A 55,177-nucleotide genomic window follows, 5' to 3' on the forward strand; every position below is an offset into this window, starting at 1 on the left:
ACACCTTTTCCACCGGTTACTTCGAGCAACTCGCCCACCGCCACCCGCGCCACGCCGGCCTGTGGCACCTGCTCGGCGAAGTCGAGATCGTCTTCGGCCTGTGGGCCCTGGTCCTGGCCGTGGCCCTGTTCGCCCTGCACGGCAAGGGGGCGATGACCGACTACCTGGATTCGCGCAACTACACCGAGCCCCTGTTCGTCTTCGCCATCATGGTGGTGGCCGGCAGCCGGCCGATCCTCAGCGCCGCCCGCCTCCTGTCCCTGGGTTTCGCCCGGCTGCTGCCCCTGCCGGCCACCGCCGCCCTCTACTTCACCGCCCTGTGCCTGATTCCCCTGCTCGGCTCCCTCATCACCGAGCCGGCGGCCATGACCCTGGCCGCCCTCCTGCTGCGCGACCGCTTCTTCCGTCCCGGCGTCTCCACCCGCTTCCTCTACGCCACCGTCGGCGTCCTGTTCGTCAACGTCTCCATCGGCGGCACCCTGACCCCCTACGCGGCCCCGCCGGTGCTGATGGTGGCCGGGGCCTGGGGCTGGGATCTGACCTACATGTTGAAGGAATTCGGCCTGCGCGCCGGTCTCGCGGTGGCGGTCAATGCCCTGGTCCTGACCCTGCTCTTTCGTGCCGAGCTGGCCCGCCTCGGCGCGGCTCCGGGGACGACCCGCGACGACGGCCGCTCCCGGGTGCCCCTGGCGGTGATGCTGCTGCACCTGCTGCTACTGGCCGGGGTGGTGGTGTTCGCCCACCATCCGCCGGTGTTCATGGGCTTGCTGCTGCTCTTCCTCGGTGTGGTCTTTGCCTATCCGGTCTACCAGGATCGACTGATGCTCAAGGAAGCCCTACTGGTGGCCTGCTTCCTGGCTGGCCTGGTGATCCTCGGCGGCCTGCAGCAGTGGTGGCTGCAGCCGCTCCTGATGCGCATGGACGCCACCTCGGTGTACTTCGGCGCCACGGCCCTCACCGCTGTCACCGACAACGCCGCCCTGACCTACCTGGCCTCCCTGGTGGACGGCCTGTCGCCGGAATTCAAGTACGCCGTGGTGGCCGGGGCGGTCAGCGGCGGCGGCCTGACCGTGATCGCCAACGCCCCCAATCCGGCGGGCTTGTCGATCCTCAAGGGCTGCTTCCCGGAAAGCGCGGTCCATCCCCTCGGCCTGTTCCTCGCCGCCCTGCCGCCGACCCTGGTGGCCATGGCGGCGTTTCTGCTGGTCTGAAAGAGCATTCGCCTCCCCGACGGAGTATGAAAGATAGGATAATTAAATTCATGCTTTAGGCATTTTCGCGGTGCCGGCATGCGTTGAATTCTCTCTATCCAAACAAGGGGAAATCGTGCGTTCGTTGAGATTGCTTTTGCCGTTGGCAGTGATCGTAATCGCTGCCCTTACTGGTTGTGCCACATCCCCATTGGTGGTCGGGCCGAGTGTTACGGCTAGTGCCAACCCGGTTCAAGGCACGGCGGTGCGCATTGACCAGGTGGTTGATGCCCGGGTTTTTCTAAATGCGTCTGGTGACCTAGCTACTCCAACATTGGATCAAAGCGAATCGGGAGATGAAGGTTACAAGGCACGTATTATTGGCCGGAAGCGCAATGCCAATGGGAATACGGCAGGAGGCGTCCTACTGCCGCCAAACATGACTACGGCCAGTCTGGTGGGTAATGCTGTAGCCGAAGGCTTTCGAGAGTCTGGTTATCGTGTGTTGGTGCCAGGAGATGCCGGATATGAACAGGCTGTGCCTGTGAAGGTGCGCGTCCTCCAGTTTTGGGCCTGGTACACCAGGAATCTCCGGACTTATATATCCATGGTTAAGATAAGTTCGCGTGCCGAGATCAGGCTTGAGGCTCCGCTACCCGCGTTCCGGGAGGGAAAAACGCTGGCCATTGAAGTTACTAACGTGCGCGAGGGGGCGAGTGAATTGGCATGGCAAGAGATTATTAATCGCGGGTTGGGGGAGTTGGCCGGCAGTGTGAAGTCTTCCCTGGACGACATAAAGTGAGACAAAAAGGGCCGCTTTCAAAGCGCTGCCCATGAAAAAACCCCGCTATGGCGGGGTTTTTTCATGGGCGAAAGGTTAGAAGGTCACCCCTTGCGGAACACCAGGTCCCACACGCCGTGGCCGAGCCTCAGGCCCCGGTTTTCGAACTTGGTCAGGGGGCGGTACTCGGGGCGCGGCGCGTAGCCGTCGCTGTCTGGGGCGGCGGTGTTGGCCAGAGCCGGCTCGGCGGACAGCACCTCCAGCATCTGCTGGGCGTATTCCTCCCAGTCGGTGGCGCAGTGCAGGTAGCCGCCGGGGGCGAGGCGGCTGGCGATCAGGGCCACCAGGGGGCCCTGGATGAGGCGGCGCTTGTGGTGGCGCTTCTTGTGCCAGGGGTCGGGAAAGAAGATGTGCACCCCGGCCAGGGCGCCTTCGGGAATCATGTTCTGCAGCACTTCCACGGCGTCGTGCTGGCAGATGCGTACGTTGCTGAGCTGGCGATCGGCGATGTGCTTGAGCAGGCTGCCGACGCCGGGCTGGTGGACTTCCACCCCCAGGTAGTCGATTTCCGGATGGGCGGCGGCGATGGTGGCGGTGGAGTCGCCCATGCCGAAGCCGATTTCCAGCACCACCGGGGCGCGACGCCCGAACAGGGCGGCCAGATCGAGGGGGGCGGCGGTGTAGGGCACGCCCAGGCGCGGCATGTCCTGCTCGTAGTGGCGCTCCTGGGCCTTGGACATGCGCCCCTGGCGCAGCACGAAGCTGCGGATCGAGCGGCGCTTGGGGAAGTCGTCGTCCTGGTCGTCGGAGGCGTTGGGCAGGGAATCGGGGGCCGTGGTCATGGGGCAAAAACTCGGAAAGGCTTAATAAGGCTTAAAGGGGGTGGTCGGCGAACAGCTGGGACAGGTCGAAGCGGGGGCTGTCCACCTGGCTGGCGAGGCGCTCGCAGAAGGTTGGCTGGCGGGTGTACTGCTTGGCGCGGCGCTGGATCTCGCTGCGCCACGGGGCCAGGGCGTCCTCCGGGGGGGGCGTTTCACCGTCGCTGGCGGGGGCTTCGGCCGCCAGGTCGGCGCCGAGGGCGGCCAGGGCCTCCCGGGCTGCATCGTGGTGGCGCTCCTGCCAGCGGGTGTAGGCCGCATCCAGGTCGTGCCGCGCCTCGTCGAGCAGCGCGGGACGGCAGACGTCGACCGCGGCGCTCAGGGTTTCGGCGGCTTCGGCCAGAGTGAAGGTGCGCGCCCGTTCCAGGTTGGCGGCCAGATCGTAGCGGGTGCCGGCCAGGGCCTGGGGCAGGGTGGCGCAGGCCGCCGCCAGTTCGGCGTCGCCTAGTGTCAGGCGCAGCGGCAGGCGCAGGGCGGCGGCGAGGTCGTCGCTGCCCGCCAGGTGGGCGTTGCCGCCGAAGTAGTACCGGGCGAGGCTGGCGGTGGCCTCGTGCACCGGCGCGGCGTTGCGTTCGAGCCAGGCGGCGTAGGCATCCCGCGCCGCTTCCCGGACGTCGTCGTCCTCCACCGCAACTTCGCACAGGGCGGCCAACTGGGCGGTGGCGTGGGCGATGCCGAAGAGCTGCTGCTGGGCCAGGACCCGCGGGTGTTCGAAGGCGTAGCCGAGGCGGCTCGGGTCCACCACCTTCAGACGCGGCGTGTCGGCGGCCGCTTCGTCCGGGACGGAGGCGCCGGCCGCCGCAGGCAACGGGGCTTCCGTTGCCGGAGCAGCGGGTGCCGTCAGCGGTGCGGCCGCGGTGGTGTCTGCGGCCAGCGCTTCCTCGGCGTGGGACGCAGCGGTCAGCAGCAGGGTGAAACACCCTGCCAGGGCGAGCAGTACGGGGCGCAGGCGCATGGGGAGGGGAGGCGGGAGTGGTCGGGGGCTGCTGTGGCAGTACGGAGCGGGAGCGGTCAGGCGCGGCGGCCGATCAGCCCCTCGGTGGGGGAGCTCGGGTCGGCGCTGTAGAACTTGCGCGGCATGCGCCCGGCCAGGTAGGCCTCGCGCCCGGCCTCCACCGCCTTCTTCATGGCGCTGGCCATCAGCACCGGGTTTTGCGCGTGGGCGATGGCGGTGTTCATCAGCACGCCGTCGCAGCCCAGTTCCATGGCGATGGCGGCGTCCGAGGCGGTACCGACGCCGGCATCTACCAGCACCGGCACCTTGGCGTTGTCGATGATCAGGCGCAGGTTCCAGGGGTTGAGGATGCCCATGCCCGAGCCGATCAGCGAGGCCAGGGGCATGATCGCGCAACAGCCGATCTCCTCCAGCATCTTGGCCTGGATCGGGTCGTCGGCGCAGTAGACCATCACGTCGAAACCGTCTTTGACCAGCGCTTCGGCGGCTTTCAGGGTTTCCGGCATGTTGGGGAACAGGTTGGTCGGGTCGCCCAGCACTTCGAGCTTGACCAGGCTGTGGCCGTCGAGCAGTTCCCGGGCCAGGCGCAGGGTGCGCACCGCGTCGTCGGCGGTGTAGCAGCCGGCGGTGTTGGGCAGGATGGTGTAGCGCGAGGGCGGGATGGCGTCGAGCAGGTTGGGTTGGCTGGGGTCCTGGCCGATGTTGCTGCGGCGGATGGCGACGGTGACGATCTCGGCGCCGGAGGCGGCGATGGCCGCGCCGGTCTCGGCGAAATCCTGGTACTTGCCGGTGCCAACCAGAAGGCGCGAGCCATAGGTTTTGCCGGCGATGGTCAGTTGGTCCATGGGGTCGGTGAGGCAGTAAAGACGGGAAAAGGGGAGGGGACGGCGGCGCGGTGGGGCGACTCAGCCGCCGCCCACGGCGACGACAATCTCGATCTGATCGCCCTCGGCCAGGGCCGTTTCGCCGTGGCGCCCGCGGGGCACGATTTCGCCGTTGCGCTCGACGGCGATGCGCTTGCCCGTGAGGCCGAGCTGGTCGACCAGGGCGGCCACGGTGAAGGAAGCGGTGTCGCTGGGGAAGGCGCGGTGTTCGCCGTTGACGGTCAGGTGCATGGTGCGGGAGGCGGAGCGTGAAACGGAGGGGTGGCGGGGCGGCGTCCAGCCAGGACGGCGCGGCGCCAGAAACGGTGCCGGCGAATTCTAGCATCGCCGGGCAAACCCCTATAATGCGGGCTCTGCTGCGCCCCTGCTGGCGGCGGCCCTGGCCGGGCCAGGTCTTCCCTCCCGGTGCTTCCTCCTACTTCCCGGAGTCCCCATGCGCGCTTTCGTCACTTCCACGCCCCTGGTCGCCCTGCTGGCTGGGTTGTTCGCCGTTCCGGCCCTGGCCGATACCGTCAAGGTCGGGGTGATCGCCTCCAGCACCGGCGTCACCGCCGTGGTCGGCATCCCCCAGAAGAATACGGTGGCCCTGCTGCCCACCGAGGTGGCCGGGGTGAAGATCGACTACACCGTGCTCGACGACGCGTCGGACCCGACCAACGCGGTGACCAACGTCAAGAAGCTGATCGCCGAGACCAAGGTGGACGCCCTGATCGGCCCGACCACCACCCCGGCGGCCCTGGCCATGCTCGACTTCGTCGCCGAGGCCAAGACGCCGCTGATCACCACCGTCGGCTCGGCGGCGGTGATTGAGCCCATGGACGACAAGAAACGCTGGGTGTTCAAGACCACCCAGAACGACGGCCTGATCGCCGAAGCCCTGGTGGCCCACATGGCCAAGACCGGCATCAAGACCGTCGGCTTCATCGGCTTCAACGATCCCTACGGCGAGAACTGGTACAAGTCCTTCGCCGCCCTGGCGGAAAAGCACGGCATCAAGCTGGTGGCCAGCGAGCGCTACACTCGTACCGACGCTTCGGTGACCGGCCAGGTGCTGAAGCTGATCGCCGCCCGTCCCGAGGCGGTGTTCATCGCTGCCACCGGCGGCCCGGCGGTGCTGCCCCAGGTGGCCCTGGCCGAGAAGGGCTACAAGGGCAAGGTCTACCAGACCCATGGCGTGGCCACCAACGACTTCATCAAGCTCGGCGGCAAGGTGGTGGAAGGCACCCTGATGGCTGGCGGCCCAATGCTGGTGGCGGACGACCTGCCCGCCAGCAACCCGATCAAGGCCGTGGCCCAAGGCTACATCAAGGCCTACGAGGGCAAGTACGGCGCCGGCACTACCTCCACCTTCGGCGCCAATACCTTCGACGCCGGCCTGCTGCTGCAAAAGGCGATTCCCCAGGCGCTCAAGGCCGGCAAGCCGGGCAGCGAGGCGTTCCGCGTCGCCCTGCGCGACGCCCTGGAAAAGTCGAAGGAAGTGGTCGGCGCCCAGGGGGTGTTCACCATGTCTCCCGCCAACCACAACGGCATGGACCAGCGCGCCCGGCTGATGATGACCGTCAAGCACGGCAAGTGGGTGGCGCTGCACGAGTAAGCCCCGCCCGGTTATCCGCTTATCCCCCTCGCGCCCCGGCAATTGCCGGGGGTTGTAGGGCTACTGCCTGAAAGTCCGCGCCAGTAGCCGATCTTCAGCCATGCCATCTGGAATGCCGCGCCGATAAAGGCGCTCCAGAGCGGTGGTCTGGAGATTGGCTACTGGCGCGGCGTTTGGCGGGGTGCCTAGCAGCGAGTGTCCCGGCCTGGCTCAGCCCTGCATCGTCGCCACGGTCTTGCGGAAGCGGGCCAGGGCAGCGAGGAAGAAGACCGTGCCGATCAGGGCAATGGCCAAGAACTGGGGCCACACCACGTCCAGCCCGGCCCCCCGGTAGAGGATGGCTTGGGCGAAGGCGACGAAGTGGGTGGTGGGCGCGGCCAGCATCAGCACCTGCACCAGTTCGGGCATCGATTCCCGGGGGGTGGTGCCGCCGGAGAGGATTTCCAGGGGCACGATCACCAGCATCAGCAACAGGCCCATCTGGGGCATGGAGCGGGCCACGGTGGCGAGGAAGATGCCCATGGCGGTGGCCGAGAACAGGTGCAGGGCGGCGCCGCACAGGAACAGGGCCAGGGAGCCGGAGATGGGCACTCCCAGGGCGCCCTTGACGACGAACTGGAGCGACAGGCCGGTGGCCACCAGCACCACCAGGCCGTTGGCCCAGACCTTGGCGGTCATGATCTCGAAGGGCGTCAGCGGCATTACCAGCAGGTGCTCCAGGGTGCCGTGCTCCCGCTCCCGGATCAGGGCGGCGCCGGCCAGGATGATGGACAGCAGGGTGATCTGGTTGACGATCTCCATCACCGAGCCGAACCAGGTGCTGTCCAGGTTGGGGTTGAAGCGCATGCGCGACGCCAGCCCCGCCGGCAGGGGCTCGGCCGGCCGGTTGTGGCGCAGGTAGCTGCCCACCTCGTTGCCGACGATGGTCTGGATGTAGCCGGCGCCGATGAAGGCCTGGCTCATTTGGGTGGCGTCGACGTTGAGCTGGATCAGGGGCGCCCGGCCGGCGTTGAGGTCGCGCTGGTAGTGGGGCGGGATGTCGATGACGAAGGTGTAGCGGCCCCGGTCCATGCCCGGGTCCATGGCGTCCAGGCCGATCCGCTCCGGCGTCTTGAAGCGCGGCGGCTGCAGGGCGTCGATGAGGCGCTGGGAGAGGGCCGACTGATCCTCGTCCACCACCGCCACCGGGGCGTTGTGCAGCTCCATCGACACGGCGCTGCCGGCGGCGTAGATGGCGCCGGTGAAGGCCCAGACGATGAACACCAGCAGCAGGGTGTCGCTCTTTAGGCTGCGCAGTTCCTTGATGCCCAGGTTGAGGATGTTGGCGACGGTGGTGTGCAGGCCCATGGCTCAGTCCCCCTGCTTGCGCAACAGCAGCACGCTGGCCACGGTGAGCACCGGGATGAAGGCGGCGATGGCCAGCAGGAAGGGCCACAGATCCGCCAGGTCCAGGGCCTTGGCGAAGGTGCCCCGGGACACCAGCATGAAGTAGGTGGTCGGGTAGAGCTGGCCGAGCACCGCCCCGGCGCCTTCCAGGGACGACACCGGGGTGGTCATGCCGGAGAACTGGATGGCCGGCAGCATGGTGGCGATGGCCGTGCCGAACAGGGCGGCGATCTGGGTGCGGGTGAACGACGACATGAGCAGCCCCAGGCCGGTGCTGGTGACGAGGTAGAGGGCGGCGGCCAGGGTCAGGGTGACGAGGCTGCCCTTGATCGGCACGGCGAAGACGAACACCGCCAGGGCGATCAGGGTCAGGTAGTTGATCAGGCCGATGCCGATGTAGGGCAGCTGCTTGCCGAGCAGGAATTCCAGGCGGGTCACCGGGGTGACGTAGAGGTTGATGATCGACCCCAGCTCCTTTTCGCGCACCACGCCGACGGCGGTGAGCATGGCCGGGATGAGGATCAGCAGCAGGGGGATCACCGCCGGCACCATGGCGTTGAGGCTGCGCACGTCCGGGTTGTAGCGGTAGCGCACCTCCAGGTTGCCGCTGGCGGCGACCGTTGGCGGATTGGGCAGGCGCGCCAGCAGGCTGTTGATGTAGGCGTAGTGGGCGGCCTGGACGTAGCCACGGATGGTCTCGGCCCGGTAGGGCATGGCCCCGTCGATCCAGGCCCCCACCTGGGGCTGGGCGTTGCGCCGCAGGTCGCGGCCGAAGCCCGAGGGGATCTCGATGGCCAGACTCAGCTCGCCGGTGCGCATGCGCCGGTCCATCTCCGCCTCGCTGGTCAGCGGCGCCCGGGTGACGAAGTAGCGGGAGCCGGCGAACTGCTCGGCGTACCACTGGCTTTCCTGGGTCTGGTCCCGGTCGAGCACGGCGTAGGGCAGGCCCTCCACGTCCATGTTGATGCCGTAGCCGAGGATGAGCATGAGCAGGGCCGTGCCGAGCAGGGCGAACACCAGGCGGATCGGGTCGCGGCGCAGCTCCAGGGTCTCCCGGTGGGCGTAGGAGAGCAGGCGTTGCAGGCTGAAGGCGGCCAGCCGGCTCCGGCCGCCGGTGCGGGCGGGGGCGGGCGGGGGGGCAGTGCTGGTGCTGGCGGTGGCCGGCGGCTGCGGCACGGCGGCGCTGCCGGCACCGGCGGTGGCCTCCTCCAAATAGGCGATGAAGGCGTCTTCCAGGCTGGCGGCGCCCCGGGTGGCCACCAGGGCGGCCGGGGTGTCACTGGCCAGCACCCGGCCAGCGTGCATCAGCGAGATGCGGTCGCAGCGCTCCGCCTCGTTCATGAAGTGGGTGGAAATGAAGATGGTCACCCCGTCGTTGCGCGACAGGTCGAGCATCAGCTCCCAGAAGCCGTCCCGGGCCACCGGGTCCACCCCGGAGGTGGGCTCGTCCAGGATCAGCAGGTCCGGGCCATGGATCACCGCCACCGCCAGGGAGAGGCGCTGGCGGATGCCCAGGGGCAGGCTGTCGGCCTTGGCGTCCCGGTACTCGCCCAGGTCGAAGCGCGCCTCCATGGCCGCCACCCGGGCCGGGATTTCGGCGGCGGGCAGGTGAAAGAGGCGGGCGTGCAGCGCCAGGTTCTGCCCCACGGTCAGTTCGCCGTACAGGGAGAAGGCCTGGGACATGTAGCCGACCCGCTTGCGCACGCCCAGGTCGCGGGCGTCGATGGGTCGGCCGAACAGACTGGCCTCGCCCTCGCTGGCCGGCAGCAGCCCGGTCAGCATCTTCATGGTGGTGGTCTTGCCGCAGCCGTTGGAGCCGAGGAAGCCGAAGATCTCGCCGCGCTCGATGCGAAAGCTCACCCGGTCCACCGCGGTGAAGTCGCCGAAGCGGCAGGTCAGCTCCCGGGCCTCGATGGCCACCTCGCGGTGCTCGGCGTGGCGTGGCCGCACGTTCAGCTGGCGGTGCCCGGCCCGCTTGTCCGGCGGCAGCAGGGCGATGAAGGCCGCTTCCAGGCTGGCGGCGCCGGCCTGGGCCTTGAGCTGCGCCGGGGTGCCGGTGGCCAGCACCCGGCCGTCGTCCATGGCCACCAGCCAGTCGAAGCGTTCGGCCTCTTCCATGTAGGCGGTGGCCACCACCACGCTCATGCCCGGGCGGCGGGCGCGGATGCGCTCGACCAGTTCCCAGAACTGGCGGCGGGAAAGGGGATCGACCCCGGTGGTCGGCTCGTCGAGGATGAGCAGGTCCGGGTCGTGGATCAGGGCGCAGCACAGCCCGAGCTTCTGCTTCATGCCGCCGGAGAGCTTGCCCGCCGGCCGGTCGGCGAAGGGCGCCAGGCCGGTGCTCTCCAGCAGCTCGGCGATGCGTTGGCGGCGCTCTGCGGCGCCGTGGCCGAACAGGCGGCCGAAGAAATCCACATTCTCGGCCACCGACAGGGTGGCGTAGAGGTTCTTGCCCAGGCCCTGGGGCATGTAGGCCACCCGGGGGCAGACCGCCTCCCGGTGGGCGTCGTCGGCCATGTCGCCGCCGAGCACCCGCACCGTGCCCTGCTGCACGCCCCGGGCGCCGGCGAGCAGGGCCAGCACGGTGGACTTGCCCACCCCGTCCGGGCCGATGAAGCCGAGCATCTGCCCCGCCGGCAGGGTCAGGCTGACCCCGTCCACCGCCGTGGTCGTGCCATAGCGGTGGCGCACTTCCGCCAGCTCGGCGATGACGGCGCCGGACGCCGGGGGGGCGGCGGGCCGGGTCATTGCGGCAGATGCACCGCCAGGTGGTCGGGCCACTCGCCGCCGCCGGCCAGGCGGACGGTGGTGACGCCGGGCAGGCCGGTCTTGACCTGGGCCATGTGCTGGCGCAGCAGGTCGGGGTCGATGCGCGCCTTGACGCGGAACACCAGCTTTTGCCGTTCCACGGCGGTTTCCACGGTCTTCGGGGTGAACTGGGCCTCGCTGGCGACAAACGACACCTGGGCCGGAATCACGTACTGGGGCACCGCGTCGAGGACGATGCGCGCCTCGGCGCCGATGGCCAGCTTGCCCACCAGGGTCTCGGGCAGGAACAGGGTCATGTACACATCGGTCAGGTCGATCAGGCTGACCACCTTGCCGCCGGCGCCGAGCACCTCGCCGGGCTCGGCCACCCGGTACTGGACCCGGCCGTCCCGGGGCGCCACCAGCACGCTGTCGGCCTTGTCGGCCTCCAGCCGGGCGACCGTGGCCTTGGCCGCCTCGATGGCGGACTGGGCTTCGACCACCTGGGAGCGGGCGGCGGCGATACCCGACTTGGCTTCCACGACCTGGGCCTTGGCCGCCGCCAGGGCAGCGGCGGCGCTTTCCCGCTTGGCCCGGTCGGCATCGAGTTTTTGCGGGGTGAGGAACCCTTTGGCCACCAGGGTCTGGGAACGGCGCAGTTCGCCGTCGGCAAAGGCCAGTTCGCTGCGCCGTTGGGCGACCACCGCTTCGGCCGCGGCCTTGGCGCTCTCGCGCTGGGCCACCAAGGCCTGGGTGGTGGTGCGGGTGCTTTCCGCCTGGCGCACCTGGGCCTGGGCCTGCTGCAACTGGGCATCCAGGGCCTCGGTATCCATGCGTGCTACTTCCTGGCCGGCGGTGACGAAGTCGCCCTCGCGCACCAGTACCTCCTTGACCCGACCGGCAGCCTTGGTGGAAACGTCGATCTCGGTGGCCTCGATACGGCCGTTGCCCTGGGCGAAACCGGGGGGGAGCTCCGGAACCTGGCGGGATTGCCAGAAGAGGAAGGCGGCGCTGGCGGCGAGCACGGTGCCGCCCAGCAGCCAGAGTTTGCGGGTGTTCATGGTCTTGTCCTGTGTCGTTCGGAATGCGTCGGCGCGGGACGCCGGCTATCGTACGTCATGGCCATAGTGTGTCATGGCAAGGCTATGCCCGGCCAGGCAGCGGCGCCTTGACCTTGCGCAATGGGCGGACGGAGCTCAGGCCGCCGGATGCGGCAATAGCGGCAGGAGGATGACTCCCCACACCGCGACCAGGGTGAGCAGGGCCAGCAACACGGCGCCGCTGCCCAAGTCCTTGGCCCGGCCGGAGAGGTCGTGGCGTTCCAGGGAAATTCGGTCCACCACCGCTTCCACCGCCGAATTGAGCAATTCCACCACCAGCACCAGACCCAGGGTGAGCAGCAGCAGCCCCCGCTCGGCGGCGCCGACCGGCACCGCCAGGGCGATCGGCAGCAGGACGAGGGCGAGCAGCACCTCCTGGCGGAATGCCGCCTCCAGGCGCCAGGCGCAACTAAGGCCGCGCCAGGAGTTGCGCGCCGCGCTGACCAGTCGGTTCAGGCCGCTGCCGGTGGTGAATGGGGTTTCCTTGGGCGAGGTCATGGCCGGAGAGAGGCTCCTAAGAGATCGTCGCGGGCACCGCCGGGTCGGCATGGGGGCGCAGAGGTCGAGGTGGGGACGCGCCAGGGCGCGGCCGGCAATCCGGTGCGGTGTGCCAGGGGAGATCGAAATCAGGGAGGTGGAGCGGGTGAAGGGAATCGAACCCTCGTATGCAGCTTGGGAAGCTGCCGTTCTACCATTGAACTACACCCGCTCGAAAGACTGCTGCTGCCGGCGTTGCACCGGCGAGGCCTCGCATTCTACGGGGGGAGCGGCCGGGCAGCAAGGGTCGGGCCCCGGCTCAACCGGCCTGGCGCTCCATCCACCACAGGTCGAGGCGCAGCATGGCGAAGGCGCCGGCGATGATCGAGGCCAGGGCGACGAAGCTGGCCAGGGCCAGGGTCGAGACGCCGCTGACGCCCTGGCCCAGGGTGCAACCCATGGCCAGGATGCCGCCGAAGCCCATCAGCACGGCGCCGATCAGGTGGCGGGCGGTGTCCCGGGCGTCGCGGAAGCCTTCCCAGCGGAATTCGCGGAAGAGCAGGGCCTGGGCCAGGCCGCCGAGAAAGGCGCCGGCCACGGTGGCGATGCCGAAGGTCACCTTGCGGCTGCCGTCGTTGGCCCAGGACAGCCATTCCAGGCTGTGGGCGAGGGGGCCGACGAAGGTCAGGGCCTCCGGGCGGCCGCTGGCGGTGCCGATGAAGGCTTCTTCCAGGGTGTCCGGATGCTCGGCGACGAAGCCCAGGTGGCCGGTGACGTACCAGCCGCCCACCACCAGGGAACCCACGGCGATTCCGCCAAGCAGGGGGCGGGGTTGCCAGACATCGCGGTTGGCCAGGCTCCAGGCCAGGAACAGGCCGCCGATCACCACGGCCGCAATCAGGCGGGCGTTCTCGGCGGGCAGCCCCAGGCCGGCCAACAGGCTGCCTGCGTCGGGTGCCGGCAGGGGCAGCGAGACGGCCCCCTGGGCCAGGGTGCGCAGCGGCGTGAGGATGCCGTGCATGGTCATTTCGGCACTGAGGGCCAGGACGAGGAAGGCCACCAGGGATTTCAGGTTGCCGCCGGCGGCCCGGGTCAGGGAGCGCAGGCCGCAGCCCGAGGCCAGCACCATGCCGGCGCCGAACAGCAGGCCGCCGCTGACGAAGGCGAGCAGGGGCAGGCTGGTCAGCCGGTAGAAGCTCCTGGCCAGGGGCAGGCCCTGACTGGTTTCGAGCAGGGCGGCGCCGAGGATGGCCACGGCGATGGCCAGCGCCCACATGCGCAGACGGGTGAAGCTGCCCATGCTGACCACGTCGGCGACGGCACCGACGGTGCAGAAATGGGTGGCGCGGGTGGCAAAACCGAGCAACGCCCCCAGGGCAAAACCGAATAGAACGACCTGGTTGGCGAGGTGAGCGACGTCCATGGGCGGGCGGAAGTGAGGGAGAGGGCAGAACGCCGTCAGGCGTTCTGGTAATGGGTCGGGTCGGCCAGGCCGGCGGCGGCAAAGCCTTCGCGGCGCAGCCGGCAGGCGTCGCAGGAACCGCAAGCACGGCCAGCGTCGTCGGCCTGGTAGCAGGAGACGGTGAGGCCGTAATCGACGCCGAGGCGGGTGCCGGCGCGCACAATGTCGGCCTTGGACAGGTCGATCAGGGGCGCATGGACCGTCAGCTTGGCGCCTTCGACGGCAGCCTTGGTGGCCAGGTTGGCCAGGTTTTCGAAGGCCTGGACAAAGGCCGGACGGCAGTCGGGGTAGCCCGAGTAGTCCACCGCATTCACGCCGACGAAGACGTGGCGGGCGTCGAGCACCTCGGCCCAGGCCAGGGACAGGGCGAGCAGGATGGTATTGCGCGCCGGCACGTAGGTGATCGGGATGCCCGGCTGGACGCCGTCGGTGGGCACGGCCAGGGTAGGGTCGGTGAGGGCCGATCCGCCAAACTGGCCGATGTCGATCTTGGCCACCCGATGCTCGATTGCGCCCAGCGCCTTGGCCACGCGCACCGCGGCATCCAGTTCGGCGCGGTGCTTCTGGCCGTAATCCACCGACAGGCAGTAGCAGGCGTAGCCCTGTTCCCGGGCGATGGCCAGGACGGTGGCGGAATCGAGTCCGCCGGACAGCAGGATGACGGCTTTGGGGGGCGTGGCGGGTGATGCGGAATCAATCATGGGCGCGGATGGTGGGCATAAACCCGGAGCAGGTCAATTCAAACAAGGCGGTGGCAAGCGCCGGCCGGTGGCGCGGCGGGCCGGGAGGGCTACTCGCCGCGCACCAGGGCCGCCAATTCCCGCTCCAGCAGGTTGGCGTCGCCCAGGTTGAGCTCCACCAGGCGGCGCAGGTGGCAGGCGCTGTCCAGGTCGATACGTTCGCAGAACAGACCCAAGTGGCCGTCCTCGACGTGGGCGACGTGGCCTTCCAGGCGCACGATCGGGCCGCTTTCGCCGAGGGTGACCTCGACGGCACAATCCTCGCCGAGGGGGGGCGCGGGGTTAAGGGCGAGCAGGGCGCCCTTGAAGGACAAATCGAGCACCTGACCGTCGGATGCGCCGTGCCGGGTGATGATCCGCGCCGGGCCATGGTAGACCACTCGGGCATGGTGGCGGCGTTCCGCGCCAGCCGAGGGGTGGGCGGTGGTCGGAGGGGGGACGGATCGATCGGACATGGGGCAGGCTCCTCGGGGCCGCGACAGCTCACCCCGTGCCGTGGTGGCGACGCGGCGCGCTGGGGCGGGGTCACTTGCCCTTCATGTTACCCCAAAGAATTTTGTGCAGTTGCACCTGGAAGCGCACCGGTAGGCCGTCGGTGAGGATCCATTCGGCCAGTTGGCGGGGTTCCAGCTGGCCCGCCACCGGGGAGAACAGCACCGGGCACTTGTCGGTCAGGGCATGCTCGCGCAGTTGCTCCTTGGCCCATTCATAGTCACCCCGGGAGGCGATGACGATCTTGAGCTCGTCCCGGTGGGTGAGGTGGGCCAAGTTGGCGAGGCGGTTGCGCCCGACCTCGCCGGAGTCCGGCGCCTTCAGATCCATGATGCGCGACACCCGTGGGTCCACGGCGGAAATGTCCAGGGCTCCGGAGGTTTCCAGGGACACGTCGCAGCCGTCGTCACACAGGGCGGTGAGCAGAGGCAGGCAGTTCTTCTGCGCCAGGGGCTCGCCCCCGGAAACGCAGACATGGTGAGTCGGGTGCTTGGCCACCTCGTAGAGCACCTGGCCGATGGTCTGGGTCTCGCCGCCGGTGAAGGCATAGGCGGTGTCGCACCAGGTACAGCGCAGCGGGCAGCCGGTGAGGCGGACGAACACCGTCGGCAGGCCGACCCGGGAGGCTTCGCCCTGGACGGAATAGAAGATTTCGCTGACCTTGAGGGTCAACTGACGGTGATTCTCCACCACGACGGGGACTTCCTTTGCTTGCGGCTTACTTCTTCTTCAGCCGGTCTTTGGCGGATTGGGCGGCGCGACTGTCCGGGTACTTGACCACGAGCCGGTCGAGGGTCTGGTTGGCCCCCTTGTGGTCGCCGAGTTCCTGCTGGCAGTTGGCGATGGTCAGCAGGGCATCTGGGGCCTTGGCATGGTCCGGCCATTTGCTCAGCACCACCTGTTCGGCGCTGATGGCCTTCTTGCAGTCGCGCTGGGCGTAGAAACTGTTGCCGAGCCAGAACTGGGCCGAGGGAGCGAAGTCGCTTTGCGGATGGGCGCGGCCGAAGGCATCGAAGGCGTTGGCCGCCTCCTTGTACTTGCCGCCCTTGAACAGGGTCAGGGCCGCCTCGTATTCCTTGGCTTCGGCCTGGGGGGTGGCGGCTGGCTTGGCCGGCGCGCCTGCCGCCGGGGCATCCCCGCCGCTGGCGGCAGGGGCGGTGTCGCCGGCAGTCTGGGTCTGGGGTTCCAGCTTGCGCAGCCGGGTGTCCAGATCCAGATAGAAATCTTTTTGCCGTTGCTGGGCCTGCTGCAGTTCGTAGGTGAGCATTTCCACCTGGCCGCGCAGCTGGGCCACTTCGGACTTGAGGTTGTCGAGCTGGTTGGCCAGCTCCAACTGGGCGCGGTTGGCCGCTTCCAGCTTGTCGAGACGGGCGCGGGATTCGGACTTCAGATCGAGGATCTGACGGCGAGCCTCGTCGTCGTCGAACATGCCGGCGTGCGCCGCAGGCGCCGCCGACAGGCCTGCGACCAACAGAGCCGCCAGGATCGCCGCCGTCCGCGACAGGCGGGCGGCAGGCGCGTGGGGAGAGGTCGGTCGCAGGCCGGCCATCTTAGTACTCGCCGTTGTAGAGGATGTCGGCGCGACGGTTTTCGGCGTAAGCCGCTTCGTCGTGACCTTCAGCCTTCGGCTTCTCTTCGCCCAGGGACACGGACTCGATCTGGTCGTCCTTGGCGCCCAGCAGGGTCAGGGCCTTCTTCACGGCGTCGGAACGCTTCTGGCCGAGGGCCAGGTTGTACTCGCGGGAGCCGCGTTCGTCGGTGTTGCCCTGGATCAGGACCTTGGCGGTCTTGTTCTCGGACAGGTACTTGGCGTGAGCGGCGACCAGCTGCTTGTACTCGGTCTTCACTTCGTACTTGTCATAGTCGAAGTAGACGCTGCGCTTGGACAGGATGTTGTTGGGGTCCTTGAGGGGGGACAGGGCGCCACCCTGGCCGCCAACGCCGGAGGAGGAAGCGGTCGGGTTGCGGTTTTCCACTGCCGCGCCGGATTGGCCGTCGGTGTTGGTGGTGGAGCAGCCGGTCACCAGAGCGGCGAGCAGAGCGGCGGTGATGGCAGAGGTTTGAGCGAAACGCATTGTGTTCTCCGAAAGGAAAGGCGTAGAGGGTTGGTCAGGCGGTGACGGACGGCCGGGGTTATTTGACCAGGGGACCCCAGGCTGGCTCCCGCACGTCACCGGCGGCGATCGACAGGCGCTGCTTGATACGACCATCGGCGGATACGGCGGACAACACGCCCCGGCCGCCGATTTCGGTGGCGAACAGGATCATGCGTCCGTTGGGAGCAAAACTGGGGGACTCGTCGCGGGAGGAGTCGGTGAGGATCTGGGTCTGACGACTGTTGAGATCCAGCACCGCCAGGCGGAAACCGCCGCCGCCGCGGGTGATGTAGGCAAGTAGGCGGCCATCCGGCGAGAGGCGCGGGCTGACGTTGTACGAGCCTTCGAAGGTGACTCGTTCCGCCGCACCGCCGCTGGTGGCGACCCGGTAGATCTGGGGCTGGCCGCCCCGATCCGAGGTGAAATAGATGTAACGGCCGTCGGCGGACCACTGGGGCTCGGTGTCGATGCCCGACGAGGTCATCAGCCGGGAGCCTCCGGAACCGTCGGCGTTGAGGATGAAGATCTGGGATCCGCCGTCCTTGGTCAGCACCACCGCCAGCCGGTTGCCGTCGGGGGACCAGGCAGGAGCGGAGTTGGAGCCCTTGAAGTTGGACACCACCTGGCGCCGGCCGGTGGCCAGGTTGTGGACGTAGATCACCGGCTTCTTGTTCTCGAAGCTCACGTAGGCCAGGCGGCCGCCGTCCGGGGACCAGGCCGGGGAGATGATCGGTTCCTTGGAGACCAGGGCCGACTGGGCGTTCTGGCCGTCGGCGTCGGCGATCTGCAAGGCATAGCGGGCGCCGCCGGACTTGACCACGTAGGCGATACGGGTGGAGAACACGCCGGGTTCGCCGGTGAGTTTCTCGTAGATGTAATCGGCAATGCGGTGACCGGCGGCACGCAGGGCCGGGGTCGAGGTCAGGTAGGCGGCGCCGCCCAGGGATTGCTGGCGGGTCACGTCGTAGAGACGGAAACGGGCTTCGAGGCGGCCGTCGCTGCTGTTGGCCAGGCTGCCGGCGGCCAGGGCGTCGGCCCCCCGTCCCTTCCAGCTGCCATAGTCGACGGCGCTGTTTTCGGTCAGCGGCTGGCTGCCCGGATCGACCATCTTGAACAGGCCGCTGCGCTCCAAGTCGCCGCGCACCACCGTGGTCAGGGCACGGGACAGGCCCGGCTCGCCGCCAAAGTCGGCGATGGCCACCGGAATGCGGTTGGCCCCGGCGCCGGTGACCTCAACGGTGAGCTGGGCGTGGGCGACGTGGGGCAGCATCGACAGGGCCAGGGCGGCCAGGAGCCCCTGGATCAGGGAGCGGCGTGGCAGGAGGCGGGTAGTTTTCATGGACACAAATCGGTGGGGTGGCGGCGGGCAGCATGGCGCCGCAAAAAAAAGCATTATAAAACCTTAGGTTTCCCGGGGGCGGTACTTGATGGTGATGAGGCGATCCGGTTGCCCCGAGTCCGGTTTGGGCAGGGGCGAGGCGTTGTGGATGGCCCGTTCCACAGCCGCGTCCAGGGCCGGGTTGCCACTGCTCTTTTGCAGCTTGACGCTGATCACTTCGCCGGTGATCAACTGCTCAACCTGAAAGACGGCTTCCGGGTTGCCCTGGATGTTGGGCGGCAGCACCACGTAGCCGCGTACCTTGGCGCTGATCTTGGCGGCGTAGTCGCCGCGGCCGATGTTACGCGCCACCGTGGCGGTTTCCGCCTCGGCCAGGTTCTTCAGCCGGTTGTCGCTCTGCTGCCGGGAGACCTTCTTGTTGACCTGGTTCAATTCATCGTTGAGGGCTGAACTGAAATCCGGACGCGGCGGTTCAGGCTTCTTTTCGACCTTGGGTTCGGGTTTCGGCTCGGGTTTTTTCTCCGGCTTGGGCTCGGGCTTCGGTTCCGGTTTTTTCTCCGGCTTCGGTTCGGGCTTGGGCTCGGGTTTCGGCTCGTGCTTCTTCTCCGGCTCCTTCTTCACCGCGATATCGGGTTTGGCCACCGGCTTGACCGGGGGCGGCGGCTCGGGAGCAGGCTTGGGCGCCACGGTGGGCTCCGGCGGCGGCGGAGGGGGCGGAGGGGGCGGCGGCGGAGCACTCGGTTTGGGCGCGGCGGTCACCAGCCCCGGCGTGGCGTTCCACAACTCCACCTGCACCGAGGCCGGCGGCGTCGAGCGCCACGAGACGCCGACGATGAGGAAGATCGCCAGGGCCACGTGCACGGCGACGGCGAGCACGAGGCTCGCCCGCTTTCCCGGGGCCGGGGCCGTGTCGAGGTAGTGCAGGGCGGACATAGATGGTCTGGTCGGATCAGCGCTTGCCGGCGGTCGGCGTGACCTGGACGTCCATGCCGACCCGCTTGACGCCCGATTCCTTGAGCTGGCCGAGCACTTCGGCGAGCAGTTCGAGCTTGACCGACTTGTCGCCGACCACGGCCACCGGGCGCTCGTCGTTGCCGTTCTGCAGCTCCACGACGGTGCGGGCGATGTCGCGCTTGTCCACGGACTGCTCGGGGCCGCCGTAGCCGTCCTTGAGGACGATCGACTGATCGGCCTTGAGGGACACCACCACCGGGTTCTGCGGCGTTTCGTTGCCGGCGGCGGCGGTGGGCAGGTCGATCGAGCCGGTCTGCATCATCGGCGCGGTGACCATGAAGATCACCAGCAGCACCAGCATCACATCGATGTAGGGGACGACGTTGATTTCGTTCTTGAGGCGACGGGGGCGCATGGACTCGGGCCTTTAGCGCATCTGCCGCTGCAGGATGTTGGAGAATTCTTCCATGAAGCTCTCGAAACGGGTGGACAGCCGGTCGATGTCGTAGGCGAAGCGGTTGTAGGCGAGCACCGCGGGAATCGCTGCGAACAGGCCGATGGCCGTGGCCACCAGGGCTTCGGCGATGCCGGGAGCCACCGAGGCCAGGGTGGCCTGGCCCACATTTGACAGGCCGCGGAAGGCGTGCATGATGCCCCACACCGTGCCGAACAGGCCGACGTAGGGGGACACCGATCCGACCGAGGCGAGGAAGGCCAGGTGGTCTTCCAGGCCGTCCACCTCGCGCTGGTAGGTGGCACGCATGGCGCGGCGCGAGCCGTCCACCACATCCTTGGCTTCCAGGTTCTTCTGGCCGCGCAGCTTGGTGAATTCCCGGAAGCCGGATTCGAAGATGCGTTCCATGGCGCCGGCGTGGTGCCGGTCGTTGACTGCGCTCTGATAGAGGTTGGCCAGGTCGCCGCCGGACCAGAAGTCGCGCTCGAACTGCTCGGTCTTGCTACGCGCCAGGCGCACCGCGAACCACTTGCGGAAAATGTAGTACCAGGACATAAAGGAGACGCCGGCCAGCAGCGCCATCACCAGCTGCACGACGGCGCTGGCGTTGGTGATCAGATGCAGGATCGACAGGTCTTGGGTGACGTTCATTGCAGGGTCTCGAATTTGGCGCGCAGCCAGTCGGGGATAGGGATCGATTTCATCTTGGCGAAGTCGACGCAGACGATCTGCACCGTGGCGGTGGCCAGTTCCAGCCAGCCACTGGGAGCGTCGGGGTCGGCGCGGCGCACGTGCTGGCGGAACACCACCTGGCTGCGGCCAAGCTTGTCCACTTCGAGGCCGACCTCGAGCAGGTCGTCGAGGTGGGCCGGACGCAGGTAGTCGATGTTGATGTTGCGCACCACGAACACCAGGTTGTGGTCGCGCACCAGGTCGCGCTGGTCGTGGCCGATCTGACGCAGCCACTCGGTACGGCAGCGTTCGAGAAAATCCAGGTAGGTGGCGTGGTAGACCACGCCGCCGGCATCGGTGTCGGCGTAGTAAACCCGGACGGGCCAGGTGAAGGCGTTGGGTTTTTGTTCGTGGGCGGGCATGAAGGCGCTATTTTAGGAGTCTGGCGGCGGGGGATACGGCCTGGCCTGTAACGCACTGTAACCAGTTGTGTGCAAAATCCAGGAAGTGCCGTAGGGAGGCGGGGCGGTCGGTCCTCAGGCCGGGTCATCCCACAGTTGGGGAGCGGCTTCCTGGGGAATGCCCGCCGGCGGGCGGAAACCCAGGTGGCGATAGATGGCGGCGGTGGCCATGCGCCCCCGGGGGGTGCGTTGCAGGTAGCCCTGCTGGATCAGGTAGGGCTCCAGCACGTCCTCGATGGTGTCCCGGGCCTCGCCGATGGCTGCCGCCAGGTTGTCCACCCCGACCGGGCCGCCGCCGAACTTGTCGATCACCGCTTCAAGCAGCTTGCGATCCATCATGTCCAGGCCGGCCGGGTCCACGTCGAGCATGGACAGGGCGGCGTCCGCCACCGGGGCGGTGATCACGCCGCCAGCCTTGACTTCGGCGTAGTCGCGCACCCGGCGCAGCAGCCGGTTGGCGATACGTGGTGTGCCTCGGGAACGCTTGGCGATCTCCAGGGCGCCGTCGGGCTCGATGGCCACGTTGAGCAGGCCGGCGGAGCGGCTGACGATGTGGGTCAGCTCGGCGGCGGTGTAGAACTCCAGCCGTGAGACGATGCCGAAGCGGTCGCGCAGCGGGTTGGTCAGCATGCCGGCCCGGGTGGTGGCCCCCACCAGGGTGAACGGCGGCAGGTCGAGCTTGACCGAGCGGGCCGCCGGGCCTTCGCCGATCATGATGTCGATCTGGAAGTCCTCCAGGGCCGGATAGAGGATTTCCTCCACCACCGGCGACAGGCGGTGGATCTCGTCGATGAACAGGACGTCGTTGGCGTCCAGGTTGGTCAGGATCGCCGCCAGGTCGCCCGGGCGCTCCAGCACCGGGCCCGAGGTCTGGCGCAGGTTGACGCCCATCTCCTGGGCGACGATGTGGGCCAGGGTGGTCTTGCCCAGACCCGGGGGGCCGAACAGCAGCACGTGGTCGAGGGATTCACCGCGCTGACGGGCCGCCTGGATGAAGATCTCCAACTGTTCCCGCACCTTGGCCTGGCCCACGTAGTCGGCCAGGCGCTTCGGCCGCAGCGCGCGCTCGATGGCCTCCTCCTGGGTGGAGGCGGCGCCGGGGGCGATCAGGCGGTTGGCGGGGGCGGAAAAGGAGTCGGTTTCGATCATCGTTGCGGGTACGGGGCGGGCGGACTGGCGTCGGGTGCGAGGGGCTCAGGCCGCTCAGGTCTTGGCCAGGAGCTTGAGGGCCTGGCGGATGCCGTCGGAAACGGAAACGCCGGCGGGCAACTTGTCCATCGCCTGGCCGGCTTCGCGCTCATTGTAGCCGAGGGCCAGCAGGGCATTGAGGATGTCGTGGCTGGCGTCCGGGGCCAGGGCGGTGGCGCTGCCCGGTGCGGCGCCATTGGCGACGAGCTTGTCCTTGAGTTCGAGCAGCAGGCGTTCGGCAGTCTTCTTGCCGACGCCGGGGATCTTGGTCAGCCGCCCGGTTTCCTGGCGCGACACGGCGGCGGCCAGTTCACTCACCGACAGGCCGGAGAGCACGGCCAGGGCCATCTTCGGCCCGACCCCGGAAATCTTCACCAACTGGCGGAAGGTGGCCCGCTCCTCGGCGGTGAGGAAGCCGAACAGGAAGTGGCCGTCCTCGCGCACCACATGGTGGGTGAGCAGCACGGTCTTCTCGCCCAGGCCGGGCAGGTTGTAGAAGGTGCTCATGGGCACGTCCACCTCGTAGCCCACGCCGCCCACGTCCACCAGGACCTGGGGCGGGGTTTTCTCGATGAGGGTGCCGGCGAGTCGTCCGATCATTTCTTGTCCCCGGAAGAGGTTGAGAGGGTGGCCGCGCCGGGCAGGCGGGCCAGGTCCTTGGCCATCAATCGGCCGCCGCGGCGGCGCCCGGCGGTGGGCAGGGCGCCCATGCCCAGGCCGCCGTGGGCGTGGCAGATGGCGCAGGCCAGGGCGTCGGCCGCGTCCGGCGACGGGTCGCCGGGCAGTTGCAGCAGGCGCCGCACCATGTGCTGCACCTGGGTCTTGTCGGCCCGGCCGTGGCCCACCACCGCCTGCTTGATCTGCATGGTGCCGTATTCGGCCACCGGCAGGCCGGCCAGGGTCAGGGTGGTGATGGCGGCGCCCCGGGCCTGGCCGAGCAACAGGGTGGACCAGGGGTTGCGGTTGAGGAACACCTCCTCGATGGCGGCCTGGCTCGGAGTGTGGGCGGCGACAATGGCGTCGATGCCCCGGGCGATGGTGGCCAGCCGCTCGGGCAGCCCGGCCTTGTCGTCGGTGCGGATGCAGCCGCTGGCGACGTAGGCGAGCTTGCTGCCGGTGACGTCGATGACGCCGAAGCCAGTGATCCGCAGCCCCGGGTCGATGCCCAGGATGCGCAGGGTGGTGGGGGGCGGTGCGGTCACAGCCGGCTCACTTGCGCGCCAGGGCGACGCCGACCACCGCCACCGCCATGCCGAGCAGGGCGGCGCCGGTGAGGGTTTCGCCGAAGGCGGCCCAGGCGATCAGGGCGGTGGTCGGCGGGGTCAGGTAGAACAGGCTGGCCACGTTGACCGCGCTGCCGCTGCGGATCAGCAGGTTGAGCAGGCTGATGGCGCCCACCGACAGCACCAGCACCAGCCAGAGCAGGGCGAAGACGAACTGGCTGCTCCATTCGATGTGGAACGATTCGCCACTGGCCATGGCGGCCAGGGCGGTGACCAGGGCCGTCGGCACGAACTGGATTACCGCCCCGGTGCGCAGGTCGAAGCGGGGGCAGAAGCGTTTCTGGTACAGGGTGCCGGCGGTGATCGCCATCAGGGCGAATAAAGCCGGCAGCAACAGGGTGCCCAGGGGCAGGCCGGTGAGCTTGCTGGACACCACCAGGGTTACACCGGCGAAGCCCAGCATCAGCCCCTGCCATTGCCGGCCGGTGACCTTCTCGCCGAGCAACAGACCGGCGCCCAGGGCGGTGAGCAGGGGCTGGATGCCGACTACCAGGGAGGTGATCCCGGCGGGCAGGCCCTGGCCGATGGCGACGAATACCCCGCCCAGATAGCAGGCGTGCAGCAACACGCCGGTGACGGCGATGTGCAGCCACTGGCGCGGCTCCCGGGGCCAGGGGGCCCGGGTGGCCAGGGCCACCGCCAGCATCAGCCCGATCACCAGCAGGTAGCGGGCGAGCAGGAAGACGAGGGGCGCGGCGTAGGGCAGGCCGAACTTGGCGCCAATGAAGCCGGTGCTCCACAGAAGCACGAACAGCAGCGGCAGGAGCGAGCGCAGGGCGGGCACGGAAGGGGGCGGGGCGCAGGAGAAAGAGGATGAGCCTAAAAGTGGCGGGGCCAAAACGACAAAGCGGCGCCGGGCGCCGCTTTGTCTGTTGCCGGAAGGGGCTTAGTCCTCGAACACCGCCGAGGAGTAAACCTCCTGGACGTCGTCCAGGGATTCCAGGGCATCGAGCAGCTTCTGCATCTTCAGGGCGTCGTCGCCGGCCAGGGGCGATTCGTTGAGGGGCTTCATGCTCACCTCGCCGAACTCGGCCTTGAAGCCGGCGCCTTCCAGGGTTTCCTTGATGGTAGTGAATTCCCAGGGGCCGGTGATGACCTCGATGGAGCCGTCGTCGTTGCTCACCACGTCGTCGGCGCCGGCTTCCAGGGCCGCTTCCATCAGGGCGTCCTCGTTGGTGCCGGGGGCGAACAGCAGCTGGCCGCAGTGCTTGAACTGGAAGGCCACGCAACCGTCGGTACCCATGTTGCCGCCGTACTTGGAGAAGGCGTGGCGCACTTCGGCCACGGTGCGGACCTTGTTGTCGGTGAGGCAGTCCACCATCACTGCCGCGCCGCCGATACCGTAACCTTCATAGCGTACTTCTTCGTAGCTGACGCCTTCGAGCTGGCCGGTGCCGCGCTTGATGGCGTTGTCGATGTTGTCCTTGGGCATCGATTCGCCCTTGGCCTTTTCGATTGCCAGGCGCAGGCGCGGGTTCATGGCCGGGTCGCCCCCGCCCATCTTGGCCGCTACCGTGATTTCCTTGATCAGCTTGGTGAAGACCTTGCCGCGCTTGGCGTCCTGCCGGCCTTTACGATGCTGGATGTTGGCCCATTTGGAATGCCCGGCCATAGCTCACCTCAAACGTGATGTATTGTCGAAAACCCGCGCTAGCACGCACGCTAGAGCGTTTTAGAATCGCAAAATTCTAGCATAGCGAGGCTCTTCCCCATGGCTGCTCCCCTTCCCGTCGCCCGGCACCAGTCTGACGACCTGTGCCTGTTGCCCGCCCTGGCCAACCGCCACGGCTTGATCACCGGCGCCACCGGCACCGGCAAGACCATCACCCTGCAAGTGCTGGCCGAACGCTTCTCGGCCATTGGCGTGCCGGTCTTTCTCGCCGACGTGAAGGGCGACCTGTCCGGCGTTGCGGCCCCGGGGCAGGAATCGGCCAAGCTGGCCGAGCGCCTCAAGAGCCTGGGCGTTGCCGACTGGACGCCGAAAGCCGTACCCACCGTGTTCTGGGATGTGTATGGCAAGCAGGGCCACCCGGTGCGGGCCACAATCTCCGACATGGGGCCGGTGCTGCTCGCCCGCCTGCTCAACCTCAACGACACCCAGGCCGGGGTGCTGCAGCTGGTGTTCAAGATCGCCGACGACAACGGCCTGCTGCTGCTCGACCTGAAGGACCTGCGCGCCATGGTCCAGCACGTCGGCGACAACGCCAAGACCTTCACCACCGAGTACGGCAACATCTCCGCCGCCTCCATCGGCGCCATCCAGCGCGGCTTGCTGACCCTGGGCGAGCAGGGCGGCGAGGTGTTCTTCGGCGAGCCCATGCTCGACATCGCCGACCTGATGCAGACCGACGGCGACGGTCGTGGCGTGGTCAACGTGCTGGCCGCCGATTCCCTGATGCAGCAGCCCCGGCTGTATTCGACCTTCCTGCTCTGGTTGCTCTCCGAACTGTTCGAGCGCCTGCCCGAGGTGGGGGACCTGGACAAGCCCAAACTGGTGTTCTTCTTCGACGAGGCCCACCTGCTATTCAACGAGGCGCCGCCGGCCCTGCAGGAAAAGATCGAGCAGGTGGTGCGGCTGATCCGCTCCAAGGGCGTGGGCGTCTATTTCGTCAGCCAGAATCCCCTGGACATCCCCGAGAAGGTTCTCGGCCAGCTCGGCAACCGGGTCCAGCACGCCCTGCGCGCCTTCACGCCGCGGGACCAGAAGGCGGTCAAGACCGCCGCCGAGACCCTGCGTGCCAACCCGGCCTTCGATGCCGCTGCGGCCATCACCGAACTGGGGGTGGGCGAAGCCCTGGTGTCCTTCCTCGACGAGAAGGGCCGGCCGGCCATGGTCGAGCGGGCCTTCATCCTGCCGCCGGCCTCACGCATCGGGCCGCTGACCGCCGACGAACGCGCCGCGGTGGTCAAGGGCTCGCTGCTGTTCGGCCACTACGAGCAGGCCGTGGATCGGGAAAGCGCCTACGAGATCCTGCGCGGGCGCAACGTACCGGCGGCCAACGGTACGGGCAGCGCGGCGACCCAAGGTAAAGGCGGCGAGGGTGGCGAGGTCTCGGCTGCCTCCGGCGGCGGATTGGGCGGAGTGCTCGGTGACATCTTCGGCGGCGCGGGTGCTCCGGCGGCCAAGGGGGCGCGGCGCAGCGACTCCCTGGTGGAGACCCTGGCCAAATCGGCCGCCCGGGCGATCGGTTCCCAGGTGGGGCGCGAGATCATCCGCGGTGTGCTCGGCTCGATCCTCGGTGGCGGGGGCTCCCGGCGCCGTTAGCAGGGGCGCCGCACGCTTCAGGCGAAGGCTGTCGGCAGTGTGGCGTCCAGGGTGGCGCTGGCGTTGAGGGACAAGGCCCCGTGCTGCAGGGTGAAACCGGTGGCCCGGGTCGCCGTGGTCACGATGCGGGCCAGGATCTCGCCTGCCGCATCCGGCGTCATGCCCTGGGCAATGGCCTGGCGGTAGGCTCCCTGGGCCCGGGTCTGGATCACCTGGGCCTCCTTGGCGAGCAAGGTGCTGGCGGCGCCGGCCAGGGTGGGATCGCTGTTCAGGGCCGCTTCCGCCTCCGGGTTGCCGGGAACCCGGAAGCGCCCGTCCTCCAAGCGGATCTCGTAGCGGGCTGTGGGATTCAGGCTGGCACGCAGCAGCGCCCGGTACATGCTCACCTCCACGTCCTGGCGCTCCTGTCCCACTTCACGGGCGAGGCTGGCCGAATCGGGGGGCAGGGCCTCGCTCTGCATCGGTGGGCTATTTCCCGCAACCCCAGACGCATTCGCCGCAGCGCTGGCGGCACGGCTGCTGTTCGGAGTGTTCGGAGTGGCGGCGATAGTTTCGCGGGCCGCCTTCTGACGGCCCGCCGCGGACAGGGTGACCCGGGTGCCGTCCCGGGCGGCAGCGTCGAGAGCGCTCGTGTTGGGGGTGTCGAGCGGGCCGGCCCGGGGCCGGATAAAACGCGCGGCAAACAGGGCACTTGCTGCTGTATCAACGTTCATGACGTCACCTCGAATAAGCGTAGGCCGAAATCGTGCAAGTGACGTGCCAGGGCTTCCGGCGACGGCTGGAGGGACGACAACGCCCATGCCGTCGTGGCCCGTGGCGGAATGGCAGTCTCGCCAGCGCCTGCTGGCTGGGGAGGTTCTTGCCGTTTTGTCGGCGGCATAGGATTTTTTTGCCGAATCCCGGGGGAATGGTCCCGCCTACCGGCCATCGACGCTGCGGGCGTTATTGCATGCTCTGGGTGTGAGAAAAAAAGCCGCATTGCCGTAACGCGGAGCGATTTTCTTTGCGACAGATCATGCTCGGGCGATAGGATTAGGGCATATTCCTTTCCGTTCCTCCGTTTTCCTCCCGCTTCCGATGCTTTCCGCCTTTTTCTTCCGGGGATTCCGCCTCGCCGCGGTCGTGCGCACCGCCTGCCGGTGGCTGCTGGTGCTGCTCGGCCTGGCGCTGCTGGCCGGATGCGACAAGCCGCGCATGCCCCTGGTTGTCGGCGCCAACCCCTGGCCGGGCTATGAGGGCTTGTTCCTTGCCCGGGACCAGGGGCTGGTGAGCGAGAACCAGGTGCACGTCCTCGATTTCCCCTCCACCAGCGAGGTGCTGCGCGCGTTCCGCAACGGCACCCTGGATGCCGCCGCCCTGACCTTGGACGAGGCCTTGTCCCTGGTAAATAGCGGCGAAGCGATCAAGGTGGTGCTGGTCTTCGATATCTCGGCCGGCGCCGATGCCCTGATAGCCCGGCCCGAGGTGGCCTCCCTGGCGGCCCTGCGCGGGCGGCGCATCGGCATCGAGCTGAACACCACCTCGTCGCTGCTGCTTGCCCGAGCCCTGGACAAGGCGGGCCTGAGCGCCAACGAGGTGACCCTGGTGCGCCTCTCCCTGGATGCCCAGCAGCAGGCGCTGCAGCAGGGGGAGGTGGATGCCCTGGCCACCTGCGAGCCACTCCGCTCCCAGCTGGCCGCCAGCGGCGCCCGGGTGTTGTTCGACAGCTCCGCCATGCCCAACGAGATCGTCGACGTGCTGGTGGTGCGTCAGTCCCTGCTGGAGTCCCGCGCCGACGATCTGGCGGCGCTGGTTAGCGCCTGGGGGTTGGCGCAGCAGCGGGTGCTCCAGGGCGAGGCGGCGTTGATCGACCAGGCGGCCCACCGCAGCGGCATGACGCCCGCGCAATTCCGTGCCGCCCTGGCCGGCATGTCCCTGCCCGATCTGGCCCAGAACCGCGACCTGCTCGCCCCCGGCGGGCCTCTGGCGGCCCAGGCTGGGCGGCTCGCCACATTCATGCAGGCGCGTGGCTGGCTCAACCCCCTGTCCACCAGTAACCTGGTGGACGACCGCCTGGTGCGGAGCGCGCTGCTTCCTCCCGCTCCAGGGCGCGGCGGCGCTTCCGGAGGCAAACCATGAAACTGCGCCACGGCTTGCCGGTGGCGCTGCTGGCGTTCGGCACCCTGCTCGGCCTGAGCTTTTACGGGGTGGATCGCCTGCGCAGCGTCGAAGAGGTGGAACAGCAGGCCATCGCCCGGGCGGCCTTCAACGGCGACCGCCTGGCCGCCGAGGTCGAGGACGAAATCATCGCCGGCGACGCTGTCGCCGCGGAGCGCACCTTGGTGCGCCTCTCGGCCATGCCCCACCTGCGCCAGGCGATGGTGTTCGACGACCATCTGAAGGTGCTCTTCGCCAGTCGTTTCAACCGCAAGGGGGCCGATTTTGCCGCCCTGCGCGGCCTGCCGCCGGCCGAACGCTTCGCTGCCGCCGGCATGCGCATGGCCGGCGATGTGCTGCTCTCCGACGAGCGCGGCACCCTGTGGTCGATCTACCCGTTGCGCCTGCCGCCCGAACCCGGCGAATTGCGCACCGCCCGGGTCGGCTACATGTACCTCGAATACGACCTGAGCGTGGCCAAGGATCTGGCCCGCTGGGAAGCGGGGCGGCGCTTCGTCGTCATCGGCGCCGGCATCGCCCTGCTCTGCCTGGTGCTGTGGGCCGGCCTCGACCGGTTGGTGGCCCGCCGCCTGAAAGCCCTGGCCGATGCGGCCCGGGCCTTCGGCAGCGGCCAGGGCAAGGCGAAGGGCAGCGTGGCCGCGTTGCTGCCTCCCGCCGGCAACGACGAGATCGGCAGCCTGTCGGCCACCCTGGGCGCGATGATGGAAGAGATCTCGCGTCACCAGGGCGCCCTGTCGGCCAGCAACGAAGCCCTGTCGCGGGAAATCGAGGAGCGCCGCCAGGCCGAGGAGAAGCTGCGCCTGGCCGGCCAGGTGATCGCCAGCAGCAACGACGCGATCATGATCACCGACGCCACGCACCACATCATGCGTGTCAATCCGGCCTTCACCCGGGTCAACGGCTACGAGCCGGAAGAGGTGCTGGGCAAGCTCCCGGCCATGCTCCGCTCCAACCGCCACGACAGCGAGTTCTACGACCGCATGTGGGAAGAGGCGGATACCCGCGGCAACTGGCAGGGCGAGGTCTGGCACACCCGCAAGGGCGGCGAGCAGATCGCCCTGTGGCATTCGGTGACGCCCCTGCGCGACGCCAATGGCCGGATCACCCATTTCGTCATCGTCAGCTCCGACCTGTCGCGCTACAAGGAAGCCGAGGAGCGTATCCGCTTCCTCGCCAACTTCGACCTGCTCACCGGTCTGCCCAACCGGGTGATGCTCCAGGAGCGCCTGCACCGGGCCATCGAGGAAGCGGCCTTCGACCGGGAGGAGCTGGCCCTGGTGCTGCTCAACGTGGACCGCTTCCAGGCCGTGAACGATTCCCTCGGCTCGGGCGCCGGGGACGAACTGCTCCAGGCCATCGCCGCCCGTCTCGGCACTGCGGTGCAGGACGGCGAGATGGCGGCGCGCATGGGGGGCGACGAATTCGCCGTGCTGCTGCCGCGCTGCGGCGTGGACCGGGCAGCCTGGCGCACCCAGCAGTTGCTCGGCGACCTATGCCGGCGCTACGACCTGAGCGCCCAGCCGGTGGAGGTGACGGTCAGCGCCGGGGTCAGCCTGTTCCCCCACGATGCCCGGGACGGCTCGGGCCTGCTGCGGGATGCCGACGCCGCCGCCCGTCACGCCAAAGAGGCGGAACGGGGCGGCTTCCGCTTCTTCGCCCCGGAAATGAACGCCCAGGCCCTGGACCGCTTTGCTCTGGAAAACGACTTGCGCCATGCCCTGGCCGAGGGCCAGTTGTTCCTCGCCTACCAGCCCCAGGTCGAAGTGGCCGGCGGCCGGGTGGTCGGGGTCGAGGCCCTGGTGCGTTGGCAGCATCCGGAAAAGGGGCTGATCTCCCCGGCCCGCTTCATCCCGGTGGCCGAGGAATCGGGCCTGATCCTCAGCCTGGGCGACTGGGTGCTGCGCGAAGCTACACGCCAGGCGGCTGCCTGGCAGGCCCAGGGGATGGCGCTGCGCATCGCAGTCAACCTCTCGGCCCTGCAGTTCCGCCAGTCCCAGCTCCCCACCCAGGTGCACAGCGCCCTGGAAGAAGCCGGGCTGGAGCCCCGCTGGCTGGAGCTGGAAATCACCGAGTCCACCCTGATGGACAACACCGAGCAGGCCATCTCGCACCTGTGGGAACTGTCGGACATGGGGGTGCAGCTGGCCATCGACGACTTCGGCACCGGCTATTCGAGCCTCGCTTACCTGAAGCGCTTCCCGCTGCAGCGGCTGAAGATCGACCAGGCCTTCGTGCGTGACCTGTCGTCGGACGCCAACGACGCCGCCATCGTCACCGCCATCGTCGGCCTGGCCCGCAGCCTGGGCATGCAGGTCACTGCCGAAGGGGTGGAAACCGCCGAGCAGCTCGCCTACCTGGTGGACCTGGCCTGCGACGAATATCAGGGCTACTACTGCAGCCGGCCGGTCCCGGCCGCGGAGATCGCCGAGGTGGTGGCCCGTCAGGCGACCTTGCTGGAGGCCTAGGCAGGGCGGGGACTTCCAGTCATGGTGGCTGGAGAATGAGGATTGACGCGGGGTTTCAGGTAGGCTGCCTGAAACCCCGCGCCAGTTCTAGGGCTTGAGACGGTGGCGTGTGCCGTTCCCGCTGTCTGGCCGGGGCCACGGCAGGCCCTGCGGCCTTACGCCTTGAGGCGGCGCACGATCTCCAGGGTCAGGTCGGCCTGGTTGAGGCAGTAGAAGTGCAACCCCGGCGCGCCTTGGGCGATCAGGGCGCGGCACAGGCCGGTGACCACCTCCAGGCCGAATTCCCGCACCGCTTCCGCATCGTCCCCATACGCCTCGAACTGGCGCCGCACCCAGCGTGGGATCTCGGCGCCGCACTGGTCGGCGAAGCGGGACAGCTTGGTGAAGCTGGCGATGGGCATGATGCCCGGCACGATCGGAATCTCCACTCCGGCGTCCCGCACCCGGGCGACGAAGTGGGCGTAGGCGTCCGGGTTGTAGAAGAACTGGGTGATGGCCGAGTCGGCCCCGGCGCGGGCCTTGGTGACGAAGGCGGCCAGGTCGGACTCGAACGAGGCGGCCTGGGGGTGCACCTCAGGGTAGGCCGCCACTTCCAGGTGGAAGCCGCCCTCGGCGGCGCTGCCGGTCTCGGCGCGGATGAAGCTGACCAGGTCGCTGGCGTAGCGGAACTCGCCCAGGCTGGCCATGCCCGAGGGCAGGTCGCCGCGCAGGGCGACGATGCGGCGGATGCCCTGGGCGCGGAAGCCGGCGAGGATTTCGCGGATGCTTTCCCGGGTGGCGCCGACGCAGGACAGGTGGGGGGCGGCGGCAAAGCCTTCGTCCTGGATCTCGCGCACGATGGCGAAGGTACGCTCCTGGGTCGAGCCGCCGGCGCCGTAGGTCACCGAGAAGAACTCCGGGTTGAGGGCGGCCAGGCGCGCCCGGGTGGCGCGCAGCTTATCCGCCCCTTCCGGGGTCTGCGGCGGGAAGAATTCGATCGAGATGGGCAGGGTCGCGGGCGTCATGGTGGGCGTGGTCATTGCGTGGGTCGAAAGTCGTGGAAAAATGGATTCAGGTGTCAGGCGCGGCCGGCGTGGATGAAGAATTCCCGGTTGCCGTCGCCGCCGGTGATCGGGCTGTCGACGTAGTGGCGCACCGCGAGGCCGAGGTCGGCGGCAGCCGTGCGGATGCGCGCCTCCACCTGGGGGTAGAGGGTTTCATCCTTGACCAGCCCGCCCTTGGCCAGCTTGTCCGGGCCCACCTCGAACTGGGGTTTGACCAGCAGCAGCAGGGCGCCGTCCGGCGCGAGCAGGGCCGGCACCCGGGGCAGGATCAGGGTCAGGGAGATGAACGACAGGTCGCCGACGATCAGGTCGAAGCCGCCGGCGGGAAAGTGCCCGCCCAGGTCGGCCGGGCTCAGGGCCCGGGCGTTGATGCCTTCCAGGGTCACAACCCGGGGATCGCCCGCCAGGCGCGGATGGATCTGGCCGTGGCCTACCTCCACCCCCACCACCCGAGCCGCACCGGCCTGCAGCAGGCAGTCGGTGAAACCGCCGGTGGACTGGCCCAGGTCGAGGCAGGTCAGCCCCGCCGGGTCGATGCCGCAGGCGGTAAGCGCCCCGGCCAGCTTGAGGCCGCCGCGGGAAACGTAGCGGTCCTCGTCGCCGGGCAAAAGTTGCAGCGGCGTGTCGTCGGCCAGTTCCAGGCTGGGTTTGGCCACGGCCTCCCAGCCCTTGCCCAGGTCGGCCAGCACCCGGCCGGCGGCGATCAGGCGCTGGGCGGCGGTGCGCGACTCGGCCAGCCCCCGGGCCACCAGGGCCTGGTCGGCGCGCTGCCGGCCGGCGGGGCGGGGCGGCTTGGCCCCTGCATCGGCGTGCGGCTTGGCGGCGGGGGCGGGGCGCTGGGCGCGGCGGTGGAAGGAGTCCATGGTCATGGCCGGTGCCGGTTCAGCGTTCCGTGCTCAGCAACAGGCGCAGGCCGAGCACCGCCAGGGCAGCGCCGAAGGCCCGCTCCAGCCAGTGGCCGCAGCCCAGGAAGGCGGCGCGCACCCGGGGCTGGGTGAAGAACAGGGTGACCAGGGAAAACCAGGCGAACTGCAACGCCATCAGCCACACGCCATAGGCGGCCAGGCGCGGCAGGGGCGTGGCCGGGCTGAGCACCAGGGTGAACAGGGCGAGGAAGTACAGGGGCGCCTTGGGATTGAGGGCGTTGGTGAGAAAGCCCCGGACCAGGTGGCGCAGGGCCGATTCATGCACGGGGGCGCTGTCCGGCGCGCCGTCGGAGGCGTCCGTCGTTGCCGTGGGCCGGGCACGCAGGCCCTTCCAGCCCAGGTAGAGCAGGTAAGCGCCGCCGGCCAGCTTGAAGGCGGTGAGCCAGGTGGCCGAGTGGGCGATCAGGGCCGCCAGGCCGGCGGCGGAATAGGCGATGTGCACCGATAGCCCGAGGGCGATGCCCAGGCTGGTGAGCAGCCCCGCCCGCCGTCCGGCGAGCAGCGACTGGCGGATCACCATGGCGAAGTCGGGGCCGGGTGTCGCCGCCGCCAGCAGATGCACGGCGGTGAGGGTGGCAAAGGCCGAGAGTCCGTCCATGGTGTGGCTCCGCAGGGGCGCGACGTTAAGGGGCTCAAGTCGCGCAAGGGATTCAAGGGACTTGAGGCGCTTCAGGTGCTTAAGGCCGCGCCAACAGGTGTTTGGGCGCCCGGCCGGGCCCCCGGGGCAATGAAGCCAGGAGGCCGGCCGGGACGCGGGCCGTTTAGTAGCGGTAGTGGTTGGGCTTGAAGGGACCGTTCTTGGGCACGCCGATGTAGGCGGCCTGGGCGTCGGTCAGTTCGGTGAGGTTGGCGCCGATCTTCTTCAGGTGCAGGCGGGCGACCATCTCGTCGAGCTGCTTGGGCAGCACGTACACGCCCACCGGGTACTGCTCGGTCTTGGCGTACAGCTCGATCTGGGCCAGGGTCTGGTTGGCGAAGGAGTTGCTCATGACGAAGCTGGGGTGGCCGGTGGCGCAGCCCAGGTTCACCAGGCGGCCTTCGGCCAGCAGGATCAGGCGCTTGCCGTCGGGGAAGATGATGTGGTCCACCTGGGGCTTGATGTTCTCCCACTCGTACTGGCGCAGGCTGGCGACTTCGATCTCGGAGTCGAAGTGGCCGATGTTGCAGACGATGGCGTTGTTCTTCATCGCCTTCATGTGGTCGTGGGTGATCACGCCGACGTTGCCGGTGGTGGTGACGAAGATGTCGCCCAGGGCGGCGGCTTCGTCCATGGTCACCACGCGGTAGCCTTCCATGGCGGCTTGCAGGGCGCAGATGGGGTCGATCTCGGTGACCCAGACGGTGGCGCCGAGGCCGCGCAGGGACTGGGCGCAGCCCTTGCCCACGTCGCCGTAGCCGAGCACCACGCCGATCTTGCCGGCGATCATCACGTCGGTGGCGCGCTTGATGCCGTCCACCAGGGACTCGCGGCAGCCGTAGAGGTTGTCGAACTTGGACTTGGTGACCGAGTCGTTCACGTTGATGGCGGGGAACTTCAGCTCGCCCTTGGCGTGCATCTGGTAGAGGCGGTGCACCCCGGTGGTGGTTTCCTCGGTGACGCCCTTGATCTGGGCCAGGCGGGTGGAATACCAGGTGGGGTCGGTCTTCAGCTTGGCCTTGATGCTGGCGAACAGCACCACGGCTTCCTCGCTATCCGGGTTGTCGAGCACGGACAGATCCTTTTCGGCCCGGGCGCCCAGGTGCAGCAGCAGGGTGGCGTCGCCGCCGTCGTCGAGGATCATGTTGCTGAAGACTTTTTCACCATTCGCCGCCGCCGGCCACTCGAAGATGCGGTGGGTGTAGTCCCAATAGTCTTCCAGGGATTCGCCCTTGATGGCGAACACCGGCACGCCGCTGGCGGCGATGGCGGCGGCAGCGTGGTCCTGGGTCGAGAAGATGTTGCAGGAGGCCCAGCGCACTTCGGCGCCCAGGGCGGTCAGGGTCTCGATCAGCACCGCCGTCTGGATGGTCATGTGCAGGGAGCCGGTGATGCGGGCGCCCTTCAGGGGCTGCTTGGCGGAAAATTCTTCGCGGATCGCCATCAGACCGGGCATTTCGGTCTCGGCAATGCGGATTTCCTTGCGGCCCCAGTCGGCCAGGGAGAGGTCGGCGACGCAGAAGTCGCCCTTGAGGTCAGCCACAGCGTTCATTGAGAACTCCGGATCGTGTGGCCGGGGGGATGGGGGTGCGGCAGTCTGCTCACCCGTCTCCGAACCCGGCAGGGTTGAAAGACATGCATGGGTGAGCGCCGTTGACCTGGGCGCCGCGGCTGGGTGCCGGACGCCTTCCGAGCCTGACCGGACGCCCACGGCGGACCGGCTGCAACGCTCCTCGGAAGAACGCGGATGATACGTCCCCGGCGCGGTTTGCTCAATGCCGGTGCTGCCGACGCGAACCTAGAGCGGTTCGGCGGGGCCGCCCCACAACTGGTTGAGGTCGGGGAAGTTCCACTTGTCCGGATCTTCCCGGCCGGCGATCTTCTCGCGGCAGCCGGGTTGGCCCAGATCCACCACTTCCGGACGGATGCGCGCCTGGGCCTTGGTCGAGTAGAACACCTTGAGGCGCGGCACCAGCAGGGATTTCGGGTTCTGCTCCATGACGATCCCCAGGCGGCCCGATTCGAGGCGCACCAGGGAACCCACCGGGTAGATGCCCACGGTCTTGACGAAGGCTTTGAACACCGCCGGGTCGAAGTGCCCCTCGGCCCATTCGGCCATCTTGCGCAGGGACTCGGCCGGGTCCCAGCCGGATTTGTAGGGGCGGTTCGAGGTGATCGCGTCGTAGACGTCGCAGACCGCACCCATCTTGGCGTAGAGGCTGATCTGCTCGCCCTTGAGGCGCTCCGGGTAGCCGCTGCCGTCGATCTTTTCGTGGTGATGCAGGCACACGTCCAGGGTGACGTCGCTGACCCCGGTGCCGGCCAGCAGCATGGCGTGGCCCTCGGCCGGATGGCTCTTCACGGCGAGGAATTCGGCGTCGGTGAGCTTGCCCGGCTTGTTGAGGATGGCCGGGTCGATGGCCATCTTGCCCAGGTCGTGGAGCAGGCCGGCCATGCCGGCCTCGCGTGCTTCGGCTTCGCTCAGGCCCAGCTCCCGGGCCAGGGCGATCATCAGGGCACAGACCGCCACCGAGTGCATGTAGGTGTAGTCGTCGGCGGTCTTGAGCCGGGCCAGGCTGATCAGGGCGCCCGGGTTGCGCAGCACCGAATTGGAAATCTCGTCCACCAGGGGTTGGGCGTTGGCCGCGTCCAGGGCCTTGCCCATGCGCGCTTCCTGGAACATGGAGGTGACCGCCTGGCGGGCCTTGGCGCAGATCTTGGCGGCCCGGTCGAGCTCGGCACTCATCGACACCTTTTCCACCGGGACCGGGCCGTTGCTGGCGGCCTGGAGCAGATCCCGCTCCACCGCCGCGTCGGACTCCTCCTTGGCCTGGCCTTCGGCCACATCCAGGCCCTGGGCGGTATCGATCCACACTTCACGGATGCTGCTGTCGAGCAGGCGGTCGATGTCCTGGGGGTCTTCGAGCAGGAAGGCGGAGCGCCAGAAGGGGTGCTCCATCCAGGATCCACAGAGTTCGTGCAGGTACATGCCGACGCGCAGGTGGTCGACGGAGATTCGCTTGAGCATGGCGTATGAAAAATGAATAGCCGGCCTATTTTATAGGCGAACGCTCAAGGCGAAAAAGAAATACGCCACGCTGGAGTGCGGATGCGACAACGGGGTGCCGTGGCCCCCCGTTGGGTTATTGCGCGGGCGCAGCGTGGCGGCCGTTGCCGGCCGCCAGTGCGGCTTACAGCCCGGCGGCGGCGCGCAAGGCCTGGGCCTTGTCGGTGGCTTCCCAGGTGAATTCCGGCTCGTCCCGGCCGAAGTGGCCGTAGGCGGCGGTCTTCTGGTAGATCGGGCGCAGCAGGTCGAGCATCTGCACGATGCCCTTGGGGCGCAGGTCGAAGTGGGCGCGCACCAGTTCGGTCAGCTTCTCGTTGCTCACCTTGCCGGTACCGAAGGTCTCGACCATGATCGAGGTCGGCTGGGCCACGCCGATGGCGTAGGACACCTGCACCAGGCACTTGCTGGCCAGGCCGGCGGCGACGATGTTCTTGGCGACATAGCGGCCGGCGTAGGCGGCGGAACGGTCCACCTTGGAGGGATCCTTGCCGGAGAAGGCGCCGCCGCCGTGGGGAGCGGCACCGCCGTAGGTGTCGACGATGATCTTGCGACCGGTCAGGCCGCAGTCGCCTTGCGGGCCACCGATGACGAAGCGACCGGTGGGGTTCACCAGGTACTTGATCTCGCCCTTGATCAGCTCCTTGGGCAGCACCGGCTTGATCACGTCCTCGATCACCGCCTCGCGCAGACTGTCCAAGGGGATGTCCGGGGAGTGCTGGGTGGACAACACCACGGTGTCGATGGCTACCGGCTTACCATCCTCGTAGCGGATGGTGACTTGGGACTTGGCGTCCGGGCGCAGCCAGGGCAGGCGGCCGTCGCGGCGCAGCAGGGACTGGCGCTCCACCAGACGGTGGGACAGGTAGATCGGCAGGGGCATCAGGGACGGGGTTTCGTCACAGGCGTAGCCGAACATCAGGCCCTGGTCGCCGGCGCCCTGGTCGAGGCCGTCGTCGTGGGCCTTGTCCACGCCCTGGGCGATGTCCGGGCTCTGCTTGTCGTAGGCCACCAGCACGGCGCAGCCCTTGTAGTCGATGCCGTACTCGGTGTTGTCGTAGCCGATGCGGCGGATGGTGTCCCGGGCCACCTGGATGTAGTCCACGTTGGCGTGGGTGGTGATCTCGCCGGCCAGCACCACCAGACCGGTGTTGCACAGGGTTTCGGCGGCGACGCGGGCCTTGGGGTCCTGGGTCAGGATGGCGTCCAGGATGGCGTCGGAAATCTGGTCCGCGACTTTGTCGGGGTGGCCTTCGGAGACGGACTCCGAGGTGAAGAAGTAGCTGTTCGACATGGGTGGTGCACGCTCCAAAAACAAAATCCCCGGATTGTTGCCGGCGTACCGGCTCCGGGGATGCGAGCGGTGACGCTTTAGCAGTATTTGTACCGATTCAGCCTGTGTTTCCGGCCCCGGTTCCGCCCTGCAAGTTGTCCGTTTAACTCGGCGGTCCGATAATTCTCGCTTTTTGGCCGTCCCCGGTCAAGCCAACGGTCAGCAAAGACCCTACTCATGTCCCTGATTTACCGCCTTATTTTCAAAGGTCTGGCCTGTCTTCCCCTGCCCCTGCTGCACGGCGCCGGCGCCCTGCTCGGGCGCTTGGCCTACCGCCTGTCGCCCCGCACCCGGGCCCAGACCCGGGCCAATCTGGTCCAGGCCTTCGGTGCCGCCGAGGCCGACCGGTTGCTGCCGACGGTGATGGCCGAATCCGGCAAGGGAGCCTTCGAGTTGCCCACGACCTGGCTGTCCAGCCTGGAGGCGGTGACCGACCGGGTGAAGCAGGTCAGTGGCTGGGAGCACGTGGCCGAGGCCCAGGCCCGGGGCAAGGGAGTGATCTTCCTTACGCCCCATCTGGGGTGCTTCGAGATCGCCGCCCAGTACCTGGCCCGCCATGCCCACGGGGTGCCGATCACCGTGCTGTACCGGGAACCGAAGCAAGCCTGGCTGAAGGAATTTCTCCTCGCCGGGCGCGTGCGTGGCGAGCGCATGAAAGTTGCCGCCGCCGACCTGGCCGGGGTGCGCAGCCTGATCCGCGCCCTGAAGCACAAGGAGATGGTCGGCCTGCTGCCCGACCAGGCCCCCGGCGCCGGCCAGGGCGAGTGGCTGCCCTTCTTCGGCCGTCCCGCCTACACCATGACCCTGGCGGCGCGCCTGACCGAAACCGGCGCCGCCACCCTGTTCGTGTACATGGAGCGCCTGCCCGGCGGCCAGGGCTACCACTACCACATCCGTCCTCCGCTCACGCCCCTGGAAGGCGATACCGTGGCCCGCGCCGCCCAGATCAACCGGGAGGTGGAGGCCATGATCCGGGAATGCCCTGCCCAGTACCTGTGGTCCTATAACCGCTACAAGCAGCCGTCCGGCGCGCCGCCCGCACCGGAGGCCAATGCCGCTGCACCCATGAACTCACCGCCGACCGCCCCATGAGCAAATTCTTCACCTACCTCGCCCTGGGCCTGCTCTGGTTGCTGCACTGGCTGCCCCTGCCCGCTTTCGTCGCCATCGGCCGCGGGCTCGGCTGGCTGCTCTTCTGGCTGGCTGCGCCGCGCCGCAAGGTGGTGCGCATCAACCTCAAGCTGTGCTTCCCCCACCTCTCCGAGGCCGAGCGGGAGCGCCTCGCCAAGGATCACTTCGCCATGGTGGCGCGCAGCTTCCTCGAGCGCAGCATCCTGTGGTTTGCTCCGGAAGCGCGCATCCGCCGCCTGGTGCGCTTCAAGAACCAGGAGCGCTTCGATGCCCTGGTTGGCCAACCGGTGATCCTGCTCGCTCCCCACTTCGTCGGCCTGGACTGGGGCGGCGCACGCATCGCCATGAGCTACGACTGCGCCAGCATGTACGCCCACCAGAAGAACCCGATCCTGGACAAGTGGCTGCTGCACGGCCGCACCCGCTTCGGCGACCAGCAGCTGCTGTCGCGCCAGGACGGGGTGCGCGGCATTGCCCGGGCGCTCAAGGCCCACCGGCCGTTCTACTACCTGCCGGACATGGATTACGGTCCCCGGGATTCGATCTTCGTGCCCTTCTTCGGCGTCCAGACCGCCACCATCTCCGGCCTGCCCCGGCTGGCCACCCTGGGCCGGGCGACGGTGCTGCCAGTGGTCACCCGGGCCCTGCCCAACGGCGCCGGCTATGAAGTGGAATTCGGTGAGCCGTGGACCGACTACCCCACCGACGACCTGGAAGCCGACACCCGGCGCATGAATGCCGAGATCGAACGCTGGGTGCTGACCATGCCCGAGCAGTACTACTGGGTGCACAAGCGCTTCAAGACTCGCCCCCCGGGCGAGCCGCGCATCTACTGAGGACGGCCATGAGCAGCATTTCACGCCTGCCCGCCGGCACCGCCATCCGCCCCATGGACGCGGCCGACATCGGCCCGGTGGCCGAATTGGCCCGGCGCATCTGGCAGGCCACCTACCCGGGCATCATCACCCAGGACCAGATCGACTACATGCTGGCGCAGCGCTACAACGCCACGGTGCTGGCCGAGGAGCTGGGCCGGGACGACGTGGCCTGGGACGTGCTGTGGCGCGATGGGGCGCGCATCGGTTTCGCCGCCACCTTGTTTCCGCCGGAGGGTGAAGCCGAGGCCAAGCTCGACAAGCTCTATCTGGATCCGACCCACCAGCGCGGCGGCCTGGGCGGGGCCCTGATCGCCCATGTGGCGGAACGGGCGGCCGCCCGGGGGTGCCAAACCCTCGTCCTGGCGGTCAACAAGCACAACGCCCCGGCCATCGGCGCCTATCGCAAGCACGGCTTTACCGTGCGCGAGTCCGTGACCAAGGACATCGGCCACGGCTTCGTCATGGACGACTTTATAATGGCTCGCAATCTATCCCGGTGATCCGGGCCTCAACCTCCTGCACTCATGAATCTCAAATTTTCCAAGATGCATGGCCTGGGCAACGACTTCGTCGTCATCGACGGCGTGCGCCAGACCGTGAACCTAAGCTCCGCCCAGGTGCGCGCCCTGGCCGACCGCCACTTCGGCGTCGGCTGCGACCAGTTGCTGCTGGTGGAGCCCGCCAGCCAGCCCGGCGTCGATTTCCGCTACCGCATCTTCAACGCCGACGGCGGCGAGGTCGAGCAGTGCGGCAACGGCGCCCGCTGCTTCGTGCGCTTCGTGCACGACCAGGGCCTGACCGCCAAGCGTGCCATCCGCGTCGAGACCCAGAAAGGCATCATCGAGCCGCGCCTCAACGACGACGGCGAGGTCACGGTGGACATGGGCGTGCCCGTGTTCGAACCGGACCAGGTGCCCTTCGTCAGCCCCAGCCGGGAAGTGGCCCAGTCCCTCCAGGTGGGTGACGAGGAAGTGCAGATCACCGCCGTGTCCATGGGCAACCCCCACGCCGTGCAGGTGGTGGCCGACGTGGACCGCGCCCCGGTGGAGCGCCAGGGGCCGATCATCGAATCCCACCCGCGCTTCCCCAAGCGGGTCAACGCCGGCTTCATGCAGGTGGTGGATCGCCATTCCATCCGCCTGCGTGTCTATGAGCGCGGCGCTGGCGAGACCCTGGCCTGCGGTACCGGCGCCTGTGCCGCCGTGGTCGCCGGCATCGCCCGGGGCCTGCTCGATTCCCCGGTCCGGGTCGAGACCCGGGGCGGCTTCCTTTCTATTGCCTGGGGCGGGGAGGGCACCCCGGTGCTCATGACCGGCCCGGCCGTCACCGTCTTTTCCGGAGAAATCACCCTATGAGCGCCTCCACCGCCGCCCTGCGCGCCGAAGATGTCGCCCACTACCTGCAGAACCACCCTCAGTTCTTCGAGGACTACGCCGACCTGATGGCCCGGGTGGTGATCCCCCACCCCCACGGCGGGCGGGCGATCTCCATCACCGAGCGGCAGATGCTCACCCTGCGCGAGCAGAGCCGCAGCCTGGAAGGCCGGCTGATGGAGCTGATGCGCTACGGCGAGCAGAACGACGCCATCTCGGAAAAGCTGCACCGTCTGGCCGTCTCCCTGGTGGCCGCCGCCTCGCCCCTGGCGGTGGTGAATGGGGTGTATCTGCAACTCAAGGAAGACTTCGAGATCCCCCACGTTGCCCTGCGCCTGTGGGAGACCCCGGCCGGCCTGGGTGAGGGCGCCGAACTGCCCGATTTCCTGGCCTGCGGCGAGGAGCTGGCGGTGTTCGCCGAAACCCTGGGCAAGCCCTACTGCGGTGCCGCCCACGGTTTCGAGACCTCTTCCTGGTTCGGCCCCAGCGCGCCCCATATCCGCTCCCAGGCCCTGATCGCCCTGCGCAGCGGCGGCGCCACTCTGGGCATGATCGCCCTGGGCAGCGAGGATGCCGAACGCTTCTATGCCGACATGGGCACCCTCTACCTGGAGCGCCTCGGCGAGCTGGTTTCCGCTGCCATCCTGCGGGTGACCCGCCCCGCCTGAGGCGTGGGCGTTTCGTCCCCGATCCGCCATGGCGCGCAAGGCGGCACCTCCTGACAGCGCCGCGGCGGTCGAGCTGGCCCCGGTGCCGGAAGACGTCGCCCGGGTGGCGGCCTTCTGTGCCGAACTGCGCGACCAGCGCCGCGCCTCGCCCCACACCGTGGCTAACTACGGCCGCGATGTGACCCGTCTGGCCAGCCTGGCCGCCGGCCTGCCGACGCCGTTGCCGCTGACCGCCCTGGAAGGGCACCACATCCGCCGCTTTGCCGCCAAGCTGCACGGCGAGGGCTTGTCCGGGCGCTCAATCGCCCGGCTGCTCTCCTCCTGGCGTGGCTTCTACCGTTGGCTGGTGGCCCGGGGCGGGCCGGCGGCCAACCCGGTGGAAGGGGTGCGCGCGCCGAAATCGCCGCAACGCCTGCCCAAGGTGCTCTCCCCGGACGAGGCCGGGCGGCTGCTCGATGGCCAGGATTACGCCGGCGACGGGGCCGACGAGCGCCTGCTCTGCCGCGACCTGGCCATGTTCGAGCTGTTCTATTCCTCGGGGCTGCGCCTGTCGGAACTGACCGGCCTCAACCTGGACTGCCTGGCCGACCTGGCCGGCGGCGAGGTGCGGGTGCTAGGCAAGCGCGCCAAGCCACGCATCGTCCCGGTGGGTGCGGCGGCGCGCCGTGCCATCGACGCCTGGCTGGCGGTGCGCGGCGAGTTGGCCAAGCCTGACGAGCCGGCCCTGTTCGTCTCGCGTCGCGGTACCCGCCTGTCCGACCGCATGGTGGCGGCCCGTCTCGACCAGCGGGCGCGCCGCCTCGGCCTGGAGGTGCACGTCCATCCCCACATGCTGCGCCACTCCTTCGCCTCCCACGTGCTGCAATCCTCCGGCGACCTGCGTGCCGTGCAGGAGATGCTCGGCCACGCCAGCATCGCCTCGACCCAGGTCTACACCCACCTGGACTTCCAGCACCTGGCCAAGGTGTACGACGCCGCCCACCCCCGGGCCAAGCGCAAATGAGCATCCCGGACGACTCCGCTGCGTGGGGCGGTCGCGCCAACCCCGACGACTTGCGCCGCTACCGGCGCAACCTGCAGAGCGAGGTGGACAGCGCCGCCCTGTACCGGGCCATGGCCGACCACGAGCCCCAGCCCGAACTGGCCGACGTGTACCGTCGCCTGGCCCAGGTGGAAGAGGCCCATGTCGAGTTCTGGTGCCGCCGCTTGGTCAAGGCCGGCGTCCAGCGCCCGCCCCTGCTGCCCTCCTGGCGCGCCCGGGTGCTGATGGCCCTGGCCCGGCGCCTGGGGGCCAAGACCGTGCTGCCGGTGGTGGCCGCCCAGGAGAGCCAGGACCGCGCCACCTACGACGCCCAGCGCGAGGCCAGCGGCACCCAGATGCCCGCCCAGGAGCGGTCCCACGCCCGCCTGCTCGCCCGCCTGGCGTCCCCGGGCGGGGCGACCTGGGATGGTGGCGCCTATGCCCGGCTCGAAGGCCGCCACGGCGCCGGCGGCGGCAACGCCCTGCGTGCTGCCGTGCTGGGGGCCAACGACGGGCTGGTGTCCACCTTCAGCCTGGTGATGGGGGTGGCCGGCGCCCAGTTCGAGTCGTCCACCGTGCTTGCCACCGGCCTGGCCGGCATGCTCGCCGGGGCCTGCTCCATGGCCATGGGCGAGTGGGTCTCGGTGCAGAGCAGCCGCGAGATGTACGCCCGGCAGATCGCCGCCGAGGCCGACGAACTGGCCGAGGTGCCCGCCGAGGAACAGGCCGAATTGGCCCTGATCTACCGGGCCAAGGGCTTCGAGGCCGCCGAGGCCGAGGCCATCGCCGCCCGGGTGATCGCCGACAAGGACACCGCCCTCGACACCCTGGCCCGGGAGGAACTGGGCATCAATCCGGACGACCTGGGCGGTTCCGCCGGTAACGCCGCGGCGGCCTCCTTCGTCGTTTTCCTGGTGGGAGCGCTGGTGCCGGTGCTGCCGCTTTTTTATCTCGACGGCCAGGCGGCCATCGTCGGCAGTGCCGTGGCCAGCGCCCTGGGTCTGTTCGCCATCGGCGCTGGCATTTCCCTGTTCACCGGCCGCCACGCCGCCTGGTCCGGGCTGCGCCAACTGGCCATCGGCCTGGCCGCCGCGGCGGTGACCTACGGCGCCGGGCGCGGGCTGGAAGGGATGTTCGGCGGCTGAGCGTTCCCCGCGCGCGGCGCCGTGGCGTGCATGGCGCCCGTGGCCTGTCGTGAATGCCGCGGGGCCTGGCGAGTTCTGATGCGCCCGGCGCTGCCACGGCGCATTGGGGGCCCCGATGAGGATCACCCGTACCGCCGTCAGGCGCAGACCCCGCCGTGCTGCAATCCAGCCCGGCTCGGCATTGATCCGACCTGGACCAGCGCGTGCCGCTGGCTTCCCCTGCCGCGGGTCAGTACACTCCGCCCTTCGCCGCGGCCCTGGCCGCGCGTCTCCAACGTATTGCGCGCATTCCAAGCATCCTACCCATTCCCGCTGCGCCGGATTTCCCCCGTTTCCTGAAAGACCCCCATGGCCCAACTCGTCCTCCTGCCCGGCAAGGATCGCTCCCTGCGGCGCCGCCACCCCTGGATCTTCGCCGGCTCGGTCGGCCGCCTGGAGGGCCGGGCCCGGCCCGGGGACACGGTGGAGGTGCTGGCCGACGACGGCACGCCCCTCGGCCGGGGCGCCTACAGCCCCAAGTCCCAGATCCGGGTGCGCATGTGGACCTTTGACGCCGCCGAGTCCATCGACGACGCCTTCTTCAAGCGCCGCATCGCCGCCGCCGTGGCCCGCCGCCAGGCCCTGCCCGAGCTGGCCGCCGACCTGGGGCCGGAAGGCGGGGTGCGCCTGCTCCACGCCGAATCCGACGGCCTGCCCGGGGTGATCGCCGACCGCTACGGCGACACGGTGGTGGTGCAGCTGACCAGCGCCGGGGCCGACAAGTGGCGCAAGGCCATCGTCCACGCCCTGCTCCAGGCCGGCGCCCCCCTGGGGGTGACCCGGGTCTATGAGCGCTCCGATTCCGACGTGCGCGCCATGGAAGGGCTGGAGCCCACCACCGGCTGGCTGGCCGGGGAGGGGGAAGCGCCACTTTCCATCGTCGAGAACGGCGTGCGCCTCGGCGTGGATGTGGCCAGTGGCCACAAGACCGGCTTCTACCTGGACCAGCGCGAGAACCGCCTGCTCACCGGCCAGCTGGCCAAAGGCAAGCGGGTGCTCAACTGCTTCTGCTACACCGGCGGCTTCTCGCTGCAAGCCCTGGCCGGCGGTGCCGAGCAGGTGGTGTCGGTGGATTCTTCCGGCCCGGCCCTGGAACAGGCCAAGCGCAACCTGGCCCTCAACCCCGGGCTCGACCCGGCCCGGGCCGAGTGGCGCGAGGCCGACGTGTTCGAGGAGCTGCGCGCCATCCGCAAGTCCGGCGAGCAGTTCGACCTGATCATCCTCGACCCGCCCAAGTTCGCCCCTTCGGCGGCCCACGCCGAGCGCGCCTCCCGGGCCTACAAGGACATCAACCTGCTGGCCCTGCGCCTGCTGCCCCCGGGCGGCCTGCTGCTCACCTATTCCTGCTCCGGCGGTATCGGCGTGGACCTCTTCCAGAAGATCGTCGCCGGCGCCGCCAGCGACGCCGGGCGTGACGCCCGCATCCTGCGTCGCCTGGCCGGGGGCCCGGACCACCCGGTGGCCCTGGCCTTCCCCGAGGGCGAATACCTGAAGGGGCTGCTGGTCCAGGTCGACTGAGGTAAAGAAGGCGACGGCGACGGCGGACTCCGGCTTCCGGCCATCGCCAAACCCCGCGCCAATAGGGCATCTTCGGGCATGGGTCGTGGAACGCCGCGTCCTGCAAGGCGTTCCCGGCAGGGGCCGTGAAAATGCCCGTCCCTTCTAGGGATTACGGCAGAGGGTAGGGCAGCACGCTGTAAGCACAGTTGCAACAATGTTGCATTTGCAGTTGTGTGGCGTTTATCATGACGCCATGACTGCGCTCGATCCGACTTCTGTTCCGGCCCCTGCCGATCGTACTGACCACGCTGACGCCGCTCCGCCCGCGGCCGACGCCCCCATCGCCTCCCCGGCGGCCGCCGCCCTGCGCGCCATCGGCGCCCGGGTCACCCCGGCCCGGGTGCGGGTGCTGACCCTGCTGCGCGAGGCGCCGGCGCCCCTGTCCCACCACGACGTGGAAACCGCCCTGGGCCCCGATGCCGGCGACCGGGTGACCCTGTACCGGGTGCTCGACTGGCTGGCCGAGGCCGGCCTGGCCACCCGGGGCGTGGACGCCTCCCGGGTGACCCGCTACGCCGCCGCCCGGGACGGCCAGCACCAGAACCACCTGCACTTCCATTGCGACGGCTGCGGCCAGGTGTATTGCCTGGATACCCCGCCGCCGCCGCCGCCGGCCCTGCCCGAGGGCTTCCAGCTGCAACGGGCCGAGCTCGACCTGCACGGCCAGTGCCAGCGTTGCACCAGCGAGCGGGACTGAGGCCGTGGCGCTTTCCTACGCTCCCGCCGTGCTGCTGGCCGGTAACCCGATCCCCGCGCCCCCGGCTACCGCGGTTGCCATCGCCCTGTTGGCGGTTCTCTTGGGCGGCGCGTTGCTGTTGCGCCAAGCCGCGCTGCGTTCCGGCCCCTGCGGCGGTGGTCCGGCCTGCTCCGGGTGCGGGCTTGCTGGCGTAGCCATCGCGGCCTTCGTTGCCTTCGTGGCCTTCGTGGCCTTCGTGGCCGCGGCCCTGGCGCTTCTTCTTCACCTCGCCGCCGGAGCCTGCCCGTGAGCCGCACCGCCCCCATTCCCGTCACCCTGCTCACCGGCTTTCTCGGCGCGGGCAAGACCACCCTGCTCAACCGCATCCTGACCGAGCGCCACGGCGAGCGCATCGCCGTGATCGAGAACGAGTTCGGCGAAGTGGGCGTGGACAACGAACTGCTGCTCGGGTCCGACGAGACCATCGTCGAGATGAACAACGGCTGCATCTGCTGCACCGTGCGCGGCGACCTGATCCGCATCCTCACCGACCTGGCGATCCGCCGCGAGGCCGGTCTGATCGACTTTGCCCGGGTGATCATCGAGACCACCGGCCTGGCCGACCCGGGACCGGTGGCTCAGACCTTCTTTGCCGACGAGGACGTGGCACGCTGCTACAAGCTCGACGCGGTGGTGACGGTGGTGGACGCGATGCACGGCGCCGCCCAGCTCGACGCCCACGGCGAGGCCCGGGCCCAGGCCGGCTTCGCCGACCGGCTACTACTGTCCAAGACCGACCTGGCCGAACCGGCGGCCCTGGCGGCGCTGACCGCCCGGCTGCGCGCCATCAACCCCCGGGCCCGGCTGATGGACGCTCCCTTCGGCAACGCGCCCCTGGACGCCCTGCTCGACGTGCGCGGTTTCGACCTGGACGCCATCTTGGAGGTGGCGCCGGACTTCCTCACGTCCCACCACCACCATCACCAGGACGACATCGGCGCCTTCGTCTTCGAGGCCGAGCGGGACTTCGATGGGGCCCGCCTGGAGGACTTCCTCGGCGGCCTGGTGATGGTCTACGGCAACGACCTGCTGCGCTACAAGGGCGTGCTGGCCATGGCCGGGCGGCCCGAGCGGATCGTCTTCCAGGGCGTGCACATGATGATGGGCGGCACCCCGGAAGGCGTCTGGCCGGCGGGTCAGCCGCGCCGCTCGCGCTTCGTCTTCATCGGCCGCAACCTGCCCCGGGAGCTGCTCGAACGAGGCCTGACCGGCTGCCTGCAAAAACCCGTCCCTGCCGCCGAGGTCGGGCAATGAGCACGTCGGCTGTCGACCGGCGCATCCCGGTCACCCTGCTCACCGGCTTTCTCGGCGCCGGCAAGACCACCCTGCTCAACCGTCTGCTCAAGACTCCCGCCTTTGCCGGGGCGGCGGTGCTGATCAACGAGTTCGGCGAGGTCGGCGTCGATCATCATCTGGTGGAGAAAATCGACGAGAACCTGATGGTGCTCGACTCGGGGTGCCTGTGCTGCACCGTGCGCGGCGACCTGACCCGCAGCCTCAAGGATCTGTTCATGCGCGCCCTGCGCCGCCAGGTGCCGCCGATCACCCGGGTGCTGATCGAAACCACCGGCCTGGCCGACCCGGCGCCGGTGATCTACACCCTCCTCGAAGACTTTTTCCTCGCCGAGCGCTACCGCCTCGACGGCGTGCTTACCGTGGTCGATGCCCTCAATGGTGCCGCCACCCTGGGCGCCTACCGGGAGGCGGTGAAGCAGGTGGCCATGGCCGACCGGTTGCTCCTGACCAAGTGCGACCTGGCGGCCGCCGCGGACATCGCCGCCCTGCGCCCGCTGCTGGCCAAGCTCAACCCGGGGGGCGAGGTCGTCGCGCTCGGCGCCGGCCCCCTCGATCCGGCGCCCTTCTGCAACCTGGGCCTGTTCGATACGGCAGGCAAGAGCGCCGACGTGGGCCGCTGGCTGGCCGACGAAGCGGTGCGCGGGGGCGGCCCGGCCCATGCCCACCCCCACGACCCCAACCGCCACAGCGACCGGGTGCGTGCCTTCGTCCTGCGCTTTGAGGCGCCGGTGACCTGGGGCGAATTCACCGAGGCCCTGGACGTGCTGCTTAGCACCTGCGGCGAGCGCATTCTGCGGCTCAAGGGGCTGGTGGCGGTGGCCGGCGAGGAGGCGCCCCGGGTGGTCCACGCCGTGCAGCACCTGCGCTACCCGGAAACCCGCCTGTCGGCTTGGCCGGCGCGGCCACCCTACGACGACCGGGCGACCCGCCTGGTGTGCATCGTGGACAACCTGCCCCAGGAATACGTGGAAGGCGCCTTCCGCCTCTTTTGCGGCGCGCGCGACTGCCCCGCGCCGGCGGGCGCGGCGGCCACCCCGCCCGCCTGACCCTTCCCGAATCCGCCAGACGTAACCCGAGACCCCAAGGAGAACCCATGACGCAACCGTTGCGCAGCCGCGCCCTGGTGTTGGCGTTGGCCGCCGCCTTCCCCCTGACCGCCAGCGCGGCTGGAAAGAGCGACGCCGCCGACCTGGCCGAGATCCGCGCCCAGCTGAAGGCCATGAAGGACGGCTACGAGAAGCGCATCGCCGCCCTGGAAGCGCGCCTGCAGACCGCGGAAACCCGGGCCGGCCAGGCCGAGACCGCGGCGGTGGCCGCCCAGGGCAGCGCCGCCACGGCCGAGACTGCCGCCAGCGCCGCCGCGACCCGGGCGAGCAGCGCGGAAAGCGTTGCCGCTGCGGCCCAGAGCTCCGCCCAGGCCGCCTCCCAGCGGCCCACCCAGGCCTCCGCCTTCAACCCGGAAATTTCCCTGATCCTGTCCGGCAGCTACGTGAATGCCTCCCAGAATCCGGGTCGCGCCTACCGCATTCAGGGCTTCGTGCCGACCCTGGGCGAGGCCCTGCCGACGGCGCGCAGCTTCAACCTGGGCGAGTCGGAACTGGCCATTTCCGCCAACGTGGACCACCTGTTCCGCGGCAACTTCCGCGCCGCCATTTCCCCGGACAACTCGATCGGAGTGGAAGAGGCCAGCATCCAGACTCTGGGCCTCGGCCAAGGCTTCAACCTCAAGGCCGGCCGCTTCCTCTCCGGGGTCGGCTACCTGAACGAGCAACACCCCCACGAGTGGGACTTTGCCGACGCGCCGCTGCCCTACCAGGCCTTCTTCGGCTTCAACCTGGGCATGGACGGGGTCCAGGCGCGCTGGCTGGCGCCCACCGAGACCTTCTTCGAGATCGGTGCCGAGGCTGCCCGGGCGCGCAGCTTCCCGTCCCGGGACGAGACCCGCAACAAGAACGGCTTCATGTCCGGCGCCCTGTTCGCCCACGTGGGCGGCGACCTGGGCGCGTCCCACAGCTGGAAGACTGGCCTGTCCTACTTCCAGACCAAACCCAACGGCCGCAGCTACGACGACCCGGTGGCCGAGCACGTCACCCAGACCTTCACCGGCACGAGCAAGACCTGGATCGCCGACTTCGTCTGGAAATGGGCGCCCCAGGGCAATCCCCAATACCGCAACTTCAAGTTCCAAACGGAATATTTCCGCCGTACCGAGAACGGCACCTTCGGCTACGACGACACGGGGGCCGGCGGTCCGGTCGGTGCGGTGGACGGCGGCTACCGCTCCACCCAGTCGGGCTGGTACGCCCAGGGGGTCTATCAGTTCATGCCCAACTGGCGCATCGGCCTGCGCCACGACCAGCTGACCTCGGGCAACGCCCGCATCGGCGTGGTCCAGGACGGCCTGGTGGCGATGTCGGCACTGCCCTACCTGGAAACCTACAACCCGCGGCGCAACACGGTGATGATGGACTGGAGCCCCTCCGAGTTCTCCCGGGTGCGCCTGCAGTACAACCGCGACCAATCCCGGCCGGACATGACCGACAACGTGGTCTGGCTGCAGTACATCATGAGCCTGGGCGCCCACGGCGCCCACAAGTTCTGACCCGAGGCGACGACATCATGCAAATCCTGAAACACACCCTGGCTGCCCTGGCCGCCGTGCTGCTGGCGGGCGCCAGCGTCCCGGCAAATGCCGCCGTCCAGGTGTTCGCCACCGTGCCCGAGTGGGCCGCCCTGGCCAAGGAGGTGGGCGGCGCCGAGGTGAGTGTCTACCAGGCCACCACCGCCTTCCAAGACCCGCACCGCATCGACGCCAAGCCGAGCCTGATCGCCGCTGCCCGGCGCGCCCAACTGGTGGTGGCCACCGGCGCCGAGCTGGAGATCGGCTGGCTGCCGGTGGTGCTGCGCGAATCCGGCAATGGCCGCATCCAGGTGGGCCAACCCGGCTACCTGGAAGCTTCTAACCTGGTGACCCGCCTCGACGTGCCGACCCGGCTCGACCGGGCCGACGGCGACGTGCACGCTGCCGGCAATCCCCATGTCCAGCTCGACCCGCGCAACATTCTCAAGGTGGCCGAGGGGCTGACCCAGCGCCTGGCCGAGATCGACCCGGCCAAGGCCACCGTCTACCGGGCCAACCTGGAGTCCTTCACCGCCCGCTGGAAGACCGCCATGGCCCGCTGGGAGCAGGAGGGTGCCAGCCTCAAGGGCACCCCGGTGTGGGTCCAGCACAAGGCCTTCATCTACCTGACCCACTGGCTGGGCATGAAGGAAGTGGGCGCCCTGGAGCCCAAGCCCGGCGTGGAGCCGACCAGCGCCTCCCTGGCCGAGGTGCTGGCTCGCCAGCAGGCCAGCCCGGCCAAGTTGGTGATCCGCGCCGCCTACCAGAATGACGGTCCGTCGAAGTGGGTGGCCGAACGGGCCAAGATCCCCGCCGTGGTGCTGCCCTACACCGTGGGCGGCACGCCGGAGGCGAAGGACCTGTTCGGCCTGTTCGACGACACCCTGGCCCGCCTCAAGGCGGCGCTCAAGTGAGCCGGCCGGTGGCAGCGGCGCCGCGACCGGCGGCGTCTATCCAGTACGTAGCCGGTGCTGCCGCCGCAACCCTGATTGCAACCCGAGCCGTTATCCTTGCCTCTTTTCCTCATCCCGTGACCGCCTTCCTGCCATGAGCGCTGCCCTGTTGTCCCTTGATGCCGTGGTCGCCGGCTACCACCAGCCGGTGGTCGGTCCGGTGTCGTTTGCCGTGGCGGCCGGCGAAATCGTCGGCGTGGTCGGCCCCAACGGTTGCGGCAAGAGCACGCTGTTGCGCGCCCTGGTCGGTGCGGCGCGGCTGTTTTCCGGCCGGGTGAGCCGCGCGCCGGATCTGGTGCTGTCGATCCAGAATCAGCAGCAGCCGCCGTTGGACGGGGTGCCCCTGACCGGCCGGGAGCTGCTGGCCTTGACCGATGCGACTCCGGCCGGGTTGCCGCCCTGGCTGGCCGGCCGCCTCGACGAGCGCCTCGACCGCCTGTCCGGCGGCCAGCGCCAGTACCTGTCCCTGTGGGCCAGCCTGGGGGCCGCTGCCGACCTGGTCATCCTCGATGAACCGACCAACAACCTGGACCCGGCCGGGGTCGGTCATCTGGTTGATGTCCTGCGCGCCCAGGCGGCGACAGGCCGGGCCTTTCTGGTGGTCAGCCACGACGCCGACTTCCTCGCCAGCGCCTGCTCGCGCCGCGAGGCTCTTCCCCTGTCCGGAGCCCGTCCATCGTGATGCTGCAGACCGAGCTGCTGCTCGACCCGCTGTTCCTCAAGCCGTTCCTCACCGGCTTGCCCTACGCGGTGCTGCTGCCCCTGCTCGGCGCCTACCTGCGCCTCAAGGACGAGTGGCTGGCGGCCCTGGCCCTGGCCCAGACGGCGGCCGCCGGCGCCCTGGTGGTGCTGGCCCTGGCCTGGCCGCCGGCCGTGGGTGGCCTGCTCGGCGCCCTGCTCGCCGCCACCGCCAAGCATGGCGCCGAGGGTCTGGCCCCGGCCCTGCGCGGCGCCGCCTATGCCTTGCTGCTGCTGTTCGGCTGGGGCGTGGCGGTGCTGCTGGTGGCCAATCTGCCGGTGGCCGAGCGCCTCGGCCATGCGCTGCTCGACGGCCAGCTGTACTTCACCGGCACTGCCGAACTGCTCACCGCCCTGGCGGTGCTGGCTATCGGTCTGGGCGGGGTGGCCGGGCTGTCCCGGGCCCTGCTGGCGGCCCATTTCTTCCCCGACCACTTCCGCGCCCGGGGCCGCTCGGCCTCCCGGGATCACCTCCTGTTCGACCTGCTGGTGGCGGCGGCCCTGGGCTTCGCCACCATGAGCGTCGGGGTGATGGCCGCCTTCGCCCTGGTGTTCGTGCCCCCCTTCTTGGCCTTCCACCGTGCCACCAGTTGGCGACGCGGGTTGGTCTATGCGGTGGCTTGCGGCCTGGGGGGCTACGTGGCGGCCTTCGCCCTGGCCCTGCTGCTCGACCAGCCCTTCGGTGCCGTGCTGTCTCTGGTGCTGGCCGCCCTGGCCCTGGTGGGGGTGCTGCGCGCCTCGACGGGCGGCCGGCGCGGCTGAACCGGAACGGTCGGGAGCGGTCGAAAGCCCGTGCTCTGCCGAATCGGGCGTTGCTGTGCAGCATTGCCCCGGGAGGCGGCCTTGTGCTAAAACCTTACTCCCGCCTTGGGCTTTTCCCGTCTGCCGGATTATTACGAAGGCATGTCGGGCGGTCGTTTCTTCATCCCAGGTTTGCCTCAGACTCCCGTTCCCATGGTTTTCTCGCTGTTCAAAAAGCCAAAACCTTCGGAAAACGAACCGAAGACGGTCCCGCGGCCGAAATCCGTGGTGCCGCCGGCTGCCCCGGCGGAGCGGCACCACGTGTCGCCGGATGCGGATAGCGTGGCGGTCGCCTCGGTCCCCCCTCTCGATTTCACCGCCACCAGTCCGTCCGGCACGAACCGGGCCGGTGGCGCTTCCCCGGCTGCCGCTACCGAATTCCACGACGACGACCTGGACGCCCTGGACTTCTCCGGCCTCGAAGTCACCGACGTGGGCATCCAGGTGGAGCATCAGGAAGATCCCCTGCAAGGCCTGCTCGAACAGGTGGCCATGCTCTACGCCAGCGGTGCCGACGCCCAGGTTGCGGCCATCCTGGCCGATGCCCGCAACCAACACCGTCAGGGCGCCCTGGCCGAACGCCTGTGGCTGATGCAGCTTGACCTGTACCAAGTGCTCGACCAGCGCAGCGAGTTCGACCAGCTGGCCCTGGAATTCGCCCACACCTTCGAAAAATCGCCGCCGACCTGGCTGGTGCATCAGGATGCCTGTCCCGTCGCGCCCCTGCCGCCGGGTACGCTGCAGTTCAAGGGCGGCCTGGAAGGGGGCAACGAGGACGGCTTCGCGCCGCTCCAGAGCGCCCTGGAACAATGCAAGCGCGGCGGCGCCCTGGCCTGGGATTTTTCCCGCGTCACCCTGATCGATCCCGATGGCTGTGCCCGCTTGGCGGCCTGTTTCGACCAGGCGCGGCAACGCAAGATCACGGTGGCCCTGTCCGGGGTCGACGGTCTGCTCACCCGCCTGGCGCCCCGTTGCGAGACGGGCAAGCGCGAGGCCGAAGGCTGTTGGCTGCTGCTGCTCAACCTGCTGGCCCTGAGCGGCGACACTGCCGGCTTCGAGGAGCGGGCGGTGGATTACGCCGTCACCTTCGAGGTCTCGCCCCCGGCCTGGGAGCCGGTCAAGGCGGCGGGCGGCGCGGTGCCGGCCCATAGCGCACCGGTGGCCGAAGAAACCTTCTGCCTGTCGGGGCAATTGATCGGCGAGCGCTTCGCCGGCTTGGCGGACTTTGCCGCCGGACATGGCCAGGTGGTGATCGACCTGGCCCGGGTGCAGCGCATGGACTTCTCCAGCGCCGGCGCCCTGCTCAACGCCCTCACTCCCCTCAAGGCCGCCGGCAAGACCGTGGTGGTGCGGGGTGCCCACCAGCTGCTGGTGGAACTGCTCAATCTGGTCGGGGTCGCCGCGGTGGCCCAGATCGTTCCTCCCAAGCGCTAAGGCTTTGCCGCGCCAGGCGGTGCCTGCAGGTGCCGCCGCTTCCTCTTTTCTCGGAGCCATCATGGAGCAATACCACGGCACGACCATCGTCTCGGTGCGCCGGGGCAATACCGTCGCCCTGGGCGGCGATGGCCAGGTCACCCTGGGCCACATCGTCGTCAAGAGCACCGCGCGCAAGGTGCGCAAGCTTTACCAGGACCGCATCCTGGCCGGTTTTGCCGGCGCCACGGCGGATGCCTTCACCCTGTTCGAGCGCTTCGAGGCCAAGCTGGAGAAGCACCAGGGCCACCTGATCCGGGCCGCCGTCGACCTGACCAAGGACTGGCGCACCGACCGGGTACTGCGCCGGCTGGAAGCCATGCTGGCCATCGCCGACCGGGAGCATTCCCTGATCATCACCGGCAACGGCGACGTGCTCGAACCCGAGCACGGCCTGGTGGCCATCGGCTCCGGCGGCGCCTACGCCCAGGCGGCGGCCCTGGCCCTGCTGCACAACACCGAACTGCCGCCCGAGGAGATGGTGCGCAAGTCCCTGGAGATCGCCGGCGACATCTGCATCTACACCAACCGCAACTTCACCATCGAGACCCTGGAATAAGGGAGACGCCGCCCATGAGTACCATGACTCCCGCCGAAATCGTCAGCGAGCTGGACAAGCACATCGTCGGCCAGAACGCCGCCAAGAAGGCGGTGGCCATCGCCCTGCGCAACCGCTGGCGGCGCGCCCAGGTGGGCGAGCCGCTGCGCCAGGAGATCACCC

General features: G+C 68.9%; 56 protein-coding genes, 1 tRNA gene and 1 riboswitch (2 of these 58 running past the window's edge). Of the genes, 25 read left to right on the forward strand and 32 right to left on the reverse strand.

Features of this window, described 5'->3' with window-relative positions; all coding sequences use genetic code 11:
- Both OTERR_RS01280 and OTERR_RS01285 read left to right on the forward strand, forming a co-directional pair.
- Positions 1-1,211, forward strand: partial view of a putative Na+/H+ antiporter gene (locus OTERR_RS01280; RefSeq protein ID WP_149424608.1) — the 3' portion only. It extends 64 nt beyond the left edge of the window; only the last 1,211 of its 1,275 coding nucleotides appear in the window; its start codon lies off the left edge, out of view; its stop codon occupies positions 1,209-1,211.
- Between the two features lie 244 nt (positions 1,212-1,455).
- On the forward strand, positions 1,456-1,992 hold the full coding sequence (locus tag OTERR_RS01285; protein WP_149424609.1) for a hypothetical protein: 537 nt from the start codon (positions 1,456-1,458) through the stop codon (positions 1,990-1,992).
- An 83-nt stretch (positions 1,993-2,075) separates the two neighbouring features.
- Here the strand turns inward: OTERR_RS01285 and trmB are convergent, their stop codons facing one another.
- Genes trmB through thiS form a run of 4 tightly spaced genes read right to left on the reverse strand, consistent with a single transcriptional unit; the run spans position 2,076 to position 4,919 of the window.
- Positions 2,076-2,813: a tRNA (guanosine(46)-N7)-methyltransferase TrmB gene (trmB, locus tag OTERR_RS01290; RefSeq protein ID WP_149424610.1), complete on the reverse strand. Its 738-nt coding sequence runs from the start codon at positions 2,811-2,813 to the stop codon at positions 2,076-2,078.
- 31 nt (positions 2,814-2,844) lie between these two features.
- A complete protein-coding gene (locus OTERR_RS01295; RefSeq protein WP_149424611.1) occupies positions 2,845-3,804 on the reverse strand; it encodes a hypothetical protein in 960 nt (319 codons plus the stop codon).
- A 56-nt stretch (positions 3,805-3,860) separates the two neighbouring features.
- Complete coding sequence (locus OTERR_RS01300; RefSeq protein ID WP_054619663.1) at positions 3,861-4,649, reverse strand: thiazole synthase; 789 nt, start codon at positions 4,647-4,649, stop codon at positions 3,861-3,863.
- 60 nt (positions 4,650-4,709) lie between these two features.
- Positions 4,710-4,919 carry a sulfur carrier protein ThiS gene (thiS, locus tag OTERR_RS01305; RefSeq protein ID WP_149424612.1) on the reverse strand — a complete coding sequence of 70 codons (210 nt, stop codon included), beginning with the start codon at positions 4,917-4,919 and terminating at the stop codon, positions 4,710-4,712.
- 202 nt (positions 4,920-5,121) lie between these two features.
- Between thiS and OTERR_RS01310 the strand changes: the two genes are divergently transcribed.
- The gene (locus OTERR_RS01310; RefSeq protein WP_054619661.1) at positions 5,122-6,282 is read left to right on the forward strand and encodes an ABC transporter substrate-binding protein; all 1,161 of its coding nucleotides are present in this window, start codon (positions 5,122-5,124) and stop codon (positions 6,280-6,282) included.
- Positions 6,283-6,492: 210 nt separating this feature from the next.
- Here OTERR_RS01310 and OTERR_RS01315 read toward each other — a convergent pair whose 3' ends face one another.
- From OTERR_RS01315 to OTERR_RS01415, 21 genes are all read right to left on the reverse strand, one after another.
- Entirely contained in the window at positions 6,493-7,629 is a 1,137-nt protein-coding gene (locus OTERR_RS01315) for an ABC transporter permease (RefSeq protein ID WP_149424613.1), read from the reverse strand.
- A gap of 3 nt (positions 7,630-7,632) precedes the next feature.
- A complete protein-coding gene (rbbA, locus tag OTERR_RS01320; RefSeq protein WP_149424614.1) occupies positions 7,633-10,416 on the reverse strand; it encodes a ribosome-associated ATPase/putative transporter RbbA in 2,784 nt (927 codons plus the stop codon).
- Complete coding sequence (locus OTERR_RS01325; protein WP_054619658.1) at positions 10,413-11,477, reverse strand: HlyD family secretion protein; 1,065 nt, start codon at positions 11,475-11,477, stop codon at positions 10,413-10,415. The genes rbbA and OTERR_RS01325 overlap by 4 nt, the downstream gene beginning before the upstream one ends.
- Before the next feature lie 135 nt (positions 11,478-11,612).
- Complete coding sequence (locus tag OTERR_RS01330; protein WP_149424615.1) at positions 11,613-12,014, reverse strand: diacylglycerol kinase; 402 nt, start codon at positions 12,012-12,014, stop codon at positions 11,613-11,615.
- Between the two features lie 137 nt (positions 12,015-12,151).
- Positions 12,152-12,225, reverse strand: a tRNA-Gly gene (locus OTERR_RS01335).
- Positions 12,226-12,312: 87 nt separating this feature from the next.
- A complete protein-coding gene (locus OTERR_RS01340) occupies positions 12,313-13,416 on the reverse strand; it encodes a YeeE/YedE family protein (RefSeq protein WP_054619656.1) in 1,104 nt (367 codons plus the stop codon).
- Positions 13,417-13,451: 35 nt separating this feature from the next.
- Positions 13,452-14,156, reverse strand: coding sequence for a 7-cyano-7-deazaguanine synthase QueC (queC, locus tag OTERR_RS01345; protein ID WP_149424616.1), 705 nt, complete (start codon positions 14,154-14,156; stop codon positions 13,452-13,454).
- Between the two features lie 89 nt (positions 14,157-14,245).
- Positions 14,246-14,650, reverse strand: a complete 405-nt coding sequence (locus OTERR_RS01350; protein WP_054619654.1) for a PilZ domain-containing protein — start codon at positions 14,648-14,650, stop codon at positions 14,246-14,248.
- A 70-nt stretch (positions 14,651-14,720) separates the two neighbouring features.
- The gene (gene queE, locus OTERR_RS01355; RefSeq protein WP_246154256.1) at positions 14,721-15,380 is read right to left on the reverse strand and encodes a 7-carboxy-7-deazaguanine synthase QueE; all 660 of its coding nucleotides are present in this window, start codon (positions 15,378-15,380) and stop codon (positions 14,721-14,723) included.
- A 25-nt stretch (positions 15,381-15,405) separates the two neighbouring features.
- The gene (gene ybgF / locus OTERR_RS01360) at positions 15,406-16,236 is read right to left on the reverse strand and encodes a tol-pal system protein YbgF (protein WP_149424617.1); all 831 of its coding nucleotides are present in this window, start codon (positions 16,234-16,236) and stop codon (positions 15,406-15,408) included.
- Position 16,237: 1 nt separating this feature from the next.
- Positions 16,238-16,762, reverse strand: coding sequence for a peptidoglycan-associated lipoprotein Pal (gene pal, locus OTERR_RS01365; RefSeq protein WP_054619651.1), 525 nt, complete (start codon positions 16,760-16,762; stop codon positions 16,238-16,240).
- Between the two features lie 58 nt (positions 16,763-16,820).
- Entirely contained in the window at positions 16,821-18,122 is a 1,302-nt protein-coding gene (gene tolB / locus OTERR_RS01370) for a Tol-Pal system beta propeller repeat protein TolB (protein ID WP_082396485.1), read from the reverse strand.
- A 63-nt stretch (positions 18,123-18,185) separates the two neighbouring features.
- Positions 18,186-19,055 carry an energy transducer TonB gene (locus OTERR_RS01375; RefSeq protein ID WP_149424618.1) on the reverse strand — a complete coding sequence of 290 codons (870 nt, stop codon included), beginning with the start codon at positions 19,053-19,055 and terminating at the stop codon, positions 18,186-18,188.
- A gap of 16 nt (positions 19,056-19,071) precedes the next feature.
- Positions 19,072-19,491 carry an ExbD/TolR family protein gene (locus OTERR_RS01380; protein ID WP_054619649.1) on the reverse strand — a complete coding sequence of 140 codons (420 nt, stop codon included), beginning with the start codon at positions 19,489-19,491 and terminating at the stop codon, positions 19,072-19,074.
- Positions 19,492-19,503: 12 nt separating this feature from the next.
- Entirely contained in the window at positions 19,504-20,181 is a 678-nt protein-coding gene (gene tolQ, locus OTERR_RS01385) for a protein TolQ (RefSeq protein WP_054619648.1), read from the reverse strand.
- Positions 20,178-20,624, reverse strand: a complete 447-nt coding sequence (ybgC, locus tag OTERR_RS01390) for a tol-pal system-associated acyl-CoA thioesterase (RefSeq protein WP_149424619.1) — start codon at positions 20,622-20,624, stop codon at positions 20,178-20,180. The genes tolQ and ybgC overlap by 4 nt, the downstream gene beginning before the upstream one ends.
- Before the next feature lie 114 nt (positions 20,625-20,738).
- Positions 20,739-21,812, reverse strand: coding sequence for a Holliday junction branch migration DNA helicase RuvB (gene ruvB / locus OTERR_RS01395; protein WP_054619646.1), 1,074 nt, complete (start codon positions 21,810-21,812; stop codon positions 20,739-20,741).
- Positions 21,813-21,866: 54 nt separating this feature from the next.
- Positions 21,867-22,451, reverse strand: coding sequence for a Holliday junction branch migration protein RuvA (gene ruvA, locus OTERR_RS01400; RefSeq protein WP_149424620.1), 585 nt, complete (start codon positions 22,449-22,451; stop codon positions 21,867-21,869).
- Positions 22,448-23,053, reverse strand: a complete 606-nt coding sequence (gene ruvC, locus OTERR_RS01405) for a crossover junction endodeoxyribonuclease RuvC (RefSeq protein WP_223115978.1) — start codon at positions 23,051-23,053, stop codon at positions 22,448-22,450. Before ruvC ends, ruvA begins: the two co-directional genes overlap by 4 nt.
- Before the next feature lie 7 nt (positions 23,054-23,060).
- Positions 23,061-23,918, reverse strand: a complete 858-nt coding sequence (locus tag OTERR_RS01410) for a DMT family transporter (protein WP_425466019.1) — start codon at positions 23,916-23,918, stop codon at positions 23,061-23,063.
- A 102-nt stretch (positions 23,919-24,020) separates the two neighbouring features.
- Positions 24,021-24,746 carry a YebC/PmpR family DNA-binding transcriptional regulator gene (locus OTERR_RS01415; RefSeq protein ID WP_054619644.1) on the reverse strand — a complete coding sequence of 242 codons (726 nt, stop codon included), beginning with the start codon at positions 24,744-24,746 and terminating at the stop codon, positions 24,021-24,023.
- 99 nt (positions 24,747-24,845) lie between these two features.
- Between OTERR_RS01415 and OTERR_RS01420 the strand changes: the two genes are divergently transcribed.
- The gene (locus OTERR_RS01420; protein WP_149424621.1) at positions 24,846-26,399 is read left to right on the forward strand and encodes a helicase HerA-like domain-containing protein; all 1,554 of its coding nucleotides are present in this window, start codon (positions 24,846-24,848) and stop codon (positions 26,397-26,399) included.
- 17 nt (positions 26,400-26,416) lie between these two features.
- On the opposite strand, the gene OTERR_RS01425 is transcribed toward OTERR_RS01420, so the two are convergent.
- On the reverse strand, positions 26,417-27,112 hold the full coding sequence (locus tag OTERR_RS01425) for a hypothetical protein (protein WP_149424622.1): 696 nt from the start codon (positions 27,110-27,112) through the stop codon (positions 26,417-26,419).
- Between the two features lie 364 nt (positions 27,113-27,476).
- Between OTERR_RS01425 and OTERR_RS01430 the strand changes: the two genes are divergently transcribed.
- The gene (locus OTERR_RS01430; protein WP_149424623.1) at positions 27,477-28,517 is read left to right on the forward strand and encodes an ABC transporter substrate-binding protein; all 1,041 of its coding nucleotides are present in this window, start codon (positions 27,477-27,479) and stop codon (positions 28,515-28,517) included.
- Entirely contained in the window at positions 28,514-31,021 is a 2,508-nt protein-coding gene (locus tag OTERR_RS01435) for an EAL domain-containing protein (RefSeq protein ID WP_149424624.1), read from the forward strand. Before OTERR_RS01430 ends, OTERR_RS01435 begins: the two co-directional genes overlap by 4 nt.
- A gap of 155 nt (positions 31,022-31,176) precedes the next feature.
- Here the strand turns inward: OTERR_RS01435 and metF are convergent, their stop codons facing one another.
- The 6 genes from metF to metK form a co-directional block, all read right to left on the reverse strand.
- Positions 31,177-32,040, reverse strand: a complete 864-nt coding sequence (gene metF / locus OTERR_RS01440) for a methylenetetrahydrofolate reductase [NAD(P)H] (RefSeq protein WP_246154258.1) — start codon at positions 32,038-32,040, stop codon at positions 31,177-31,179.
- A 38-nt stretch (positions 32,041-32,078) separates the two neighbouring features.
- Positions 32,079-32,933 carry a TlyA family RNA methyltransferase gene (locus OTERR_RS01445; RefSeq protein WP_149424625.1) on the reverse strand — a complete coding sequence of 285 codons (855 nt, stop codon included), beginning with the start codon at positions 32,931-32,933 and terminating at the stop codon, positions 32,079-32,081.
- Between the two features lie 13 nt (positions 32,934-32,946).
- Entirely contained in the window at positions 32,947-33,588 is a 642-nt protein-coding gene (locus OTERR_RS01450; RefSeq protein WP_149424626.1) for a LysE family translocator, read from the reverse strand.
- Between the two features lie 163 nt (positions 33,589-33,751).
- Entirely contained in the window at positions 33,752-35,179 is a 1,428-nt protein-coding gene (ahcY, locus tag OTERR_RS01455) for an adenosylhomocysteinase (RefSeq protein WP_149424627.1), read from the reverse strand.
- An 86-nt stretch (positions 35,180-35,265) separates the two neighbouring features.
- Positions 35,266-35,368: riboswitch (S-adenosyl-L-homocysteine riboswitch) on the reverse strand.
- 57 nt (positions 35,369-35,425) lie between these two features.
- Positions 35,426-36,655, reverse strand: coding sequence for an HD-GYP domain-containing protein (locus tag OTERR_RS01460; RefSeq protein WP_149424628.1), 1,230 nt, complete (start codon positions 36,653-36,655; stop codon positions 35,426-35,428).
- A gap of 163 nt (positions 36,656-36,818) precedes the next feature.
- The gene (gene metK / locus OTERR_RS01465) at positions 36,819-37,985 is read right to left on the reverse strand and encodes a methionine adenosyltransferase (protein WP_149424629.1); all 1,167 of its coding nucleotides are present in this window, start codon (positions 37,983-37,985) and stop codon (positions 36,819-36,821) included.
- A 216-nt stretch (positions 37,986-38,201) separates the two neighbouring features.
- On the opposite strand from metK, the gene OTERR_RS01470 reads away from it, so the two are divergent.
- The 19 genes from OTERR_RS01470 to hslU form a co-directional block, all read left to right on the forward strand.
- A complete protein-coding gene (locus OTERR_RS01470; protein WP_149424630.1) occupies positions 38,202-39,116 on the forward strand; it encodes a lysophospholipid acyltransferase family protein in 915 nt (304 codons plus the stop codon).
- Positions 39,113-39,991: an LpxL/LpxP family acyltransferase gene (locus OTERR_RS01475; RefSeq protein ID WP_054619633.1), complete on the forward strand. Its 879-nt coding sequence runs from the start codon at positions 39,113-39,115 to the stop codon at positions 39,989-39,991. The genes OTERR_RS01470 and OTERR_RS01475 overlap by 4 nt, the downstream gene beginning before the upstream one ends.
- 8 nt (positions 39,992-39,999) lie before the next feature.
- The gene (locus OTERR_RS01480; protein ID WP_149424631.1) at positions 40,000-40,533 is read left to right on the forward strand and encodes a GNAT family N-acetyltransferase; all 534 of its coding nucleotides are present in this window, start codon (positions 40,000-40,002) and stop codon (positions 40,531-40,533) included.
- 24 nt (positions 40,534-40,557) lie between these two features.
- Entirely contained in the window at positions 40,558-41,388 is an 831-nt protein-coding gene (gene dapF / locus OTERR_RS01485) for a diaminopimelate epimerase (protein ID WP_149424632.1), read from the forward strand.
- Positions 41,385-42,074 (forward strand): DUF484 family protein, encoded by a 690-nt coding sequence (locus tag OTERR_RS01490; protein WP_223115979.1) that lies wholly within the window; start codon positions 41,385-41,387, stop codon positions 42,072-42,074. The genes dapF and OTERR_RS01490 overlap by 4 nt, the downstream gene beginning before the upstream one ends.
- A gap of 28 nt (positions 42,075-42,102) precedes the next feature.
- Entirely contained in the window at positions 42,103-43,077 is a 975-nt protein-coding gene (xerC, locus tag OTERR_RS01495; protein ID WP_149424633.1) for a tyrosine recombinase XerC, read from the forward strand.
- Complete coding sequence (locus tag OTERR_RS01500; RefSeq protein WP_149424634.1) at positions 43,074-44,240, forward strand: VIT1/CCC1 transporter family protein; 1,167 nt, start codon at positions 43,074-43,076, stop codon at positions 44,238-44,240. The genes xerC and OTERR_RS01500 overlap by 4 nt, the downstream gene beginning before the upstream one ends.
- Before the next feature lie 348 nt (positions 44,241-44,588).
- Positions 44,589-45,797 (forward strand): class I SAM-dependent rRNA methyltransferase, encoded by a 1,209-nt coding sequence (locus OTERR_RS01505; RefSeq protein WP_149424635.1) that lies wholly within the window; start codon positions 44,589-44,591, stop codon positions 45,795-45,797.
- A gap of 235 nt (positions 45,798-46,032) precedes the next feature.
- Positions 46,033-46,536, forward strand: a complete 504-nt coding sequence (locus OTERR_RS01510; RefSeq protein WP_149424636.1) for a Fur family transcriptional regulator — start codon at positions 46,033-46,035, stop codon at positions 46,534-46,536.
- 4 nt (positions 46,537-46,540) lie between these two features.
- Entirely contained in the window at positions 46,541-46,825 is a 285-nt protein-coding gene (locus OTERR_RS01515) for a hypothetical protein (RefSeq protein WP_149424637.1), read from the forward strand.
- Entirely contained in the window at positions 46,822-47,829 is a 1,008-nt protein-coding gene (locus OTERR_RS01520; protein WP_149424638.1) for a CobW family GTP-binding protein, read from the forward strand. Before OTERR_RS01515 ends, OTERR_RS01520 begins: the two co-directional genes overlap by 4 nt.
- Complete coding sequence (locus OTERR_RS01525; protein WP_149424639.1) at positions 47,826-48,917, forward strand: CobW family GTP-binding protein; 1,092 nt, start codon at positions 47,826-47,828, stop codon at positions 48,915-48,917. The genes OTERR_RS01520 and OTERR_RS01525 overlap by 4 nt, the downstream gene beginning before the upstream one ends.
- 47 nt (positions 48,918-48,964) lie before the next feature.
- The gene (locus tag OTERR_RS01530; protein WP_054619625.1) at positions 48,965-50,473 is read left to right on the forward strand and encodes a carbohydrate porin; all 1,509 of its coding nucleotides are present in this window, start codon (positions 48,965-48,967) and stop codon (positions 50,471-50,473) included.
- Between the two features lie 17 nt (positions 50,474-50,490).
- Positions 50,491-51,405: a metal ABC transporter substrate-binding protein gene (locus OTERR_RS01535; protein ID WP_149424640.1), complete on the forward strand. Its 915-nt coding sequence runs from the start codon at positions 50,491-50,493 to the stop codon at positions 51,403-51,405.
- 133 nt (positions 51,406-51,538) lie between these two features.
- On the forward strand, positions 51,539-52,126 hold the full coding sequence (locus OTERR_RS01540; protein ID WP_149424641.1) for an ATP-binding cassette domain-containing protein: 588 nt from the start codon (positions 51,539-51,541) through the stop codon (positions 52,124-52,126).
- Positions 52,126-52,944, forward strand: a complete 819-nt coding sequence (locus OTERR_RS01545; RefSeq protein WP_054619622.1) for a metal ABC transporter permease — start codon at positions 52,126-52,128, stop codon at positions 52,942-52,944. Before OTERR_RS01540 ends, OTERR_RS01545 begins: the two co-directional genes overlap by 1 nt.
- Positions 52,945-53,265: 321 nt before the next feature.
- Positions 53,266-54,417, forward strand: coding sequence for an STAS domain-containing protein (locus tag OTERR_RS01550; protein ID WP_187775279.1), 1,152 nt, complete (start codon positions 53,266-53,268; stop codon positions 54,415-54,417).
- A 61-nt stretch (positions 54,418-54,478) separates the two neighbouring features.
- Entirely contained in the window at positions 54,479-55,015 is a 537-nt protein-coding gene (gene hslV / locus OTERR_RS01555) for an ATP-dependent protease subunit HslV (protein WP_054619620.1), read from the forward strand.
- Positions 55,016-55,029: 14 nt separating this feature from the next.
- Positions 55,030-55,177: the start of an ATP-dependent protease ATPase subunit HslU gene (gene hslU / locus OTERR_RS01560; protein WP_054619619.1), read on the forward strand. It continues 1,205 nt past the right edge of the window; 148 of the gene's 1,353 nt are visible here — the first part of the coding sequence; the start codon lies at positions 55,030-55,032; the stop codon falls past the right edge of the window.

The sequence above is a fragment of the Oryzomicrobium terrae genome (assembly GCF_008274805.1).
GTDB classification, from domain to species: domain Bacteria; phylum Pseudomonadota; class Gammaproteobacteria; order Burkholderiales; family Rhodocyclaceae; genus Oryzomicrobium; species Oryzomicrobium terrae.

What these genes read in the sequence shown, in the direction of transcription:
- ahcY (WP_149424627.1), bottom strand. Translation starts at nt 35,179, where the DNA reads ATGAACGCTGTGGCTGACCTCAAGGGCGACTTCTGCGTCGCCGACCTC.
- OTERR_RS01500 (WP_149424634.1), top strand. Translation starts at nt 43,074, where the DNA reads ATGAGCATCCCGGACGACTCCGCTGCGTGGGGCGGTCGCGCCAACCCC.
- xerC (WP_149424633.1), top strand. Translation starts at nt 42,103, where the DNA reads ATGGCGCGCAAGGCGGCACCTCCTGACAGCGCCGCGGCGGTCGAGCTG.
- queC (WP_149424616.1), bottom strand. Translation starts at nt 14,156, where the DNA reads ATGATTGATTCCGCATCACCCGCCACGCCCCCCAAAGCCGTCATCCTG.
- dapF (WP_149424632.1), top strand. Translation starts at nt 40,558, where the DNA reads ATGAATCTCAAATTTTCCAAGATGCATGGCCTGGGCAACGACTTCGTC.
- ybgC (WP_149424619.1), bottom strand. Translation starts at nt 20,624, where the DNA reads ATGCCCGCCCACGAACAAAAACCCAACGCCTTCACCTGGCCCGTCCGG.
- OTERR_RS01325 (WP_054619658.1), bottom strand. Translation starts at nt 11,477, where the DNA reads ATGAACACCCGCAAACTCTGGCTGCTGGGCGGCACCGTGCTCGCCGCC.
- ruvB (WP_054619646.1), bottom strand. Translation starts at nt 21,812, where the DNA reads ATGATCGAAACCGACTCCTTTTCCGCCCCCGCCAACCGCCTGATCGCC.
- OTERR_RS01435 (WP_149424624.1), top strand. Translation starts at nt 28,514, where the DNA reads ATGAAACTGCGCCACGGCTTGCCGGTGGCGCTGCTGGCGTTCGGCACC.
- OTERR_RS01330 (WP_149424615.1), bottom strand. Translation starts at nt 12,014, where the DNA reads ATGACCTCGCCCAAGGAAACCCCATTCACCACCGGCAGCGGCCTGAAC.
- OTERR_RS01460 (WP_149424628.1), bottom strand. Translation starts at nt 36,655, where the DNA reads ATGCTCAAGCGAATCTCCGTCGACCACCTGCGCGTCGGCATGTACCTG.
- OTERR_RS01350 (WP_054619654.1), bottom strand. Translation starts at nt 14,650, where the DNA reads ATGTCCGATCGATCCGTCCCCCCTCCGACCACCGCCCACCCCTCGGCT.
- OTERR_RS01475 (WP_054619633.1), top strand. Translation starts at nt 39,113, where the DNA reads ATGAGCAAATTCTTCACCTACCTCGCCCTGGGCCTGCTCTGGTTGCTG.
- OTERR_RS01535 (WP_149424640.1), top strand. Translation starts at nt 50,491, where the DNA reads ATGCAAATCCTGAAACACACCCTGGCTGCCCTGGCCGCCGTGCTGCTG.
- OTERR_RS01540 (WP_149424641.1), top strand. Translation starts at nt 51,539, where the DNA reads ATGAGCGCTGCCCTGTTGTCCCTTGATGCCGTGGTCGCCGGCTACCAC.
- tolB (WP_082396485.1), bottom strand. Translation starts at nt 18,122, where the DNA reads ATGAAAACTACCCGCCTCCTGCCACGCCGCTCCCTGATCCAGGGGCTC.
- OTERR_RS01510 (WP_149424636.1), top strand. Translation starts at nt 46,033, where the DNA reads ATGACTGCGCTCGATCCGACTTCTGTTCCGGCCCCTGCCGATCGTACT.
- OTERR_RS01300 (WP_054619663.1), bottom strand. Translation starts at nt 4,649, where the DNA reads ATGGACCAACTGACCATCGCCGGCAAAACCTATGGCTCGCGCCTTCTG.
- OTERR_RS01530 (WP_054619625.1), top strand. Translation starts at nt 48,965, where the DNA reads ATGACGCAACCGTTGCGCAGCCGCGCCCTGGTGTTGGCGTTGGCCGCC.
- metK (WP_149424629.1), bottom strand. Translation starts at nt 37,985, where the DNA reads ATGTCGAACAGCTACTTCTTCACCTCGGAGTCCGTCTCCGAAGGCCAC.
- ybgF (WP_149424617.1), bottom strand. Translation starts at nt 16,236, where the DNA reads ATGGCCGGCCTGCGACCGACCTCTCCCCACGCGCCTGCCGCCCGCCTG.
- OTERR_RS01315 (WP_149424613.1), bottom strand. Translation starts at nt 7,629, where the DNA reads ATGGGCCTGCACACCACCGTCGCCAACATCCTCAACCTGGGCATCAAG.
- ruvA (WP_149424620.1), bottom strand. Translation starts at nt 22,451, where the DNA reads ATGATCGGACGACTCGCCGGCACCCTCATCGAGAAAACCCCGCCCCAG.
- OTERR_RS01470 (WP_149424630.1), top strand. Translation starts at nt 38,202, where the DNA reads ATGTCCCTGATTTACCGCCTTATTTTCAAAGGTCTGGCCTGTCTTCCC.
- OTERR_RS01505 (WP_149424635.1), top strand. Translation starts at nt 44,589, where the DNA reads ATGGCCCAACTCGTCCTCCTGCCCGGCAAGGATCGCTCCCTGCGGCGC.
- tolQ (WP_054619648.1), bottom strand. Translation starts at nt 20,181, where the DNA reads ATGAACGTCACCCAAGACCTGTCGATCCTGCATCTGATCACCAACGCC.
- OTERR_RS01545 (WP_054619622.1), top strand. Translation starts at nt 52,126, where the DNA reads ATGCTGCAGACCGAGCTGCTGCTCGACCCGCTGTTCCTCAAGCCGTTC.
- trmB (WP_149424610.1), bottom strand. Translation starts at nt 2,813, where the DNA reads ATGACCACGGCCCCCGATTCCCTGCCCAACGCCTCCGACGACCAGGAC.
- OTERR_RS01490 (WP_223115979.1), top strand. Translation starts at nt 41,385, where the DNA reads ATGAGCGCCTCCACCGCCGCCCTGCGCGCCGAAGATGTCGCCCACTAC.
- OTERR_RS01420 (WP_149424621.1), top strand. Translation starts at nt 24,846, where the DNA reads ATGGCTGCTCCCCTTCCCGTCGCCCGGCACCAGTCTGACGACCTGTGC.
- OTERR_RS01380 (WP_054619649.1), bottom strand. Translation starts at nt 19,491, where the DNA reads ATGCGCCCCCGTCGCCTCAAGAACGAAATCAACGTCGTCCCCTACATC.
- OTERR_RS01480 (WP_149424631.1), top strand. Translation starts at nt 40,000, where the DNA reads ATGAGCAGCATTTCACGCCTGCCCGCCGGCACCGCCATCCGCCCCATG.
- OTERR_RS01310 (WP_054619661.1), top strand. Translation starts at nt 5,122, where the DNA reads ATGCGCGCTTTCGTCACTTCCACGCCCCTGGTCGCCCTGCTGGCTGGG.
- OTERR_RS01445 (WP_149424625.1), bottom strand. Translation starts at nt 32,933, where the DNA reads ATGACCATGGACTCCTTCCACCGCCGCGCCCAGCGCCCCGCCCCCGCC.
- OTERR_RS01415 (WP_054619644.1), bottom strand. Translation starts at nt 24,746, where the DNA reads ATGGCCGGGCATTCCAAATGGGCCAACATCCAGCATCGTAAAGGCCGG.
- OTERR_RS01425 (WP_149424622.1), bottom strand. Translation starts at nt 27,112, where the DNA reads ATGAACGTTGATACAGCAGCAAGTGCCCTGTTTGCCGCGCGTTTTATC.
- pal (WP_054619651.1), bottom strand. Translation starts at nt 16,762, where the DNA reads ATGCGTTTCGCTCAAACCTCTGCCATCACCGCCGCTCTGCTCGCCGCT.
- rbbA (WP_149424614.1), bottom strand. Translation starts at nt 10,416, where the DNA reads ATGACCCGGCCCGCCGCCCCCCCGGCGTCCGGCGCCGTCATCGCCGAG.
- OTERR_RS01295 (WP_149424611.1), bottom strand. Translation starts at nt 3,804, where the DNA reads ATGCGCCTGCGCCCCGTACTGCTCGCCCTGGCAGGGTGTTTCACCCTG.
- OTERR_RS01375 (WP_149424618.1), bottom strand. Translation starts at nt 19,055, where the DNA reads ATGTCCGCCCTGCACTACCTCGACACGGCCCCGGCCCCGGGAAAGCGG.
- OTERR_RS01430 (WP_149424623.1), top strand. Translation starts at nt 27,477, where the DNA reads ATGCTTTCCGCCTTTTTCTTCCGGGGATTCCGCCTCGCCGCGGTCGTG.
- OTERR_RS01340 (WP_054619656.1), bottom strand. Translation starts at nt 13,416, where the DNA reads ATGGACGTCGCTCACCTCGCCAACCAGGTCGTTCTATTCGGTTTTGCC.
- OTERR_RS01525 (WP_149424639.1), top strand. Translation starts at nt 47,826, where the DNA reads ATGAGCACGTCGGCTGTCGACCGGCGCATCCCGGTCACCCTGCTCACC.
- OTERR_RS01450 (WP_149424626.1), bottom strand. Translation starts at nt 33,588, where the DNA reads ATGGACGGACTCTCGGCCTTTGCCACCCTCACCGCCGTGCATCTGCTG.
- hslV (WP_054619620.1), top strand. Translation starts at nt 54,479, where the DNA reads ATGGAGCAATACCACGGCACGACCATCGTCTCGGTGCGCCGGGGCAAT.
- thiS (WP_149424612.1), bottom strand. Translation starts at nt 4,919, where the DNA reads ATGCACCTGACCGTCAACGGCGAACACCGCGCCTTCCCCAGCGACACC.
- metF (WP_246154258.1), bottom strand. Translation starts at nt 32,040, where the DNA reads ATGACCACGCCCACCATGACGCCCGCGACCCTGCCCATCTCGATCGAA.